The organism is Bifidobacterium sp. wkB344, from assembly GCF_003688305.1.
Lineage (GTDB): Bacteria > Actinomycetota > Actinomycetes > Actinomycetales > Bifidobacteriaceae > Bombiscardovia > Bombiscardovia mizhiensis.
This window is the reverse complement of sequence record NZ_NPOQ01000009.1, coordinates 230,687-288,357: the sequence shown is the minus strand read 5'-3', so window position 1 is coordinate 288,357 and position 57,671 is coordinate 230,687. Positions and strand designations below refer to the sequence as shown.

The following is a 57,671-nucleotide window of genomic DNA, read 5'->3' as shown; positions in this document are numbered from 1 at the left end:
TCCAGCTCTGGCCATGGTGAACAGCGTGCAATCCTTCAAGGAAATATCTTTGCAATACCATAGCGGATACTTCCACTGAAAGCCGCTCTGGCTAAGACGTATATCACTGGCGTGCTTGAGCGGAGATTCCCCATCCGCAAAGGTGACCGAGTCGAAATCATGATGTTTGCAGAAGAAAGCCGCGCGTTCACCCGTCAATCGCCTTTGCACGGTTTTAGGACGCGGGCCGGGTTCTGCTTCCACTTCATTTGACTCTCTCACCCCAGAGACCTGCGACTTCCCCCCAATTTGAACTCCAGATTCAGATCTATTTGTATTGATTTGAAATGAACTGGAAGTCATTAACTGTTCCTTTCGTCAAAGCAGCAAGCAATTAGATGGAATTCACTAGAGCGATGACGCCCATGTGCTGAAACTAAAAACAGTAAACATCAATGGTTGATTCATATCAAATACCTATATTTAATGTATAGTCATGCTTAATAGATATGATGAAATAAGGGATCTGACCTTTAAGATGCCCATGAATGTCAGATTGACATAGGCAGAATCATCATGCAAAGAATCAAGCCTTTGATCATGATCTCGTCAAAAGTGAACCACTTGGAGGCTTAGATTGAATTTACGGGTGCTGAGGTATTTCCTGGCCATCGTCGAAGAGGGAAGCATCACTGGGGCAGCTGAGTACCTGAGCATATCCCAACCATCCCTGTCCAGGCAGATAAAAGATCTGGAAGATCACCTAGGACACAAGCTCTTTGACCGCGGAAGCCGTACAATTACGCTGACTCCAGCAGGAGAACTGCTGCGTGACCGGGCACGCGAGATCGTGCTCATGGCTGACCGTGCTGAAGCTGAGCTCACAAGCATGGACAAGCCAATCAACGGCAATGTCTACATCGGCGCAGGTGAAACAGAAGCCGTGCGCTTCCTGGCAAGGGCCGCAGAGTGCATGCTGCAGCAATATCCTCAGGTAAAGTTCCACATTTTCAGCGGCAATGGTCAGGCCGTAACAGATCAATTGGAATCAGGGCTTCTGGATTTTGGCCTACTTTTTGAGCCCTCGGACAACACCAAATACTCCTATATCAGCTTGCCTACAGCCGACAGATGGGGGTTGCTCATACGCAAGGACTCCACGTTGGCCAGCCATGATGGCATACGCCAGCAAGATCTTGGCCAGATACCCCTTCTGCTCTCACGGCAGGTCAGGTTCGACAGCAATTCAGCGGATGGAGTTCCTTTCCCGAGCACGAGCTGCATGTTGTAGGAACCTACAATCTGCTCTTCAACGCGTCACTATTCGTCAGCGAAGGATGTGGTTACGCGCTCTGCCTGGACCGGATCATCAATCTGACCGAAGACTCAAATCTGATCTTCAAACCTCTGGTGCCTGAACTGAGAACAAGAGTGAACCTGGTCTGGAAGAACGATAGGCATTTTTCTTCGGCTGCAAGTCATTATTTGGAAATATTACGAAGGCAGATTGGAGCAGAAAACGACTGCAAATCTGCAGAGACCAGGAAAACGCTATGATGCAACTCGAAATGTAAGCAGAACCACAGAACCCAGCCTGCACTAATTGAACTACCGGCTCATAGAGTTAAGCTGGGAGGGTGCATGTGCTGACGTATCCGGTCCATATTCCATATCAGTCCTGGTCGTATCTGGAAAGCTCGATCAGGTTCTCATCGGGGTCCCTGACGTACACCGAGGTGATGGCCCCATGCGCGCCAGTCCGGCTGACCGGACCCATATAGTCAACACGATGCTCATGAAGCGCGGAAACCACATCATCCAGCGAATCCTCCACAAGCAGACACAAGTCAGCCGAACCGGGCGTAGGCCTATCTGCCTTGGGATCAATCTCATGGCCGACCTGATGAATGTTGATCTTCTGCTGGCCGAATTTCAGCGCCAAACGCCCATCGCCGAACGTCTGTACCTGCATGCCCAGCACATCGTGGTAAAACGCGCAGGTCGCATCGACATCCCGCGCTGTGATGACCAGATGATCCAAACCAGTGATTCTCATGAACTCAACTCCCATCGCCTAGTAACCCAAAAGACAGCCTAAGCGGGCGCATTCGAAAACTGGCATTGGTGCCAGCAGTGAAGGCGACCCATAGTCACAACAGACAAGACTCCTGCCAGAGTCAAGAAGAAACCAATCGGATGAAAGCTCGGCAACGCACCCATGCAAAAAACGAATACCAACATATAAGCAAACGGCATTATACATACCGTTTCGAGGGCCATAAACTGTTGCCGTTCACATCCAAGACGGCAGCGAACCTGTGTCTTGGGAGATCATACGGTCAGCGAGGAAGGGAACATCATGGCCACAAAGCAAACAGCAGGAAGAGAGCAGTTGGGCGAATTCGCGCCTCAGTTCGCCGCTCAGAATGACGATGTTCTATTAGGCAAAGTCTGGACTGATGAACAAGCACTGTCTGCGCACGACAGAAGCATGATCACCATAGCCGCATTGATTGCCATGGGCAGCACAGAACAGCTCGACGCTCACCTGAACATGGGAAAAAAGAACGGCATCGCCAAGGACGAGATAGCAGCAGAAATTACCCATCTGGCTTTCTACGCAGGCTGGCCGAAGGCCTGGTCGGCTTTCAACCGCGCCAAGCAAATCTGGCAAAATGATGACTGAAGGAGAATAAGGCATGGAGCAAAACGCCAAGACGGCAGTCCTGGTCTTCCATCCCCATATGGAAGCCTCACGGGTCAACGCCCGCCTGATGCGGGAAGCCAAGGGGCATGAAGGATGAGGGTATCCTGGTCCGGGACGAATATGCTGCCTTGCGCTCCAATCAGATCGACATCCCTAGTGAGCAAGCATTCGTCGAAGGCTGCGACCGTCTGGTATGGCAGTTTCCCATGTATTGGTACAGCTGTCCTCCGCTGCTCAAGGAGTGGGAAGACCTGGTGCTCACCTACGGATGGGCCTATGGTACCCATGGCGATGCCCTGAAAGGCAAGGAACTCATGCTCGCCGTCTCTGTCGGCTCTCCTGGAGAGAACTATCACCATGAGGGTGAATTCGGCTACACGGTGGACGAGCTCCTGGCTCCGTTCAAAGCTACCAGCAATCTCATCGGAACCGTCTATTGAAAGCCCTTTATTCTGACCGGCGTTAGCTCAGGTATGAGCGATCAGAGCCTGGAAAAGGCAGCCAAGGATTATTTGAGCTGTCTGCAAGGCGACTGGCCGGCACAGTAAGCCTCAACAGGAATCCCTAATATCAAGACGAGGGCTCCCACACTGTAATCTTCAAGTGCGGGAGCCCTCGTCTTATCAGCTCAGCGGACCTCAGTCACTGTGTATAAGATAACCCATGCAGACGTATGGCCTCCTCAGGCGTATCCACATTAAGAAATAGGCGGCCTCCCGTATCCATGGCTCTGATGTCATGCATATCGTCATCATCAAGACTGAAATCTGCAATATTGTGGTTCTCGCGAATCCGTTCCTCATGCGCGGATTTCGGGATGGCGCATATCCCCTGCTGGGTCAGCCAGCGCAATATTATCTGGGCCGGTGACTTGCCATAGCGCTGGCCGATACGCATGAGGACAGGATTGTCGAAAATTCCCCGACGACCTTTAGCCAGAGGCGCCCAGGCCATGGGTGCAATCCCTTGCTCGTCCATGACCTTTCGAAGTGCGATCTGCTGAGTGAAGGGATGCAGCTCAATCTGATTGACCATGGGCGCGATTCTGCTGGAAAGTATCAAATCAATTAGCCGGTCAGGCAGGAAATTGCAGACTCCGATGGCACGAACACGGCCTTGGTCATACAGGTCTTCCATAGCTCTCCACGACCCCTGATAATCGCCATAAGGCATATGGATAAGGTACAGATCCAGGTAGTCCGTCTGCAGGTTGATCAGGGTCTTTTCAAAGGACTGCATCGTCCCCTCGTAACCATTTTGCTGAATCCAGACCTTTGAGGAAAGGCTCACTTCCTCTCGAGGAATAGCAGATTCCCTCAGCGCATCCCCCACTGCTCTCTCGTTGCCATAGAAGGCAGCTGTATCGATAAGGCGGTAGTCCCAATCGAGGGCCGATGCCACCCCACGTCTGCATTCATCCAGATCACCTATCTGGTAGACTCCGAATCCCAATATGGGAAGCTCGAAGCCATTGCTCAGCTGCAGTTTTTCCATGCGCTATCGTCTCCTTGGTGATCCCTCCTGCAATCTAACAAAGCATAGGAAGACAGTATTGCCTGCCACTTTTGGCTATATATTCATCCTCTGCTTATGGGGATGCACACCGGACCTTCGACCCCTGCCAGTAATGCTACAGTATCTTTCGGAAGCATTCCTTCCCCGGACGAGACGCGCCGTACCCGGATCGACGACGACGCTCAACAGGTCACTCGTGGAAGGACGTGGTTGGTTTGTTCCTAATGACTCAGCTTATTGGATTTCTGCTGCTCCTCATGGCCTTTGCTTCGATGATGCTGCTAGGCCTGCCCAGCGGCAGCCGGGTCAACCTTGTTTTGAACCTTATCGGCGCATGTTTGCTGGCCGTCGATGCTCTGGCTAACCGGAGGTGGGCCTTTTTTGCCCTTGAATGCGTATGGGCCATAGTTGCGCTATACGCCATCATCAGATCATATTTAAAAAGCGATTCATTCACGACCAAGAATTGCAGCTCAGCGACAAGGCAAGGGCAGGGTATCTGCATCCGACCCATAGAAGCGGAACTGACTGTCTGCAAAGTTGCTGATTATACAGAGATTGATCTGAACTCACCTTTTGTTTTTACAGGACGAACCGACCAAGAGGCTTCATTGGTCTGTCCAGCCGACATGGTTCCCAGCCAGACCCTGGAGCGCAGTGACGGCTGGCGAGCCTTCCGCATCCAAGGCATTCTCGATTTTTCGCTCATCGGCATCCTGGCTCCGATCGCCACCATTCTGGCAAACAAGGGCATAGGCATTTTCGCTGTCTCGACCTACAACACGGATTATGTCCTTACCAAGGCCGAGGACTTCCCTGCCGCCCTGAATGCCCTCGACAAGTCAGGATATACGATCATCTGATTGACCAACAGCAACATTAATCATGACCGCCGATGCTGCCCATATATAAACAAACACCCTTCGTCGTTGAATATATTGCAACGAATTCGGCGCTTTTGCAGGCCCTTCCTTTCGTCTAACTCCCTGTGCTTCACCTGTACTTGGTCAATATCGAAAAGATGCAGACCTAGTGCCAGTCAATGCCACTTTTACGAGAAAATGACACATACACTGGCCTCAACAAAGGTTGCTTCCTGAAAATAGGCGGGCTGCCAGATGACCTGCCACAAGTGACGAGAAGTACAAGCCTGGAGGATCAGATGAGCAACAATCGAAATGAACGTGCGAATAAGAACCAAGGCAGGCATGAGGGAAACTCCTCGCGGAGCGACAACACACGTGAAAGTTCCCAACAAACAACCATGAACGACAAGAACTACATGCCAAAACCAGTGGAGAACGCGAACGCCAGAAAAGAAAGCCAGGCAGTAAATGCCCCCAAGCCGAAGCCTGTACCAGAACAAACAGGCGAGAAAGAAGGCAGGGATTCATCCAAGAAGGACGCCGATCAAAGCAGACCTGAAGTACGAAATAAACAGGAACAGGCCGGTCACGTAGACAGAGAGCATGATGGTCCCTCTCATGACGACAAGCCGAGCCAACCCAATAAGACTGCCGCAAAGGATGCGCCTGTATCTGTCGGCAAACCATCTCAACCAAGTGTTCCCAGCTTACCCAAACCACGGAAGGCGAAGAACCATGACTCCTTCTATCTGGGCCTTGCCTCGGCAGTCCTAGTCGCAGCTCTAGGCCTCAGCCTGAGCACCATGCCGATTTTCTTCTCCCTGCCTCTTGCCGCAGTCTTATTCGGAATTGGCATCTGGCTCCTCTCCTATGCCAGCTTCAAGTCTCCCGGCAAGCCGGAGGGAGAGGGAACGGAGACGGACAGGCATACCAGGACGGTAGTCGTGGCGACGGTCCTTCTGGTGCTGCAAACCTTCATCATGGATGTCTTCATCTTCACCCGAATGGGAACAGTCGGCAAACACCAGAACGCCATCGTGATCACCTGGATCATCGCCAGCATGATCGAGACCCTGGCTGCCTTCGCCCTTATCTACCATCACAATCCCCTGCAGTCCAAGCCCAAGGAATCCGCGGCAAACGACAAGCATGAGGGAAAGGAATAAGGCGCCACAGCGCACATAAATCAGAAGCGACGCACAAGTCCAGAAAGGCGGACTGACCGTCAATGTGAGATCGCCACAGCAGACGAACAAATAAGCTCGCCAAGTCGTTCTGTCGCCAAGGTCTCGTGCCCACTGAGATTTTGCGTCTCAGGGTGCCGCGTATCATTCTTGAAGACGCGCGGCACCCTTGCATGATCAACCCACATACCGCAGCTGGTCATAGCTGGAAAGTGTCGGATGGACAGGGCTACGATGCCATGCGCTATGCCGACCGGCTCCCAAAAAATTCGGCAACAAAACCGTGAGCCCACTCCTCGGACGTTACAACTCTTCAGACATTGCATAGGTTGCGCGGGTGCAACTATGCGGGCACAGCTTCATGTCCCTTCTATTTCTCGCCCACTTTCGGAAAATACCTTGAGCTCGGTCCCTTCTCGACTGATACTTATAAAGCGCAAGCACATACAGGCTGCACTAACCTCCCAACAGCAAGGTGCAGCAACTAGAATCAATGGTGAAATTGCTCACACATAGCTGTGCTTGAAAAAGGAAAGACATGAGTGGACCAGAACAATCCCACATAACCTTCGGGGTCCTCAAAGAGACTGACGATCATGAGTCCCGTGTGGCCCTAACCCCTGACATCGTGACCCGACTGACCAGACAAGGCGTTACCTGCCTATTGGAGTCCGGAGCCGGAGCGCGAGCCGGCTTCCGGGATGAGGACTACCAACAGACGGGGGCCACAGTCACCGACAGGAATAGCGTCCTATCCAAATCAGAAGTCCTGGGTTTCGTCAACAGACCGGATAGCTCATTGCTGAAGCAGATTCCAGCCGGAACATGGATCATCGGCATGCTGGGGTCTTTGAGTGACAGTGACTACATCACATCCTTGGAGGCCGCCGGACTTACCGGAATCGCTATGGAGCGCCTCCCCCGACAGCTCAGCTCGGCCCAGTCCATGGATGAGATGACCTCACAAAACTCGGTCATGGGATACAAGGCGGCCCTGGTGGCTGCCGATGCCTATGGATCCTTCTTCCCCATGATGACCACTGCAGCAGGAACCATTCGACCAGCCAAGGTCCTGGTCCTGGGTGCAGGGATTGCAGGCTTGCAGGCCATCGGGACCGCAAAACGTCTGGGAGCCGTGGTCACCGCCTATGATGTCAGGCCCGCTTCCAGACAGGAGGTGGAATCCCTGGGAGCCAAGTTCCTCGACCTGGGACTGGACTTCTCCAAAGGACAGGGCCAGGGCGGCTATGCGCGGCAACTGACCGATCAGGAGCAGGCCCAGCAGCAGGCCGCGGTGGATGCCAAAGCGGCAGGCTTCGATGTGGTCATCACCACGGCCAAGGTTCCAGGTGGAAAGCCTCCCCGCCTCCTGAGCGCCAAGGGTGTGGACAACCTGCATCCCGGAGCCGTGGTCGTGGATTGCGCCGCCAGCGACCTGGGCGGCAACGTCGAGGGATCACAGGTGGGAACCAGGACCACCGACAAGGGAGTCATCATGATCGGGGCACCATACCTGGCCAGCGGTGTAGCCACGACGGCCTCCAACCTCCTGTCCAGAAATGTAGCGGACGTACTAGTGCACTTCCTTCGTGATGGCGCGCTTAGCATCAAAGCAGACGACGAGATCGATCAAGCACTGGTTGTATCTAATGCATCCGATTCCGGCGCGCGAGGAAGCGCTGATACCCCAGATGCCGAAGAGACCGAAGAGAAAGGTCAAGAGCAATGAATTCTGTGGTCATAGCAATTACGCTCTTCATTCTGGCGCTACTGATCGGCGTGGAGGTGATTGGCAAGGTTCCGGCCACACTTCACACGCCGCTCATGTCGGGCGCCAACTCCATTCATGGCATTGTGATCGTGGGAGTAGTCATCATCGCGGCAGAGGCTCACTCCCCGCTTTCCTACGTACTTATTTTCCTGGCTGCCGTCCTTGGCGCCATGAATGTGGTGGGCGGCTACGTGGTGACCGACAGGATGCTGGAGATGTTCAAGTCCTCCAAACCCGACAAGGAAAAGGATAAGGCAGGCCAGGACGAACAGGCTTCGTCCGCCACGACCGAGACCACTAAGAACGAGGGAGCCGACAAGTGAACACCCTGGACATCATCACCTGGTTTGTCTACCTCCTTTCCTCAGTCATGTTCGTCATGGGCCTGCACTACATGAATTCCCCCAAGACGGCCCGTACAGGTAACCGGATTTCGGCAGCAGGCATGGTCATCGCCGTGGCCATGGCCTTCATCCACCTGTTCGCCACCGGTTTCACCTCCTCCCTGGCCATCATTCTGCTAGTGCTCGGTATCCTGATCGGATCCGCAGCAGGGGTCTACTCGGCCAAGAAGGTCAAAATGACGGACATGCCTCAGCTGGTTTCTGTCTTCAACACGGTCGGCGGCGGCGCAGCTGCCTTGGTTGCCCTGAATGACATATTGACTTCTGAGAGCACCCCGACTCTGGTGGTGCTGATCACCGCCGGCCTGGGCGTGGTCATCGGTTCCATCACTTTCACCGGCTCACTGATAGCTGCCGGCAAGCTCCAGGGCATCGGCCTGATCAAAAACCTGAAGTTGCCAGCAAAGGCCGTCTGGAACGTGCTTTTCGCCCTGTTGACGGTCCTCAGCCTGGTCATGCTCTGCCTGAATCCCGACAATCGAACCCTATGGGCCATCCTCACAGCCATCTTTGCCCTGGGCTATGGACTGGTCTTCGTCATCCCCATTGGCGGCGCCGACATGCCCGTGGTCATCTCCGTCTTGAACGCCTGCACCGGCACAGCTGTGGCCATGAACGGCCTGGCCATCGACAACGTGGCTCTGATCGTGGCAGGCGCTTTGGTTGGTGCAGCAGGTGCGACTCTGTCCGTCCTGATGGCCCAGGCCATGAACAGGCCGCTCCTGAGCGTCCTAGCCGGAGGGTTCGGCGGTTCCTCTGTCAGCGCCAGCCAGGATCAAGGTGCCCAGGGGACTATGAAGGAGACCACACCCGACGATGTGGCCGTCCAGCTGGTCTATGCCGACAAGGTCATCTTCGTCCCCGGCTTCGGACTGGCACAGGCCCAGGCCCAGCGCGAACTGGCCGACCTGGGCGAGCTGCTCAAGGGCCGAGGCGTGGAGGTCTCCTATGCCATCCATCCTGTGGCCGGCCGTATGCCCGGACACATGAACGTCCTCTTGGCCGAGGCCAACGTCCCTTATGAGGAATTGATTGACCTTGATGACATCAACCCCCAGTTCCCCTCAGCCAACGTCGCCTTGGTAGTGGGCGCCAATGACGTGACCAACCCGGCCGCACGCCGACCAGGGACCGCAGTCTCCGGCATGCCCATCCTGGACGTCGACAAGGCCCAGCACGTTGTCGTCCTCAAGAGGGGCAGAGGTAAGGGGTACGCCGGCATCGAAAATGAGCTCTACTTCAACCCGAACACACAGATGCTCTTCAACGACGCCAAGGTCAGCCTCCAGGCGATCATTGCATCCGTCAAGGAGCTCATAGCCTGAGCATATGCTGTAGTCTGAGCCATGGCTCCGGATCGGCTTGGCTGGTCCGGAGCCAATTATCGTCGAACAGGAAGGACCCACATGCTGTCATTTGTCAACGACTATTCCGAGGGCGCCCACCCCGCAGTCCTGCAGCGGCTGATCGACACCAACATGGAGCACCTTCCCGGCTATGGCAAGGATCGGTACTGCCTCTCCGCCGCTCAGAAGATCGCCCAGGCCTGCGACTGCCCCCAGGCTCAGGTCTATTTCATGGCCGGAGGGACCCAGACCAACCAGGTTGTCACCTCCTGCCTGCTGAAGTCCTACCAGGGAGTAGTCGCTGCAGATACGGGCCATGTCAACGTCCACGAGGCCGGTGCCATTGAAGCCGTAGGCCATAAGGTCCTGACCATTCCCGGCGAACAAGGCAAGATTCGTGCCGAGGACCTTAAGGCTTTCCTGGAAGGCTTCTACGCCGACGAAAACCACGAGCAGATGGTCTTCCCCGGCATGGTCTACATCTCCCACCCCACCGAGTATGGAACCCTCTACACCCGTCAGGAGCTGGAAGACCTCTCGCAGATCTGCCGGGAACACAAGATCCCGCTCTACCTGGATGGGGCCAGGCTGGGGTACGGACTGGTGGCCCCCGGAACCGACGTTGATCTGACGGACATAGCCCGTCTCTGCGATGTCTTCTACATCGGCGGAACCAAGGTGGGCGCACTCTGCGGCGAGGCGGTAGTCTTCCCCAAGGGTAATGCTCCCGAGCATTTCAGCACCATGATCAAAAGAAGGGGAGCACTTCTGGCCAAGGGAAGGCTCCTGGGGGTACAGTTCGATGCCCTCTTTACCGATGACCTCTACCTGCGCATCAGCCGCAACGCCATCCAGACAGCAACGATGGTCAAGAAGGCCCTGCGCGAGAAGGGGTATCAGATTGTCATGGACTCCCCCACCAATCAGACCTTCGTCCGCCTGGACAATGAGCGCATGGATGAGCTTTCCGAGCAGGTTGCCTTCGACTTCTGGGAACGTAGCGATGCCACCCACACCGTGATTCGACTGGCCACGTCCTGGGCGACGACGGTCGAGGACACCCAGACTCTGATCAATCTGCTGTAAAAGCCGTCCAAGCTTAACCAAGGCAAACCAAGGACATCCTGCCACCCCTCCCCTGCTGATCTTCCTTAGGGGAGGGGTATTCGTATATACACGTGAACTTTCATCCGCATGTAGACACGGCCAACCCCACACTGTTGGACATATCACACTCTTCCGAGGTGAGTGCAAAGCTGTCGTTCAGTAAGATTTTTATTGCAACGATGCTGATGCACACATCCCCGCCCTAAGGATAGTGGGCGGAATGCTTCAACGATGAAAGGAAGCTTATGAAAGCCGTTGTTTTCGAACAATTCAACACCTTCCCCACTCTCAAGGAAGTGCCGGAGCCGACCCCTGGAAGCGGCGAAGTTCTGCTCAAGGTCGCCGGAGCAGGTTGCTGCCATTCCGACGTCTCCGTCTTCCAGGACTACACCCCAGAAACCGGGAGCCACACCAAGCCGCCATTCATTCTGGGGCACGAGACCACTGGTTGGGTCGAAGAGGTAGGACCCGATGTCACGGGCTTCAAGAAGGGTGATGCCTACATCGTCTATGGGCCCACCGGATGCGGTCACTGCCCTCACTGCGTGGCCGGCCAGGAGAACTACTGCTCCAGCGCCGCGACCAATAAGTCACTGGCCCTGGGTTTGGGTCGCGACGGCGGCATGGCTGAGTACATGACTGTCCCTGCCCGCAACCTGGTACCCCTGGGCGATGCGGATCCAATCGGTGCTGCACCCCTGGCTGATGCGGCTCTGACTCCCTACCACGCCATCCGGGCTGCCATGCCCCACCTGAACGGCGGCGGAAAGTACGCTCTGGTCATTGGCCTGGGCGGACTGGGCCAGATCGCCATTCAGATTCTGCACGCTTTGACCGGCGCCACCGTGATCGCCACCGATACCAAGCCGGAGGCTCTAGCCAAGGCTGAGGCCAAGGGTGCCATTCCCGTTATGAGCGACGAGCACCAGGTGGAGAACATCAGGAAGATCACCCATGGCGAGGGCGTGGATGCTGCCTTCGATTTCGTGGGTGTGGCCCCGACCATTGCTGCCGCGCAGGCTTCGGGCGGCCCGGGATCCCGGGTGACCGTGGTCGGCATCGCCGGCGGCAAGGCGGAATACGACTGGTACTCCAAGCCCTGGGAGCAGGAGCTACTTGGCGTTTACTGGGGCTCCATCCCTGAGCTCTATGATGTGGCCAACATGTATCGCAACGGCCAGATCGAGACCGAGATCGAAACCTACTCGCTGGACAATGCCCTCGATGCCTACCACAAGCTGGTCGACAACAAGCTCTCGGCCAGGGCTGTTGTAGTCCCCCACACCAAGGCTTGATTTTCCCTTGAATGTAGACGAAGAAACGGTTTATCCGTTGACCGGATTTAAGCACAATCAGATTCATGTGCTGACACCGTTCTTCGCCTACACGCGCTGATGGTCGGTCATGGTCTCGTCATGAAGACCGTGACCGACCACAGCATCTCACCAAGTTCCCCCAAGCCTGCGTTATTTACAGTGCGTTCGATTGCGGAGCATCGCTCAGTAGCAAGTGGACCAAGAACATACCGTTTGTGGATTCCAAGCTCATGGAACCGCCCAGCGAATCCACCAGGGAGTCAACAATACTGAGACCCAGACCTGTGCTTCTGATCTTGGTCCGTGATTGGTCATCTGTCTGGAACCGTTCCATGAGTCTGTCCACATCGACGGCTCCGCCCTTGGTTTTGTTGCCGAAGTCCAGATGAATAATCCCGTCTTCACCCTTGTGCAGGTCCACCCAGGCTGATTCCTCCGCATACTTGAGCCAGTTGCCGATCAGGTTCTGAATTATTCGACTCACCATGGTCTGGTCCGTCGTAATTTCCACACCAGTTTGGATTCTGGGTTCCACCGCAACCGACCGCGCAGTCAAAGAATCGAAAGCGTTGAAGAGCTCCTGTTGAATCAGTTCCGATAGGTTCACCCTGGTCAGATCCAGGCTCACGCTTTTCTCCTGTATCAGATTGAAATCCATCAGGTAATGAAGATAGTGATCCACCGACTGCAGGTTGTTGAGGATCTTGCCCAATTTCTCCTGATCAGCCGATCCCTCCTTGAGCAGCTGGGCGTATCCCCTGGCCACGGTCAAAGGGGTCTTGATGTCATGAGTTAGGTTGGTCAGCATCTGCCGGACTTGCTTGTTCTGCCCAGCCTGGGTGATCTGCAGTCGTCTGGTCTTGTTCAGAACGGCGTTGATCCTATCTGCCAGAGTGCGGATGAGCCCGATATTGGACCCGGTGGTTACCAAGGCATTGGTGTCGGCATGGTTGATGAAATCCAGATCATCACTGATCCGTTTGAGGTCGACAATCAGCATTATCAGGCCAATCGCCAAGGCGAGGGCGACAAGACCCAGAACAAGTGCAATCACCTTCACGGATTCACCTCCGACGACCCCTTATTCATCGTTCTTCTTTCCGAGCGAATTTAAACCAGGCGAACCCCGATGCCCCAGACCGACACGATGTAGCGCTGGCTGTCGGCATACTTGTTCAGGCTGGTCCGCAAGGTGCTCAGGTGCACATTGAGAGTGTTCTCGGCATTGATGTAGGGCTGGTTCCAAACCTGCCTGTAGAGATCCTCCTTCTCGAAAACCCGATGTGGATGGTCCATCAGAAGCTCAAGAATGGCAAATTCCTTGCGGGCCAGATCGACCCGGTGCCCATCAACGCTTACCGTGTGCTCCATCCGGTCCAGCTCGATCCCCTCGAAACAAGTCTTGGCGGCGGATTCACCTGCTGCATCCGTATCCGCTTTCAGTGCCCCGGATTGACGCAGCTGGACCTGGACGCGAGCGCGGAGCTCGTCGATGTCAAATGGCTTGGTCACATAATCATTGGCACCCTGTTCCAGGAGGCTGACGGTCCTGGTCTTGTCCTGGATGGCCGTGAGGATGATGACCGGCACCGATGACATACGCCGAATGGCCTTGAGAACGCTGTCCCCGGTGACTACAGGGAGCATCAGATCCAGAAGGATCAGGTCGGGTTCCTCCTGCTGAAAGCGAGCCAAGGCCTGGGCGCCCGTCGTCGCCTGGATAATCCTGTAGGTCTCGCCCAGCACATCCTTGAGCAGGGACTGGATGTCCTCCTGATCCTCCACGACCAGAATCGTCGGCATACTGTCTTCCTTTCGCAGGTCACTCTCATGCTACTGGAGCCGCCTAACGAGGCCAGTATCGCCCAAGCGAATTTATGCAATTCTTAATGATTTCTTGGCCAAGCACTTAAGAAAGGCATTTTAGATTCTCTGATAGCGACACAGAGAAAGGAACTCCATGGACGATGCCATTCTGGATATTAGCCATGTCAGCAAACGGTTCGGCCGCTTCCAAGCACTGGACGATCTCAGCCTCTCCATAAACAAGGGCGAGATCTACGGGCTGATCGGCGAGAACGGCGCCGGCAAAACCACCCTGATGCGTCTGATCACCGGACTGTCCCCCATACAAAAGGGGAGCATAAGGCTGATGGGGCACACAATTGGCAAGAACAGCCGGATACTAAGCAGGATAGGCTCGATCATTGAGGCCCCGGCTGCCTTCAAAAAACTCACCGTCAGCCAGAACATGAAACTGACAGCCATCCAGCATGGGCTGACCGACGACAAGGCCATCGATCAGACCATCGACTTCGTCGGCCTGAGCGAAAAGGCCAAGACTCGGGCCGGTCACCTCTCTCTGGGCCAGCGTCAGCGCTTGGGTCTGGCCATGGCCATCCTCACCCGACCCGATTTCCTGATTCTGGACGAGCCCATCAACGGCCTGGACCCGGCAGGAATCATGGAATTCAGAACACTCCTGGACAGGCTCAACAAGGAGCGCCAGACGACCATTCTCATCTCCAGTCACATTCTGAGCGAACTCTATCTGGTCTCCTCCCGGTTCGGATTCATTAGCCACGGCCGCCTGATCAAGGAAGTAAACAAGGATGAACTGGACCGGATCAATCAAAATGGACTTTTAATCGACGTGGACCAGAGCTCCAGGGCCGCCATGATCCTGGATCGCCAGGGAATCGGCCCCTTCCAAGTCCTTGACGACCATCAGATTCTGATCAAGCAGGGGAATCTGGAACCGGGCCCCATCAACAGACTTCTGGTTCAGGAAGGCATCCTGGTCAATCAAATCAACCAGCAGAAGGGATCGCTAGAGGAATATTTCGCGGATCTGCTGAACAAGGACTCTCAAGAGTCGAGGAGACAACAATGATTAACCAGATCAGGGCCGACTTTTACAGGCAGCGACGCTCCATCGGCATGTTGATTCTGCTGATTGCCACTGTGGCCCTCGGCATAGTGGCCACATGGTGCAAGACGACCATAGGAATTAGCACTGGTGGCGAAGAATACGATCATAAACTGATGGAAATCGAAGGCCAAAGCTGGACCATCAGGACTGGCCTGCAAGTGGGTGTCGCCTCCGCCTCGTCTCTAATTTACTTTTACATCGCGGTCTTTGTTATCGTCATTGGTGCGGAATACAGCCAGCACACCTTGAAGAACACGCTGACATCGGGCATCTCGCGGATACAGTTCATCCTGGGCAAGTACGTGACCATCCTTACTGACATCATCCTTCTGACCCTGTGCTATTTCATCACTATTCTGCTGACCGGACTGGCCCTGGGAAGGAAGCCTGGGGCCGGCTGGGGCATTTTGTGCAAGGATGTCGCTGTCATGACCCTATCAGTCAGCTTCTGCATTTCCGTCATCATCAGCCTGGGCATTATCCTCTTGATTATTACCAAATCCCTGGTCATCCCAGCGGTGGTGATCGTGATATGGCCCGTGCTGATCGGCCTCGTGGAGTTCACTGCGAAATGGAAATGGCTGAAATACTTCGACTTCGTCGGGTTCGGCGAACAGATTGTCTTGAACACTCTGAAGGCCAATCAGGTCTGGATCTATGCCGGAGTATCCGTGGGCGTGATCCTGGTGGCTATCTTCGGGTCGGCTCTGATCATATCCAAGCAGGAGATCTAAGCGGGGTTAGATTGCACCTGGTCCGGCTCTTGATCGCTGACGGCCTGCAAGGCCATATGGGCAAAGGCCCTGACGGAGGTATCCAGGGAGTAGTGTTCCTTGGTATGTTCGGCATAGCGTCTGGACCAGACTGCAAGGACATCAGGATGGTCTATCCACCAGTCAATTTGCTCAGCCAGGGATCGGGCCCTGCCAACCGGGAAGAGCGAGTGCTGCGTCAGGGCGAAGTGTCCTGCGGCGCTCAGATCAGACTGGGCGATGATCGGGACTGCGCCGCAGGCCATCCCCTCCAGGACGCTGACGGATTCCAGATCCGCGATGGACGGGTGGACCAGCAGGTCGGCCTGCCTGAGCAGATCAGGCATGGTCGCGTTCTGATGGAATCCAATCGAAACCTGCATGCCGGCCAGCTGCCGGGCGGCTTCCGTTCTCAGCCGGCGCTCCATGGGACCTGTACCTGCTATGGTCAAGCGGATCCTGTATTTGTTTCTGCATAAGGCCAGGGCACGGATCAGGGTCAGATGATCCTTTTCCCGAGCCAGCCTGCCAGAAGCCACGACCTGGATCAACCGGCCGGATCGCTGCCGCTCGTATCGGTCACCAGGGTTGAACCTGGGCTGGTATCCGTTGGATATGACGTGCAGACGGGCCTTGTACCCATGCGAGCGCAGCAGGTCGGCCGTCAGCTGGGTGGGAACGTGGATGTGCCCGACATGGTCGTAGAGCCAGAACCGAAAGAGCCGGTAGATGGCCGCATCCACCCCGGGCAGCCAGCGCAATGGGCCTGCGGAATAAGTGATGTTCTCAGGCTGAATGTGAAACCCTGCGGTCACCGGTATTCCCATGGACCTGGCCTGTGCCAGGGCGGCCCGGCCGAAGGCGAAGGGCTCATAAATATGGACCAGGTCAACACCGGTAAAGGCCCTTCGGAAAAGTTCCGGATCGGCACGAGCGAAGCTCATCTGCTGCCTGGCCGCCACACGGGAGACCAGAGGAATTCGATGCACTCGCGCCGGATACTCGGTCGATCCCACCCCCACCAAGCGGACCCTATGCCCCAGCGCTTCCAGACCCTGGGCGTATTGGATGGCGGAGTTGGAAGTCCCGTTGCCCCTGTTGCCAAAGGAGTCCAGAACCAGGGCCAGCGTCAGGCGCTTAGGATCCCTCATCAGCCTTCCCCCTGCTGTTTATCATTAGCAGCTTTGGGCCGGACCAAAAAGGGCGACGACCCGATTGCACCCACTATTAGTAGGAGAAGGCCGGGACGGCCGCCCCACGGTAGTAGCGGTTGATGGCATCAGCCACATATTGGCTGTGATAGGCGGAGACCAGGGCCTTGTATGCGGAGTCGTTTCTGTCGGCCTGCCTGGCCACGATGATGTTGACATAGGGGTGATTGGCTGGTGATTTCAGATCGCCGGGCACCTGGTAGATGGCATCCTGGATCTTCATGCCAGCGTCCAGGATGAAATTGGTGTTGGTAATGCCGGCCGCATAGTCGGGCAGGACTTTGACGATTCCCGGTGGATCGACCTGGTCCAGAACCAGCCCGCGCGGATTGTCAACGATGTCTTCGGGAACCGGCGTGGTGGCCTTGGGGTCGCGCAACCCGATCAGCCCGGCGCTGGCAAGCACCTTCAGGGAGCGGCCCAGGTCGATGGGATCGCTGGGAATGGCCAGCCGCTCGCCATGCCCTATCTGGTCAACACTCCGGTACTTCTTTGAGTAGAGGTTGAGCGGTGAAATGTAGGTGTCGCCGATGGCGGCAAAACGGTACCCGTGCTGCTTGGACTCCTGCTCCAGAAAGGCATAGTGCTGGAAGGCATTCAGATCGATCTCCCCGTTGGACAGCGCCTGATTGGCGTAACGCCCATATTGGAAGGAACGAAGCTTGATTTTTATGCCGGCCCTGCGCTGGTCCAACTCGTGCTGAACAGCCTTCCAGATTTCCTCATCGGCATCGCCCACCAGGCCGATGCTGATCTCCCGCTGGCCGCGCTCGGGCTGGTTGACCTTGACATAGGCCACGCCCATCAGGACGGCGACCACCAGGATGACGACCGAAACAGCCGCCAACTCTCGCTTGGCCCTGGTTCTTCTGGTGCTCATATCCGTCCTCCTTCATTGCTGGAACCTACCGCATCAGGAAACCTTGAAGGCCGGCAGGCAGGCACCCTTGTAGACCCGAACGATGGTGTCGGCCACGGGCTTGGAATGATAGGCGCGCACCACTGTGGCGTAGGTGGGGTTGTCCCGCTGATCCTTGGTGGTGACGATGATGTTGATGTAAGGCTTGTTGGCCGGGTTTTGCAGATCGTAGGGAACCTCGTGGATGGCATCATGCACGCTGCGACCCGCATCGACCACGAAGTTGGCATTGGTGACCCCGCCTGCATAGTCGGGCAGCAGATTGAGGATGCCGGCCGGATCCACCTGCTCGATACTCAGATGCTTGGGGTTGTCCACCACATCCTCGGGCAGTGGGTTGGTGGCCTTGGGGTCGCGCAGACCGATCAGTTTGGCATCGGCCAGGACCTTCAGGGCACGGCCCATGTTGGTGGCGTTGTTGGGGATGGCCACCCGGTCCCCGTCCTGGAACTGCGATGGCTTGGCATAGCGCTGCGAGTAGAGGTTCATGGGCGAGATGTAGGTATTGCCAAGCACGGCCAGCTGGTAATGGTTGGTCTTTACATCGTCCTCCAGGTAGGCATAGTGCTGGGCTGCGTTGAAATCCACCTCGCGGTTGGACGTGGCCTGGTTGACGTAGATGGCATCCTGGAAGGGCTTGAGCTCGATCCTGATGTGCTCGCCCCGCCGATCCAGCTCTGCCTGGACGGCCTTCCAGATCTGATCGTCAGAACTGCCGATGACGCCGACCTTGACCACCTTGACATCAGCACCCACCTGATTCAGATGGACATCGGTACCGACCACCAGCGCCAGCAGGAGGACGATAACCAGGCTGAGCGCCGCCAGCTGGACCTTGGCTTTGTTCTTTTTGCCGACGCGACTACGACCGACCACGATAATCTGACCTTTCCCGGGTTGCTCAGTGTTCGACGACCTCGGCCAGAAGCCGGCCGAACAGTTCGATCAGGGCGATGAAGATGACCAGCACAATGATGGTGGCAATGGTCACGTCGTTCATGGACCGCTGGTAGCCCAGACGGATGGCGAAGTCACCCAGCCCGCCGCCGCCCACGATGCCCACGGTAGCGGTCTCGCCCACCAGGCTGACGATGGTGATGGTGGTCACCCGGATGATGGAGGGGATGCCCTCACGCAGGTAGACATGCCAGATGATCTGCCAGGTGGTCATGCCCATGGACTCCGCCGCCTCGACGTACCCAGGATCCAGACCGGCAAGAGCCGACTCGATCTGCCGGGAGAAGAAAGGGGTGATGCCCACGACCAGCGGGAAGATTGCCCCCTTGGGCCCGATGGCCGTGCCCATGAGCATCCTGGTCACCGGCACCAGGGCTGCCGCCAGGATGATGAAGGGGATGGAGCGGAAGAGGTCGATCAGCTTGTCCAGAATGGTGAAGACCAGGCCGTTGCGACGGATGCCGTCACGTCGGCTGATGATCAGTCCCACCCCGATGACCAGAGCCAGCAGGAAGGAGATCACCCCGGAGACGCCGACCATGACCAGGGTCTGAACCATGCTGCTGAAGAACTCCGGCAGGCGGCTCATGACGTTGGGGAACCAGGTGGTAAGCAGGGACGTCATGACTTGAGAACCTCGATTCCGATGTTGCGCGAGCGCAGGTATTCTATGGCCTGGCGGATATTTTCAGCGTCGCCGCCCATCCTGACCACCAGTCCCCCCAGAGGCGCCCCCTCCACCACATCGATGTCGCCGAAGATGATGTTGACGTCCAGGTTGTAGCGACGGCTGATGGTGGAGACCAGGGCGTCGGAGACCTCCTTGGAGACATAGGACATGCGCATGAGGATCTGCCCGGGCTCCAGGGCCACCAGGGGCGAATCGGCGGCCATCAGATCCTTGACCTTGTCCAGGTTGGAGGTGGTGGCCACGAAGGATTTGGTCAGCTGGGCCTTGGGGTCTGCGAAGACGTCGAAGACCCTGCCCTGCTCCACGATGACACCCTGGTCGATGACTGCCACCCGGTTGCAGATCTGCCTGATGACCGACATCTCGTGAGTAATCATGACCACAGTGATGCCCAGCTGGTCGTGCAGGTCACGCAGCAGTTGAAGAATGGAGCGTGTGGTGGTCGGGTCCAGTGCGCTGGTGGCCTCGTCGCTGAGCAGGATATCCGGCTCGTTGGCCAGGGCTCGAGCGATGGCCACCCGCTGCTGCTGGCCGCCGGAGAGCTCGGCCGGATAATGGTCGGCCAGCTCGGTCAGTCCCACCAATTCCAGAAGCTCGGACACCCGGGCCCGTCGAGACGCACGGTCGCGGCCGCTCCCTCGCAAAGGAAGGCCCACATTGTCGGCCACCGTCCTGGAGGGCATGAGGTTGAAGTGCTGGAAGATCATGCCGGTACGACGCCTCAAGTCCCTCAACTCGGCTGGAGCCAGATCCTTGACCTCGCGGCCGCGGACCTTGACGCTACCCGAGTCATAATCCTCCAGCCCGTTGATGCAGCGGACCAGTGTGGACTTGCCCGCCCCGCTCAGGCCAATAATGCCAAAAATATCCCCAGTTTCGACGGTCAGATTGATGTCGGCCAGTGCCGTTTTGTCTTCGTCGTCGTCGCTGTGATAGGTCTTGGTCAGGTGCTCCATCCGCACCGCCGGTGTCCGCTCGCTCACGTTCCCGCCTTCCCTGGTCGACTGCCTGACATGGTAATCGTCCCGGCGGTCAGTGGACAAGAAGGCCTTTATAGATGTCGTTTATAGGCATGTATCGATAACTGGCCTGCCTGGTCGATGGGTCGGTGGCAGAATATGGGTATGAGCGCATCCGGTCAGCAGCGGATTATCAACACCATCAATCCCGGGGAGCGACCGTTCGGCTCTCCCCTGGGGCCAAGACCCACACGAGTCCTTCTCCTAGGTGCCGGCGAACTCGGCCGCGAGATTGCCATCAGCCTGATGCGGCTGGGTGCCTGGGTAGGTGCGGCGGACTCCTACCCTGGCGCACCGGCCACCCAGGTGGCCCATGCCGGCTACCAGGTGAAGATGAGCGATCCGAAGGCTCTGGAGGACCTGATCGGAGAGGTCCAGCCCGATTTGATTGTGCCTGAAGTCGAGGCCATTTCCACTGAGCGCCTGATCAAGGCCGCGGCACAGGGCATCCAGGTAGTGCCTGCCGCCCCCCTGGCGGCCATGTGCATGGATCGCCGGGCCCTACGTGTCTTCGCCCACGAGCAGGTGGGCCTGCCCACTACCCCCTACCGATTCGCCGACTCTCCCGAAGAGCTGGCCAGCGCGGCGGACCAGGTGGGTTACCCCTGCATGGTCAAACCCCTGATGAGCTCCTCCGGTCACGGACAGACCCTGGTACGGAGCAAGGAGGGCTTGTCTCAAGCCTGGAATTCGGCTCTGACCCAGGGCCGGGCAGCCACCAAGCACCAGGGCAAGGCCGAGGTCATCGTGGAGGCCCTGGCCCCCCTGGCCCACGAGCTGACTGTTCTGACCGTGGCCTCCTCTGCCGGCGTGGCCACCTGCACGCCCATCGGCCAGCGTCAGGAGGACGGGGACTACCGGCTCTCCTGGCAACCGGCGGCGCTGAATCCCGACATCTTGCAGCAGGCACGGAGTATGGCCACCCGGCTGGTTGAGGCCATGACTTCCCTGGCACGCCAGAGTGGGGAGACCGGTTGGGGGATCTACGGAGTGGAGATCTTCGTCCTGCGCGACGGCTCGCTGCTCTTCAATGAGGTGGCCCCGCGCCCCCATGACACCGGCATGGTGACCATGATCTCCCAACGCCTGACCGAGTTCGACCTTCACGCCCGGGCCATCCTGGGCATTCCCGTCCATCAGGAGGATCTGGCCCTGAATCTGCCGGAGGGCACCTGCGCGGTCAGCCGACCCATCCTGGTCAGAGGCCAGGGACCGGTCAGCTTCCAGGGCCTGCCGCAGGCCCTGGACCACCCTGGCACCGACCTGCGCATCTTCTCCAAGCCCGAGGTGCATGGTCTACGCCGTATGGGCGTGGCCCTGGCCTTGGGGCCAGATTTGCAGACAGCCACCGAACGTGCCGAAGCGGTGGTCCGCGATTTGAAACCCCGGGTGGGCACAGGGATGTAACCCGGGCTTGCTATGGTGGTCGTGTCCCAAGCAGTGCAGAAGTTTCCAATTCGCAACAAACTCGAGGAAGGCGAACAGTGGAAAAGTTGGGAATGCGCTATCAAGGCAAGGCCAAGAAACTGTACGAGACGGATGATCCGGACATACTCTGGGTTGAGTACACTGACCAGGCCACCGCGGGGAACGGGGCCAAGAAGGCCAATATCGAAGGCAAGGCCAGACTGAACAACAGGATCACCACGGTGATATTCTCCCTGCTGGCCCGCCGGGGTATCCCCAGCCACTTCGTACGCAGCATCTCGGATACCGAACAGCTCAACCGCCGGCTGGATATGTTCCCGCTGGAGATCGTCATGCGCAACCGGGCCGCAGGCTCCTTCGCCCAGCGGTACGGGGTTGCGGAAGGTACGGCCTTGAAGCAGCCGGTGCTGGAGTTCTTCTACAAGTCCGATCCCCTGGATGATCCGTTTATCAACCGGGACGACATTCTGGCCCTGGGACTGGCCACTGAGCAGGATCTGGACATTATCGCAGCAAAGACCCGGGAGATCAACGGGGCCCTGACCAGCATCTTCCGCGCCATCAACGTGGAGCTGGTGGATTTCAAGATCGAAATGGGCAAGACCGGATCGGGCATCATCCTTCTCGGCGACGAGATCACCCCCGACACCTGCCGGCTCTGGGCGATTGGCAACAATAATGACGGCCAGGTCACCCACCTGGACAAGGACATCTTCCGCAGGGACCTGGGCAGCATCATTCCGGCTTATCAAACCATTCTGGATGGGCTGACCGAATTGGAGGAGCGCGAAAGCCAATCGAACAGCTGAATCGGTGGACCCGGAAGCGAGCATATCGCCTCCGGGTTTTTCATTGGTCCCCAACCAGTCCATCGCGAAAGGATCCATTGTGCTCTTCCGTGTCTATACCGAGAAAAAGCGGAGCTTCGACCAGGCCGCCGAGAGGCTTGCCGAACAGCTGCGCACCCTGCCAGGCGTTCAAGGGCTGACCGGCCTGCGCATGTTCAACCGCTACGATCTGGAAGGCATCGACGAAGACCTCTTCAAACGTTGCCTGCCCACGGTCTTTGCCCAGCCCCAGACCGATCTGGTGGCCACCCGACTGGAGGAAGCCCTGCGCATGAAGGGCGACGGTGACCTGCCGCCACTGGACTCCCCCATGCTCTTCGCCGTGGCCCCTCTGCCGGGTCAGTTCGATCAGCGAGCCGACTCCGCAGCCCAGTGTGTCCAGTTGGTAGGCCAGGGCGCCCGACCCTTGGTGGCCACAGCTACTGTTTATCTGCTCCAGGGCGACCTGAATGCCGGGCAGATTGAAGCCATCCGCAATTACCTGGTCAACCCGGTGGACTCACGGGTGGTAGGGCTGGAGCAGCCCAAGACCCTGGCCATGCCTGATGACAATCCGGATCCAGTGCCGGTATTGGACGGGTTCCGCAATCTGGATGATCCTGAACTTGAAGCGCTGATTGACAAGCTGGACCTGGCCATGGATCTGCCGGATATCCGCTTCTGCCGGGACCACTACCGTCAGGAGAAGCGCGACCCCACCCTGACCGAGCTCAAGGTGATCGACACCTACTGGTCCGACCACTGCCGGCACACCACCTTCAACACCAGGCTGGAGCGGATCGAGGCGGACAACCCCCGGGCTCGCGCCACGCTGGAGCATTACCGGGCCATTCGCGCAGAGTTGGGCCGTCAGGACCGGCCGGAATGTCTGATGGACATGGGCACCATCGGAGCCAAGTACCTGCAAAAGCGCGGCATCCTGAACGACATGGACCAGTCCGAAGAGGTCAACGCCTGCACTATCCGAACCAAGGTCGACGTGGACGGCCAGGATCAAGACTGGCTCTTTCTGTTCAAAAATGAAACGCATAACCATCCCACCGAGATCGAGCCCTTCGGTGGTGCCGCCACCTGCATCGGTGGAGCCATCCGTGATCCCCTGTCCGGAAGGGGCTACGTCTACCAGGCCATGAGGGTCAGTGGGGCAGCGGATCCCCGTCAGCCTCTGGATCAGACCCTGCCGGGCAAGCTGCCTCAGAGCCGGATCGTCCGCCAGGCAGCCGATGGCTACTCCTCCTATGGCAACCAGATCGGGCTGGCCACCGGGCAGGTTCGGGAGATCTACCACCCCGGCTATGCGGCCAAGCGGATGGAGGTGGGCGCTGTAGTGGCCGCCACCCCGGCCGACCATGTGATCCGCCGTCGGCCCGCACCCGGCGATCTGATCATCCTGGTGGGCGGAAGGACCGGCCGCGATGGAATCGGCGGCGCGACCGGAGCCTCCAAGTCCCAGAACGAAGAAAGTCTGGAACGCTGCGGAGCCGAGGTGCAGAAGGGTGATGCCCCTGAGGAGCGCAAGCTCCAGCGCCTCTTCCGTCGCCCGGAGGCAGCCAGGCTGATTGAGCGTTGCAATGACTTCGGAGCCGGCGGCGTTGCTGTGGCCGTAGGCGAGCTGGCGGACGGACTGAACGTGAACCTGGATCGGGTGCCGCTCAAGTACCAGGGGCTGGACGGGACTGAAATCGCCATTTCCGAGAGCCAGGAGCGTATGGCCGTGGCCCTGGCTGCCGAAGATGCGCCCGCCTTCATCGACTACGCCCGGCAAGAGGACCTTGAGGCCACCGTCATCGCCGAGGTCACCAAGGAACCCCGGCTGCGGATGACCTGGCGGTCAGACACCATCGTGAATATCCCCCGATCCTTCCTGTCCTCCAACGGCGCCCCTCACAAGGCCGATGCCCAGGTGGCGGTTCCCGCTCCCTACCATGCCCCATTCGAGGTCCAAGGCAGCCTGGATGCACGTATGAGGGCCCTGCTTGCGGACATCAATGTCTGCTCCCAGCAGGGTCTGGCTGAGCAGTTCGACTCCACCATCGGTGCAGGCACCGTCCTCATGCCCTTTGGCGGAGCCCGACAGCTGACACCGGCCCAGGCCATGGTGGCCAAGCTGCCTGTGGATGGGCACACAACCACCGCCTCGGCCATGGCCTGGGGATTCAACCCCTGGATCAGCAGCCAGGACCCTTACACCGGAGCCTACCTGGCCGTGGTCGAGAGCCTGGCCAAGCTGGTCGCCTCTGGCTTCAGCCGTTCCCGGGCCCACCTGAGCCTGCAGGAGTACTATCCCAAGCCCGGCGACGACTCCCGGCGCTGGGGCCTGCCGGTGGCCGGCGTCCTGGGAGCCCTCCAGGCCCAGCTGGATCTTTCCGTGGGTGCCATAGGTGGCAAGGACTCCATGTCCGGCAGCTTCGAGGACCTGGATGTGCCGCCCACCCTGATCAGCTTCGCCGTGGCCTTGGGACAGGCCAAGGATGCTATCTCCCCCGAATTCAAGGCAGCGGACCGCCAGGTCTATCTCTTGGCGCCCGATTACCAGGAGGACGGATTGCTGCCCGATCCGGAGAGCCTGCGGACCGTCATGGATCAGGTGGAGACGCTGACCAGCCAGGGCCTGGTGGATGCGGCAGCCACTCCAGGCTACGGATGCGTCGCCCAATCCCTGATGGAGATGTGCCTGGGCAACAAGATCGGGTTGGATATGGCAGCGAACACTGCTATATCGGCGCTCTTCCGTCCTGCCTATGGAAGCTTCATCCTGGAGGCCTCTGGTCCCGAGCCCCTATTTATTCAGGATTCCGGCCTGCATTTGCACCTTCTGGGGCACACCCGTGAGGATTACCGTCTGCGCTGCGGCAGCGAGGATCTGGACCTGGCCGAGCTCGAGGAGATCCGTGCCAAGGGTCTGGAATCAATCTTCCCATACCGAGGCCATGGCGACCCGGTGCCGACCATTGGCCGCACCGACCGTGAGCCCGGCAGGCCTGCTGCGCGCAGATCCAAGGGGACTTCCAAGACCGCACACCCCAGGGTGGTCATGCCCGTCTTCCCGGGAACCAACTGCGAGTTCGACTCCGCCCGGGCCTTCCGGGACGCTGGAGCTCAGGTGGATACCGTGGTCATCCGCAATCTGAATGCCGAGGACGTGACCGAGAGCTCCCGTCGTCTGGCCCAGGCCATCCACAGTAGCCAGATACTGATGCTGCCCGGAGGCTTCTCCGGCGGCGATGAGCCCGATGGTTCGGCCAAACTGGTGGCATCCTTCCTGCGTTCGAACCAGGTTGCCGATGCCCTCCAGGAGCTTTTGCAGGACCGGGACGGGCTGGTTCTGGGTGTCTGCAACGGCTTCCAGGCGCTGATCAAGCTGGGCCTGGTTCCCTACGGCAAAATCGTCACCGGCTCGCCTGAGGATCCCACCCTGGCTGTCAACGCCATCGGCCGCCATCAGAGCCGTCTGGTCCACACCCGGATCAGCTCCACACGCTCCCCCTGGCTGAGCGCCTGCCGGGTGGGTGAGATACACACCATGCCCATCAGCCACGGGGAAGGGCGGTTCGTGGCCGAGCCCGGCCTCCTGCGCACCCTGATCGACCGAGGACAGGTGGCCGCCCAGTACGTGGACGAGCAGGGTCGTCCCTCCATGGATCCACTGGTCAACCCCAATGGATCCGACATGGCCGTCGAGGCCATCACCAGCCCGGACGGCCGGGTATTGGGCAAGATGGGCCACACGGAGCGCAGCGGCCCCGACCTGTATCTCAACGTGCCCGGAAAACATACACAGCCGCTCTTCCAGTCAGGAGTGGACTACTTTGCCGCCTAGGGGAAAGGACGTAGACCATGTCGTTGGAGCTTGAAGGCATCCACGAGGAATGCGGGATCTTCGGGGTCTGGGGCCACCCCGACGCCGCCCGGCTGACCTACTTCGGCCTGCACGCCCTGCAGCACCGCGGCCAGGAAGGTGCCGGCATCGTTTCCAACGACCATGGGCATCTGATCGGGCGGCGAGGTCTGGGTCTGCTGACTCAGGTCTTCCCGGACGAGTCCAGCCTGACACCCCTGACCGGGAACCGGGCCGTCGGCCATGTCCGCTACGCCACGACCGGCTCAGGGTCCATCGAGAACATCCAACCCTTCGTTTTCCGCTTCCATGACGGGGACATAGCCCTGGCCCACAACGGTAATCTGACCAACTGCAACAGCCTCAAGGCGCAGCTGGAGGATCAGGGGGCCATCTTCCATTCCAACTCCGACACCGAGGTGCTCATGCACCTGATCCGGCGCAGCCCTGAAAAGGACTTCATGGCGGCACTTAAGCAGGCCCTGCGCCAGGTCCATGGCGGCTTCGCCTACCTGCTCATGACCGAGGATGCCATGATCGGAGCCATGGATCCCAACGGCTTCCGCCCCCTCTCCCTGGGCCAGTTGCCGGGAGGGGCCTATGTCCTTGCCTCTGAGACCTGCGCCCTGGACCTGGTCGGCGCCACGCTGGTGCGGGACATCGGCCCTGGCGAGATCGTCCGGGTGGACGACTCGGGCTACAGCATCGAGCGCTATACCGATCAGACCTGTCTATCCATCTGCTCCATGGAGTTCATCTACTTCGCCAGGCCCGACTCCAATATTTATGGTGTCAACGTCCATTCGGCCCGCAAACGGATGGGGGCCAGACTGGCCCGCGAAGCTCCGGTGGATGCCGATATGGTCATCGGAGTGCCCAACTCCTCCCTGTCCGCCGCTTCAGGATATGCCGAGGCGGCCGGGCTGCCCAACGAGATGGGGCTGATCAAGAACCAGTATGTGGCACGCACGTTCATCCAGCCCAGCCAGGCCATGCGTGAACAGGGCGTCAGGATGAAACTGGCGGCTGTACGCGGCGTTGTAGCCGGCAAACGGGTGGTGGTCATCGACGATTCCATCGTCAGAGGCACCACTTCGCGCAGAATCGTCCGCCTGCTCCGGGAGGCCGGGGCCAGCGAGGTGCACATGCGCATCGCCTCCCCGCCCCTGCGCTACCCCTGCTACTACGGCATCGACATCCAACGGACCTCCGAGCTGATCGCCGCCAAGAAGTCCGTGGAGGAGATCAGAGAAGCCATTGGAGCCGATTCCCTGGCCTATCTGAGCCTCGACGGTCTGGTGGAATCCATCGGCCTGGGCCGTGATGCGCCCTATCAAGGGCTCTGCGTGGCCTACTTCAACGGAGACTACCCAACGCGGCTTGACGACTACGAGCAGGGCTTCCTGGCCTCGCTGACCCAAGAGGACCGGGCCCGGCTGGAAGCTTCCAAGGGATCCTACGGACTTGACATGCCTGCAGGCTCGAGGCAGGGAGCCGACCAATCCATTGAGCACTAGCCAAGAACAGAACAGACAGGGCATAGAAAGGGGCAGCCATGCCGAAGGCATATGAGCAGGCTGGGGTATCGGTAGAGGCCGGATACGAACTGATCGACAGGATCCGCTCCCACACGGCCAGAACGCGTAGGCCGGGCGCCGGCGATATCGGCGGCTTCGGCGGCGACTTCGACCTGTCTGCGCTCAATTATCGACATCCAGTCCTGGTTTCAGGCACTGACGGCGTGGGCACCAAGCTGATGGTGGCCCGGGAAGCCGGCCGTCATGACACCATCGGTCAGGACTGCGTGGCCATGTGCGTCAATGACATCATCGCCCAGGGGGCCGAGCCGCTGATCTTTCTGGACTACATCGCCTGCGGGCACAACGATCCGGCTCTGCTGGAGCAGGTGGTCAAGGGCGTGGCCGACGGCTGTGTCCAGGCTGGAGCCGCCCTGGTAGGCGGGGAGACCGCCGAGATGCCCGACATGTACCAGCCCGACGAATACGATCTGGCCGGATTCACCGTGGGTGTGGTCGAACGGGAGTCCCTGGTGGACGGTTCGGCCATCAAGGAAGGCGACCAGCTGATCGGTCTGCCCTCCTCTGGCGTCCACTCCAACGGCTTCTCCCTGATCCGTCAGGTCCTGCTGGACCAGGGGGGCATGAAGCTGGACGATCGGCCCTACCAGCTTGACGGACGAACCCTGGGAGAGGAACTGCTGACCCCCACCCGTATCTACGTCAAGGCCCTACGCCCGCTCTTCGCCTCGGGCCTGCTCAGGGGCGCAGCACACATCACCGGCGGCGGCTTTGTGGAGAAGGTGCCGCGAATCCTGCCCGAGGGGCTGGCCGCCAGCTTCGACCTGAATGCCTGGAAGGTGCCGCCCATCTTCACCATGATCGAAGAGATGGGCAGGGTCGACCATCTGGAGATGTACAACATCTTCAACATGGGCATTGGGATGGTTCTGGTGGTTTCTCCTGACCAGCTGGACCAGGCCCGTGCAGTCCTGGATGAGGAGCAGGAACCCTACGCTCTGATCGGACAGGTGACAGATGCTCAAAACGGCCAGCAGGTCATCCTTAACGACAGCGGTCGTCAGTAATAGCGAGAGGAGCCCATCATGGCGGACAAGGTACTGGTCATCGGGTCGGGAGCCAGGGAGCACGTTATCGCCACCACCCTGCTGTCCGGACCAGGAGTGGATCGGGTCTGGTGCGCCCCGGGCAACCCGGGTATGGAGCCGGACGGGATCAGCCTGCTGCAAGAAGATTCCTCGCAGCCAGAAAAACTGATCGCTGCAATACGCGAGCTGGGAATCGACTGGGTCTTCGTTGGACCTGAGGCTCCTTTGACGGCTGGATTGGTCGACGAACTACAGGCTGCCGGCATTCCAGCCTTTGGACCTACCAAGGCTGCGGCCCGCATCGAGGGATCCAAGGGCTTTGCCAAGGACCTGATGCGCAGGCATGGGATTCCTACCGCTGACTATGCGGTCTTTCATGACTTGGACAGGGCCAAGTCCTATGTGCATTCGCACGGCGCCCCGGTCGTCATTAAAGCTGACGGGCTGGCAGCCGGCAAGGGTGTGACGGTGGCCGCCGACCTTGACCAGGCCATACAGGCCCTGGATGACATCTTCATCGATCATAAGTTCGGACAGGCAGGTGCCCAGGTGGTCATCGAGGATCGGCTGGTGGGTCAGGAGTGCTCGCTCATGTGTTTCGTCAGGGGCGAGCAGTTCTGGCCCATGCCCCTGTCACAAGACCACAAGCCCGCCTATGACGGGGATCGGGGTCCCAACACCGGCGGCATGGGGGCTTACTCCCCTCTGCCGCAGTTCGGTCCAGAACTGACCCAAAAGGCCTTGGACACCATCGTGGCCCCCACCGTCCGGGCCCTGGCCCAGGAAGGCAGTCCCTTCACCGGTGTCCTGTACACAGGGCTGATGGTCACTGACAAGGGTCCTGAAGTCGTCGAATTCAATGCGCGACTGGGCGACCCAGAGACCGAAGTGGTGTTGCCCGCCCTGACCAGCGACCTGGGCACAGCCATCCGCGCGCTGATGGAGGGCGGAGAGCCGCAATTCACCTGGGATGAATCCCACAGCCGTTTGGGGGTGGTCCTAGCAGCCCAGGGCTATCCCGGCAATCCCAAGACCGGTGTGCCCGTGCCCTTGATCGCCCCAGAACAGGACCTCAGAGCCTACTATGCCGGAGTGTCCGGCTCAGCCTCAACCGGTCTGACGTCCTCCTCGGGAAGGACCGCACTGGTGGTGGCCCGAGGCGACAACCTATCCCAGGCAGCCCACCGGGTCTATGACCGGCTGGACGGATTGTCGATGCCAGGCCTCTTCTATCGGCACGACATCGGCCACCGCGGTCTGAAAGCCTAATTAGCCGAGCTGGTCGTGCTCTCGCTGTCCTTATCCTGGGTTTTCTCCTCGAGGCGGGCTTGCTTCTTGGCCTCTTCCTTGGCCTGACGCTCCATTTCGGCCTTCTGACGGGCGGCATCGGAGCGGCGGGTAGGCGTGGTGTTGAAGCCAGTCCCCTGCAGGTAGTGCTTGCCGGCCATGATGTCGTACTGGATCAGCTTGTAGTCGTTCAGGAGCTGTCGAGTGGCCTTGTCGAAATCTCGGGCATTCATGGGCTGGCCCTGGGCATTCAGATAGTTGGTCTGCCCTGCCGGTATTCTGTTCCAGTCCTGGATCTGGTTGGCCACCGGAGGCTCGATGGCGCTGATCTTGTCGTGTAGCTCGGTCAGGAAGGCCGTAAAGGGCGAGACCTTGGCATCCATGTGCTCGGCCGCCTGGGCCTGGAAGAAGTTGGGCGAGGAATAGGCACTGTTGCTTACCTGCGTTCCCGAAGCATTCGAAGCTTTGTTAGACCAGATAAAGTAATCGGTCAGATGCAGGGCCAAAGAGTTGCGCTCGTCCCAGCTCGCCGTGCCATAGATGCCAGGCAGGTGATCCCCGTAAAAGACCACGGTGACCGGCTTGCTCTGGGAGTCCAGGCTGTTCAGAAAATCGGCGGTAGCCTGATCGCTCAGGCTGACCCCCTTAGCGTAGGTACGTATGGATTGCATCTCATCGTCGCCCAAGGGTCTGTTGGGGTCGGATGAACTGACCGAGAAGCCGTTGTTGTCATACCAGTCGTTGTAGGGCATGTGATTCTGCATGGTGATGACCTCGACGAACTGGTTGCCCCTGTCGTCGCCCATCTGCTCCAAGGCGGATTCGTAGGCGGAGCGATCCCCCACATACTGACTGCGGTCGATGCGGTCCTGGTGGGCTATCTGGTCAGGACCAGTCAGCGAGTAGAAGTGCGAGAAGCCGAACTTCTTGTAGTTCTCGGCCCTGGAATACATGGATGACTCGTAGGGGTGGAAGGCCAGGGACCTGGATGGCGTCCCCCAAGCCTGATTGACCGTAGGTATCCAGTTCAGGTGAGGGATGACCTGCTGATAGGGGGAGGTCAGCGAGGGATCGAAGTTGGCCATGGACAGGCCGGTCATGGCCTGGAACTCCAGATTGGCCGTTCCCCCGCCATAACCGGAGGAGAGCATGAGCCCGCTGGTGGTCCCCTCCTTGATGGATCTGATATGAGGCATGGGGTCCTGGTTGAGCGCGACGCCCGGCACCCGTGTGGGGTCCGAGAACGACTCGGAGAGAATGTAGACCAGGCTCGACTCATTCATATAGGACTTGCGGTCGTGGTTGATGCGATCTGCGGAAAGCTGGTAACGGTGGGCCAGAGACTGCATGGTGGCGCGGCTGTATCCTGCGGGCTGGTCCATGACCTTGGGGCGCAGCTGCCGGGAGAAAGATACAAAAACGCCGTTGCGCTGGGCGTCATAGACCGAGTCCCACATGGAGGGTTTGTCGCCCATGAACTGTGAGAAACGGTAGGCGGGACTGCCGTAGGTGCCCACAGTGGACATGAACACCGCCACCACCAGAACCGGCACCAGAACACCCGCCGTACGGAGTCCCGCGCCCATGGGCTTGTTGCCGGTGGCTACCGGACGACCACGACGGGCATCCATCCGTGTCACCACCCAGCAGAGCACGCCGAGAACGATCAGGGCCACGACACCCAGCCCGATCATGATCAGGGACCGGGCCGGCAGGAAGGAGACTAGGTTGGCCGCATCAGCATGGAGGAAATCCAGATCCGAGGGCAGAATGGCCTCGTAGCGGGCGCGCACCTTGAAGCGCTCGATGATCGCAATGACCGCGCAGATGGCCAGGATCAGCCCTGATGCCGCCCAGAAGCGATTGGTCAAGTAGGCCAACGCCAGGTAGACCAGACCCACAGCCAGCATGTTGAGCACCAGGACAAACCGACGCTGGGTCCACATGGCCGAGATGAAGCCCCAGAATCCGATCAGCGGGTTGGACAGCTCTACGCGGGAGCTGTTCAGGGAGACCCCCCATTGCAGGATGCCCACTGAAAGGAAGTCAATCAGGATGAAGGCAAGCAGGTAGACCCACCCGCGTACCTGAAGACGTCCGGTCATGTTCTGCATCCAGGATGTCCACCGGCCGGGCTGACGCTTACGATCCTTCACCGCATACTCCTGACTTTGGCGACTAGGCCCACCGGGCCTTTACCGATACCTGTGCCATTGTTCCCATCAAGGACGACAAGCCCCATGAGAACACCCTTTAGCGAACAAAGAGAACCAATGACATCATCAGGCCTTGGCCCCCGGCACCTGTTGGACCAGGGCACTGATCCAATCCTCCAGGTTCCGGTACTTATCAGGACGCTGCTCGCTGATCTCGAAGACCGGCAGATGCGACTTGCGAGCCTCAGCAGCCAGCTCCTTGGAGGTTCGATTGACTTCTTGGGTGTTAAGGACCAGCATGTCCAAGCGTCCGGATGTCAGCAAATGACGGAAGGCCACCAGGTCCTCAGGTGAGGGCTCGCTCTCGTTGGCGGCCGCCCGCAGGTACCCCTCGGGGGTCAGATCCTCCATGCCCAGATCATGGCAAAGATAGTAGGCTGCCGATTCCGTGGCCGCATAGTGCCGTCCCTGGGTCTGTTTGCGCGTATCGGCAATCAGATTGTCCAGCCGGGCCTGCCGATCTTGCCAGTCCTGGTAGGCCTTATCAAAATCTGCATCGCGGCCTGGGCGCAGCTGCCGGTATGCCTCATGCACGGCCTTGGCCGCTGCCCTCCTGTCTTGGGAGGAGAACCAGAGATGGGGGTTGTCGCCGGTCCTGCGCCCTGACGCCTTGGATACGTCCACCAGCTTGGCCTGCCCGGTTTCCGCGGCCTTGGCAGCCCAGTCGTCGATGCCAGCCCCGTTGACGATGACCAGGTCTGCACGACTGATTCGGGCGATGTCCGCCGTCGTCGGCTCATAGTCATGGGCATCAGTCGAGGTGTTGCTCAGAATGGTATCCACCCGTGCCTGGTCGCCGCCCAGATCCACGGCCAGGGACTGCCATTGATTGATGCTGGCCACCACCTGCAGAGGGCCGGATCCTTTGGACGACGAGGACGATTCGCTCTTTCCACAACCTGCCAGACAGGTCAGCAGGGTCAGTCCGGCCAGAAGGGCGGCGACCAAGGTACGAGTCCGGCGGAGGCGTAGGCTGCTGGCTTGCATGAATAGGGAGTTCCTTTCTGGCGACGGCACGGGACGGACCTGCCGCCAGGCCCACCGACCGTTACTGAGATTGATTATCAATAAATCTACCATAGACGAACCCATGACCGGAATCTGAAGATGCGGTCTTGGCGAGAATGCGAGAATGAATGACTGTTCAAATGGCAGCCGTGCGACCGGACACTCCCTATACTGAACTGCGGATGTATTTTGGTTGGAAGGAACGGCATGGGTGCATGGCTGGCAAGGGTTCATCTGACCCAGGGGTGGCTACCTGCGTCAATATTTTCGCTGACAGCCCTGGCCCTGATCGTGCTGGCGCTGACCGGACTGACGCACGGACGCTGGCGGACCCTGCTGCGTCAAGTGGCCATTGCCCTAGGCATAGGAGCCTTGGGACTGTTGGCCACCTGGCTGATCTCCGACGTCTTTATGCTCTTCGGCGTCTCCCTGGGCGGGATGGTCATCATCAGCGTGGCCTTGGGATTTCTCGCAGTGGGGTTTGCTGTCTGCATCCTGATCACTGCACGTGGCTGGCGCCGGATTCTGGCCGCCCTGACCGTCCTGCTCTGCCTGCTGTCCACCGGGCTTCGAGTGGATATCATCTACGGGGAATTCACCACTCTGGGATCCCTGTTCAGCGTCTCCCTCTATCCCGACTACAGCGGCCATAAGGCAGCCAGACCGGCTATGAGCGTAGCCCAGTGGCGATCCTTGGCCTCACGGGGCGAGCTGCCCTCGCACCCCAGCGTCGGCCGCTCCTACAGCATGCGCATCCCCAACAGCCGCTCCCGATTCGCAGCACGGCCGGCTGATATCTACCTGCCGCCCGCCGCCTTGAGCGACAAACCGCCCGCGCTGCCTGTGTTCGTTCTTCTGGCCGGTCAGCCCGGAAGCCCCGACCGTCTCTTCACTGCCGGAGCCATTCCAGCCATGATGGATGCCTACGCCGCCCAGCACGACGGCCTGGCACCAGTGGTGGTCTCCCCCGACCAGAACGGTTCATCCTCTCACAACAGCCTTTGCGTGGACTCACCCGTCTATGGGAAGGCCGAAACCTACCTGAGCAGTGATGTTCCCGCCTGGATCCGCGCTGAACTGCCCGTCGCCAACCAACCCCAGCAATGGGCCATTGGCGGATTCTCCCAGGGCGGGACCTGTTCCACACAGCTTGGGGCACGGCATCCCAAAGTCTACGGCAACATGCTCCCCGCAGACGGTGAGCTGGAACCGACCCAGGGTCGGCAGGAGCAGATGATCCGCGACTACTTCGACGGCGACAGGAAGCGCTTCCTGGCCCAGGTACCGGCCAGGGCCATACTGGAGCGGGCACCATCCCGCCAGCTTCTGTTTACCGCGGCCGGGTCCAATGATAAGGAGTCCCAGCACAACATGATGGTCATCGCCAAGGCCGCCAACCGGGCAGGCATGAAGGTGCGGGCCGTCATCACCCAAGGGTCGGGCCATGACTGGCATACCGTCAAGACCGCTTGGAAACCCGGACTGGAGTGGGTGGGCGAAGCCATGGGACTAGGGCCCATGTCCCGACCAATTGAAGATTTTCCGAACATTATCGAAACACACATCGGTTGAACCGCCGACATGTCAGAGCGTCCAAACCGATAAGCAGAAAGAGCCGCCACAATCATGGAGACAACACATAAGGGATCCGGACTGATGGAGCCTTCGGCCAAGACCGTGCTTCTGCGGGACCTGACCCGGTGGGTCAGACGTCACGCTCTTGCACTGGCTTTCAGCCTTGCACTGGTCCTGCTCAACCTGATTAGCTGGCTGCTGATCTGGCTGCTGCGCATCCCCGGCAGGACACGGCTGGGCATGCCGCTGTCCGACCTGATCATTCACCAGGTTCCTCATCCGGTCCACAGCCAGGGTCGTCCCTCGTTACTGGTTCAGTTCGCACGGCTACTGGTATCCTTGGTCATCACCCCTGGCCCCTTGCAACTGGTCATAGATGTGGCCCTGGTCCTGGTCATGCTGTGCATCGCCGAGACCCGGCTGGGCCGCAGGCGCACCGTGCTGGCGGCGGTCATCAGCGCCATAGGCGGCGCGGCTGTCGGGCTGATCATCTGCACCCTGATCAATGCCCTCCAGGACCACTGGGGCTGGTTCATCCGAGTGCCTATGACGCTCAGCCCCATCATCCTGGTGGTCGGATCCCTGATGGCCTCCATCCCCTTCAGCGACTTCCTCTGGCGGCGCAGGATCGCCACCATAGGCTACACGGCCTTGATATTGATAGTGCTGTATACCGGTAACCCTGGCTACTATTGCGCCCTGGCGGCAGCACTGATCGGCCACTTGACCGGTCACCTCTGGCACGGACCGGTCCAGGACGCCAACCCGCACGGCCATAGCGGCTCCTATGAGACCCGCCACTTACTGGGAGCCATTTCCACGGTTCTGGCTCTTGGCCCCCTGGTCACCGTCTCCTCCAGGATCCGCGCTGGATTCTTCACCCCGCTGGGCATGTTTCTGGGTTCGGACCCTGGCGGTAGTGCCGCACTGTCCCGCTGCCTGGCTGAGAACAACCAGGCCAGCTGCTATGCCCAGTATGGTCTGGTCGCCGGCCGAGCACCCACCGGCGTCTCGTCCCTGATCATGCCCACCCTGGTACTGCTGGTGGTGGCTTGGGGTATCTACCATGGCCGCCGGGTTGCCGCTGTCACGGGTCTGGTCCTCAACACCCTGACCATCGTCCTGGCCGTGCTCTATTTCTTGGTCTTCCCCCTGACCATCGGCGATGGCCTGTCGCGAGTCATCCACCACGGAGCCCTACCCTCCCTGCTGATCATCACCCTGCCGCCGCTGATTCTCAACTGGTTCCTGGCACGCAACCTGCGCATCTTCATAGTGCGAACCAAGACCTCGCGTCTACAGGTGGGCTGGGCAGCCATTGTCCTGGCCTTCCTGGCCACGGCCATGGGTTATCTGGCCTTCACTGCCGCAAGCCCCAGATCCTTCCACCCCTGGCCCACCACCGGCAGGGCACTCTCCCAGCTGCCCGAACTCTACCTGCCCAATGGAGTGGCCTCACGCTTCCGCCCAGCCCTGACACCGCGCACGCCCACCGGGATCATCGTCAGCCACGGGGTTGGACTGATCTTCTGGCTGGTGGTCCTGGTGGTTCTGCTCTCTTGGATGCGCAACTCGGTCATCCAGAACGGCAACGAGCGCCAGGAGGCCGATCGGCTGGTCGAGTACGGGGGCGAGAGCATGTCCTTCATGACCACCTGGGAGGGCAACAGCTACTGGTTCTCTGACAGCGGCCGCTCAGCCATTGCCTACCGGCTCCTGCACGGCATAGCCCTGACCACCACTGGCCCATTCGGCGACCCTGACGAGTATGCGGACGATCTGGACGAATTCACCCGTTTCTGCAACGCCCATTCCTGGTCGCCGGTCTTCTACAGCGTCCACAAGCCTCAGCGCGATCTGCTTGCCTCCCATGGTTGGTCTACCCTGACAGTCGGCTCGGAGATGGTGGTTACGCCCAGTCTTTGGCAGACCAAGGGCAAGAAGTGGCAGGACATTCGCACAGCCATCAACAAGGCCAAACGCGACAAGATCACCGACGTGCTGACCACCTTCAACGATGCCTCCTGGGATGTCCAGTCGCAGATCGTGGACATCTCCGAGCAGTGGGCCGAACTCAAGGCCCTGCCCGAGATGAAGTTCACCCTGGGCGGCCTGGATGAGCTGAGGGACCCACGTATGGCCATCCTCTATGCCGTGGACGACCAAGGCAAGGTGTTGGCCGTGACCAGCTGGATGCCCACCTACCGCCAGGGTCAGGTGATCGGCTGGACCCTGGACTTCATGCGACACAGGACCGACAGTCCCAATGGGATCATGGAGTTCCTGATAGCGCGGATGGCCGAGCGGCTGCGCGACCAGGGCACGGCGGAATTCATGAGCCTGTCAGCCGCTCCCCTGGCCGGCATGGACAGCAGCGAAGACGATGACGATGATCAGAGCGAAGATCGGACTGCCTTCCTGCAGCACGCCCTGCATCTGGTGGCCGACCTGATGGAGCCAGCCTATGGCTTCCGCTCGCTCTTCTTCTTCAAGAAGAAGTTCCAGCCCAGCGAACACCCGGTCTATATCTGCTATCCCGACCCGGCCCAGCTGGCCCAGATCGGACTGGCTGTAGTCCAGGCCTACCTGCCCAATCTCAAGGCTTCGCAGGCCTGGGATGCCATCAAGACCATCATGCCCAAGGGCCGGGAGGATCACTGACATCCGCCTGATCGGATCGATCACGACAGCTGCTGCACAGCCCGTAGACCTCCAAGGTGTGCGAGGAGACTGTAAAGCCATGTTCAGCCGCCACGGCCTTCAGCCAGCCATCATCGGGCGGGCTGATTTCGACGGTCCTGCCGCAGCGTTCACAGACCAGATGATGGTGGTGCCTACGCTGGGCCAGGCAGACCCGGTAGAGGCGGATGCCTCCATGCTCAATGCAGTCCAGGCTGCCGGACATATGCAGGGAGCCCAGCTGACGATAGACCGTGGCCAAGCCGATTCGCTGGCCCGAATCCCGAAGAAGCCTGTGCAGCTCCTTGGCTGAGACGAAGTCGTTCTGGGCCTGAAGAACCCTCCAGATGGCGTTCTTCTGCCGCGTCTGGCGGCCGACGGATGAGCCAGCGTTCATGATTAGACACACTCCTTGGGCTCCACCAAGCCTACATCCGGATTGCCGGGACGGATGTGAGGATTCGGTTCAGTCCAGGTCGGACCAGCAGCCTGTGGCCTCCAGGTCCTGGGCTGTCTGCTCCGGATCGTCGGTCAGCACCGTCAGGTGCCCCATCTTGCGGTCGGTGCGCACTTCGGCCTTGCCGTAATCATGCAGGAACCATTCGGGATGCTCACCCAGCAGCTTCCTGACCGGAGTCACATGCTGGCCAAGAACATTGACCATGACTGCCGGGCTGAGCAGGCGAGGATTGGGCAGGGGCCACCCGGCGATGCCCCGAACATGGGCATCAAACTGGTCCATGGAGCAGGCCTCGATGGTGTAGTGACCGGAGTTATGGGGGCGCGGGGCCAACTCGTTGACCACCAGACCGCCATCGGGCATGACAAAGAGCTCAAGGGCCAAGGTCCCGGCCAGCTTGAAGCCGTCAGCCAGGGTCAGGGCCATGTCACGCGCCCGGTCGGCCATTTCAGGGTCGACCTTTGCCGGTGCCAGAGTCATGTGGAGGATGTTGTGACGGTGCTCGTTGCGGACCATAGGGAAGGTCACGTAATCCTTCCCGTCGCCTGAGACCAGTATGGAGGCCTCGAAGGCAAAATCCACGAACCCCTCCAGCACGGAGGGCGGGAAGTCCCGACCCTTCATCCGCGCCTGCAAGGCCTGCAGATCATCCTTTGTGCGCAGGACCGCCTGACCATGGCCGTCATAGCCGCCGGTTCGCGTCTTGAGCACAGCGGGCATTCCCAGCTCCTTCAGGGCTGCGTCAAGCTGATCAAGGCTGTCAACCTGCCTCCAAGGGGCCGTATCGATGCCATGGCGGTTGATGAAGGTCTTCTCGTGAACGCGGTCCTGGGTGACCCTGAGCAGGTCGGTCCCCTGGGGGATGGCCACACGGTCCCTCACCTGATCCAGTGCGTCGGCATCCACGTTCTCGAATTCGTAGGTGAGTACATCGCTGCGTTCGGCAAGCCGCTTGAGGGCCTCGAGGTCGCCATAGTCGGCCGTCTCCTGAAAATCGGCGACCTGGGCCGCAGGAGCATCGGGCGTGGGATCCAGCACACCGATGCGGAATCCGTGGTAGCGGGCGCTCAGAGCCATCATCCGTCCCAGCTGGCCGCCGCCCACGATCCCGATGACGGATCCCGGCTCCAAGTGATCGATTCTTCCCTTGGTTTCCTCAGACAAGCTTGGCATTGGAAGCCTCCACGGATCGAGCCAGCTCAGCGCGGTAGTCATCCAGAGCCTGAGCCAGCCTTGGATCATTGATGGAGAGGATCGAAGCCGCCAACAGACCGGCATTGGTGGCTCCTGATGCGCCTATGGCCGTGGTCGCCACAGGAATGCCGGCAGGCATCTGCACGATGGACAGGAGTGAATCAACCCCGCTCAGTGCATGGGACTTTACTGGCACCCCGATGACCGGCAGCGTGGTCTGGGCCGCCACCATCCCAGGCAGATGGGCTGCTCCTCCAGCCCCGGCAATGATGACCCCTATTCCCTGGCTCCGGGCCTGATGCGCGAACTCCGCCATGCGCCCGGGTGTGCGATGGGCGGAGATGACCTCCTTGGTGTAGACGATAGCGAACCGGTCCAGCATCCGACAGGCTTCCTTCATCGTCTCCCAGTCGCTTGATGATCCCATGATCACTGCGACGCGTGCCCCTTCATGTGTATTGTCAGCCATCGGCCCTCCAATGTTCATGCACGTCCGATACTACGCAAGGCCGGGGAGAAGCCGACCAATCGTGACGGTCCTATGGATGTAAGGGCCGGGCCTGGTGAACATCGCGCTTTCAGCGGCTCCAAACCGCTGTCTCAGATTTAGAATCATTGGATTGCATTACGAAAACAGACAGGAGGGTTATGGGCAAGCTTCTGGACAGCATCGACTCCCCAAAGGATCTGAAGGTTCTCTCCTTGGAAGAGCTGGATCGATTGGCCGACGAGATCCGTCAGCTGCTGATCAGCTTCTGTCGACGTCACGGCGGCCACCTGGGCTCGAACCTGGCTACCATCGAGCCCATCATCGCCCTGCACTACGTCTTCAATATGCCTCATGACCATCTGATCTTCGACGTCTCCCATCAGGCATACACCCACAAGATCCTGACCGGTCGGCGCCGGGCCTACACGGACCCGGAGTCCCAGGAGGATCTTTCCGGATTCACCTCGCCCAAGGAGAGCCCATACGACGACTTTATGCTGGGACATACCGGCACCTCCATCGGCTTGGCCTGCGGGATGGCTGCCCAGCGGGATGCGACCGGAGGCAGGGCCAACATCATCGCCTTCATCGGGGACGGCTCCCTGAGCAGCGGGCCGGCATTCGAGGGGCTGGACTGGGCTGCAGAACAGGGCGGCAACCTGATCATCGTGGTCAATGACAACGAAATGTCCATCGCCGAAAACCACGGGGGGCTCTACAAGAGCCTGGCGGCCCTGCGTGCCAGTGCGGGACGCAGCCCGGACAATCCCTTCCGCGCTCTTGGACTGGACTACCGATACGTGGAGGAGGGCAACCGAATTGAGGATCTGATCGAGGCCTTCCGTCAGGTCAAAGACACTGACCATCCGGTGGTGGTTCACATCCACACCCGCAAGGGCCTGGGGCTGGGCCAGGGCAGCCAGGGGAAAATCGGTCCAACTTCCCTGCCTGATTTGCCAGCTGAAGGTCCTGTGGAGGCCAACCACTGGCAGGACGGCCTGGACTCTCTGAACCGTCTGCCCAACTCACGGAAGACCTACGGAAGAATGGCCATGCAGGCCCTGGAGGCCAGGTTCCCGCAGGAGCCGGGCCTGACAGTCATCTCCCCCGCTACGCCGCTGTCCAATGGCATTGATCCCGACTTCCGCCAACGGGCCGGAAACCACTACCGGGACGTGGGCATCGCCGAATCCCATGCGATAGCCTATGCCGCGGGCATCGCCAAGGCCGGAAGCACGCCTGTAGTTGCCACCTCAGCCACCTTCTTCCAGAGGGCCTACGACCAGATCGAACAGGAGATGGCCTTGAACGGCAGTGCGGTGACCCTGCTGGTCTTCTCCACCGGCGTTGCCAAAACCGACGCTACACATTCCGGCACAGCCGACATGGTCATGATGCGAGGCATCCCCGGACTGACCTGCCTGGCTCCGACCAGCGGGGCCGAGTTTTTGGACATGCTGGCCTGGGCCACGGGTCCGGCCCGGCAGCCGGTGGTCATCAGGGTACCCGGCGAGCGCACGTTGGCGACGGAACGCGCAGGCAAGCCGATAGCGCCGGTAAATTCCGATCACGCGGCCGGAGGCCAACCTTGGGACCATTACCGCATCCTGCAACATGGTAGGACAGTCGCCCTGCTGGCTCTCGGCGATGCCCTGCCCCTGGGCCGCGACCTGGCTGATTCCTTGGAGGCATCCATGGGACTGAAGCCCACACTGGTGGACCCACATCGCTATGACCGCTTGGATGAGCAGACCCTGGATGCCCTGGCCAGCACTCATTCCTTGGTGGCTACCATCGAGGACGGCCAGTTGGACGGTGGCTGGGGCCAAGCCGTGGCTGCATACTACGGACCTAGTCAGGTCCGCACCCTGGCCTTTGGAGCGGCCAAGGAGTTCAACGACCGGGTCCCCAAAGCCACCCTGTTGGAAAGATATGGTATGACCGTTCCTGCAATGACCCAAGCCATATCGGATGCCCTTGTCGACCGGGCTTCATAGATCTGACCCGCCGGTGGACGCAGGCGGGTACAATGAAAGGGTTTGGCCCCGTAGCTCAGCTGGATAGAGCAACTGACTTCTAATCTGTAGGTCGAGAGTTCGAATCTCTCCGGGGTCACCAGTCGAACCAGTCCCGTAGCCTGGCAAAAATCCGGCTGCAAGCATCGCACATTCGCTTGTTTACCTCACGACACCCGTAGGATGCCGTGAGCGCCCTTTTCAGCCAGGCTCATCACGTGGTTGACTATGGAATAGTCGCCAGGCTGATCGACCTTGAGCTCTACAAAGCCGCCTTGGGCCGGCAGCAGGGGTAGGACCTGGGCTCCGGCTGATGAGGATGAGGCAGCGTCGGAATTCCCTCGAGAACCTCCACCGATCAGATAGCGGCCCTCAGTCCAGACCGTATCGAACTGGGTCCCCACAATGTGGAAGGACAGCGGCTGATTTGGGCCAGCATCCAGAACCCAGATGCGGACCCTTTGCCCCTTCCCCAGCTTGAGCGGGTGAGCGTCATATTGAAAGGCCCGTCCGTTGAAGGACATAATGTCCGGACTCATGGCCGCCACCTTTTCGGGATCGGCAGTCCCTCCATTGGATCCCAGATAAATTTCAGACTGAACCAGAACATACTCCGCAGCCACTGGCGGTAGGGTGCCGTCATCCACGACCACCGCCCCATACATGCCGTTGGCTATGTGGTTTGACATGGGATCGCTGCTGCAGTGGTACATCCAAATGCCGGCCCGATCAGCAGTGAAGGTGTACAAGAGCTCCTTGCCCGGCTCTATGTTGCGCATCATGGTCTGGGGAACGGCCGGGCCGGCATGAAAGTCGATGGAATGGCTCATGCTTCCCTTGTTTCTGATGGTCACTTCAAAGGTGTCTCCCACCCGACCTCTGAGCACCGGACCCTGAGCCAGTGGCCGCGATCCCCTATCCCTTGGATCGCTCGCGTCATCGAAGCTCCAGACCGTACGCTCGAGCCCTGCCGCCACCTGCTCCTTGCGCTCTTTGACCTCCAACGTGTACTTTCTTGTTCCCGCCTTCCCTTGATCATCCAGGGGTGGAAGAGCCGCCTTGGCAGGGTCGTTCTTCTCGGCCTGCGACTTGAGCTTGGCGGCCGACGGGACATGGCCCAGGGCTGTCTTCCCAGCGGAGGACTGACCTTGCTCGGCAACAATTCCACCCTTGGTCTTGACCTTGAGCTCCATGCCCATCTGGCGATGCCCTGCCAACGAGCACCAACCCAGTGTGTCGCCCCCCAGGACCCCCACGTCAACCGAGGCGCTCTGGCCTACAGGGACGGATCCCGTGCTCTTGCCGTTGGCGAAAACCAGGTCGTGCCGCTGATCCCCGGTGTTTTGAAAATCCACAACCAGCCGGTCGCCTGCCTTGATGGTGATGGCATCCGGCACAAAAGCCATCCCCTTTACCCTGATTGAGGCTCTGCTGGTGTGACCAGTCGGCTGAACGCCCTTCGACGATGCCTCCCGAACGCCCCCGACACTGGGCGCTGCCCCGACCGAAACAGCCAGCGTCGGCCGCAGGACCATCACAATCACGGCGGCCACTAGGACCAGCACAGTAGCCGAGGTGGCAATCAGGTCCGTCCTCAGTGCCAGGGTCCCCGCGCGTTCGTTTTGCGAGCCCTCGGGCTGGCGCCGACGGTAACGCTTGGATGCCAGAACCTGCTTGCCACGAGCAGCCAGATACACCACGGTCAGCATCATGGAGAGAATTCCCAGAACATTCAGGAGGTTTCCCGCCTTCCATAGGGGCGTGTAGAGCCGGATGGCCCCAAGGAGCCTGACCAGCAAACCAACCTGCATAAGTCCCCAGGCACCCCAGAGAAGGGGGTGGAAGGGCAGGGGCCTGCGAATGACCGAGGGGACAATCATGCAGACATGGGCGATAACCATGGTCATGATGAATCCCACAGCCAGCGCGTGCAGCGCCATATCGCCCCAGTAGGTGCTGGAGTCCAGGGGCGCCACCATCCAGATGAGTGCAGCCAGCAGTCCCCAGGCATAGGCCGACAACATGCAGGTGCCCATGAATCCCGGCAGGCCGCCATGGCGGAAGGTCCCCTTGGCCACGTCGTGACTGGCCATGACCAGGAGGAGCAGACCCAGCGACAACCCCAGAAGCGGATAACCGACCGCAGGCGCCATGGCTTGGATCGGCAGCATCAGGACTGTCAGGAGACTGAGACCCAGGATCCCCGATTCAAGACGGATATCCGAAAAGACCGCCCGGGCCAGCTCCACCCGCTCCCCGACGATGGTCAGAATCAGAAAGAAGAGCCAGGTTGGGGCCAGGACCGAGGCGTCCAATCCCGCAACCCAGCCAGCGGCCCCGACCAGACCCACCAGGGATCCGAGAACCTGTATGAGCACCTCTGCAGAAGGCTGCCGACGCCAGATGGCCAAGTACATGGCCGTCAGAACCAACATGGACAAAGTCCATGGAATGCCGCCCAAAAGCTCCACCCTGACCCATGTCGGGACAGGACTGCGGCTTGAAACCAGCAATGACAACAGGCAGAGCAGAGACCCCAGCAGCCCCAAGGCAGGAGCCAAGAATCCCCACGTAGGTTTGCTGGATCCGCCGCTGCGGTAGGCCACTGCCCTCTCCAGGCCAATGGCAGCGCCCAAAAACCCATATACCATGAGCCCGCCGTGCAGATCAGCCAGTGGCACCCTACCTGAGGGGTGAATCAGATCCGCGCGAATCAGCGCCGCTACAAGACCGAGCAGTGCAGCCAGACCTGCCCCTATGAGAAGGGCCATCCTGGACATGGGCACCGCCATTCTGCCGCCGGACTTACGCATCTTCCGGTCATCCTGCATGAGTCTATCCGCCTTGTCCTGGGTTGATAATTGATTTGATAGGTATACAATTTAATCGATGAGTCAGGAAATTCAAGTACCTAAGCAACAGGTTCGAACCTCCCACAAGCGCAGACGCGGGGAGGAGATCCGCTCTGCAATCTTGGATTACCTGCATACGGCGGCCGAAGAGACCGGTATAGGCGTAACCGCACAGCAGGTAGGAGCAGCCTTCGGCATCCATCCGACGACCGCTCGTTTCCATCTTGAACGTCTGGTCGAACAGGGCGAAGCAGTCCGTCAGAGAACAGACAGCGACGATCAATCAGCCGTGCGAGGCAGACCGGCTGTCATCTACTCCCCCACATCCATGAACCGAGCCAGGGAGGATATGATCTCCTCGCTCTGCCTGGCACTGGAAACCGCCTGTCCCGATACAAGGAGCAGGAATGAGGCCGCCTTGAAAGCGGGGCAGGCATGGGGTCGTACTCTGGCTCGGCAGGACAAGATCAATGCAGGAAAAAGCGTGTCATCGAGCATGACACAGACACTGCTGGATGCTCTGACCACCTTAGGTTTTGCACCGGTGAGAGCGCGGCCGGATTCGGCAAGTCTGTATCTGACCGCATGCCCCTTTCTGGAAAGCGTCAGCAACCATCCCATTATCTGCAAGATTCATCTAGGAATGATCCAAGGGCTGGCGGACGGCAGCAATAAGGAGGCCGGCGACAAAAAAGCCAATGTAGTGTTGAAACCCCTGTCATCGCCAAAAGGATGCTTCCTGAAAGTAGCCAAAGCAGACAGTCGATCAAAAAGGAGAGTAAAGCAATGACCTACGTGATTGCCCAGCCCTGCGTGGACGTCAAGGACAAGGCCTGCGTGGACGAATGCCCGGTGGACTGCATCTACGAGGGCCCCAGGAACCTATACATCAACCCCAACGAATGCATCGACTGCGGTGCCTGCGAGCCCGTCTGCCCTGTGGAGGCCATCTTCTACGAGGAGGATCTGCCGGAGGAATGGACCTGGTTCAAGGATGCCTCCGAAGACTTCTTCGCTCAAGTCGGTGATGCCGGCGGCGCCCAGGCCCAGGGACCCTACGATCACGACCATCCACAGGTCGCCGCCCTGCCCCACCAGGATAATTTCGTCTGTGTCCAGCCGGAATCGCGCGGCCAGCGCGCGGTCTGGGTCCGCAAGGACCAAATGGAATGAAGGCCGGTTCAAGCCAGGACGATCACCTGGTCTTCCCAGACTTTCTGGACCGCCCTGTGGAGGAAGCCGCCCGTCTGCTTTTGGGCTGCCTGATCATTCGGGACTACGAATCGGAGGGCGAACAGGCCCGAGTTCGGATCGTGGAAACCGAGGCCTACGATCAAAACGATCCGGCCAGCCATGCCTACCATGGACAATCGGCTCGCAATGCCGCCCTCTTCGGCCCCAGCGGACACATGTATGTCTACTTCACCTATGGAATGCACTACTGCCTGAACATCTCCTGCCAGCAGGACGGGTTCGGCGCCGGTGTGCTGATTCGGGCCTGCCAGCCAGTGCAGGGTCTGGACCTTCTGCGCATCCACAGGCACGGCCGTCACCCGGACCGGGATCTGACCAACGGTCCCGCCAAGCTCTGCCAGGCATTGGACATTGACAAGCGCTACTACGGCCATGACCTTAGAAAACCGCCCATCCGTCTGGCAGCTGGAGGACTGGCCCAGGACGAAACCATCACGGCAACGCCACGAATAGGCATATCCCACGCCAAGGAGACTCTGCGAAGGTTCGTCATCACAGGCAATCCCTACCTGTCTCGATAAGTGAGCGACAATGCTTCACTTTTGGCTCGCACTGTCTAAAAGAGTGGCTTATCGCTCAATGAAGCGTGACTCGACACAGCTCTGGAAGCGGACAAGCGAGAGAATGACTGCAGCCAGCAGAGCGATGATCAGCATGCCCATGAAACTGCCGGTCACCGGATCCAGGCCAAACACTGTTGAGAAAGCCTTGAAGACCCAGGTGGATGCCGTAAAACCAAGGCTGGTGGTGGCTGAAAAGACCCCCATGACCAGCGGATAGCGCTTGTGCTCAGTCAGATTGGACAGATAGTAGGGGCAGGTGGCCATATTGATGGCACTGCCCGACCCAATCAGAAATGCCGATAAACAAACCAGCGGGAACGAGCGAGTGGTCAGGAAGAGCAGGGCGCCCAGGGCCATCAAAAGGAAGGCAACCGGAATGGTCCATTGCCGGCATACCCGCTTGATGCCGTTGATGCTAAGCCCGATCACGACTGAGGAACCCGTGTTGAACATCAGGGCCACCCCGGCTGCACTGGTGCCGCCCAAACCATACTTGGCTATGTAGACCGCGAGCTTGTTGTACAGGACGGCGACCAGGAAAATGCTCAGAAACCCAATGAGAATGCAGGAAATGGTAGCCCACCAGCATTGTCCACTTTTTCGGGAGGACAGTGCCTCAGATCTTACGGCCTTTTCCGACTCCTCTTCGACGGCGCCGACCCCAGGAACCATGAAGATGACCAAGACCAGGGCGGGCAAGGCCAGAAAATAGAGCCAATAGTTGTGTAGCCACCCTCCCTTGGCCAGAAAACCGCCCAGAGCAAGAACCAACATGGAAGAGCCATCCTGAACAGCCAGGACCAATCCCATCAGCGCCGCCAACTGTTCTCCACGGAAGAACCTGGCCGACAGGCTGGGTAGAACCGTAGTGGCGATGCCCACGCCAAACCCGACAACCAAGGCAAACAAGAGCAGCTGGTTTACGCTGTCGTGCACAACAAGGGGCATCAAGCCACCCAGAGCGACACACAGACAGCTGATGCAGGCAGCGGTTCTGAAACTCATTCTGGTCAAGAGCTGACCAAACAGAAGAGCTGAAACTATGGCAGCCGAGGAGCCGATGGAAACCACCGACTCGACAGTGGAAGGATCGGCGCGAGGAAAGGATGCCTGAATGGCCGCCACGGAAGGAGAGATGATGGAGTCAAACCGCGACATGATGGCCAAGGCCATGATTCCGACCAGAACCCCAAGGTTCCGTCTGGTCAATATCCCTGTGTTCTTAGGCTTAGACGCGCACGGGTCCGGTTCCACCGTTGCTGCCTCCCTCTCAATATCAGCGGCACCATTCCTGGTTGATGGGGGTAGTCTACTCCAGCAGCAGGGCCATGCCAACCAACACGACGAGGAAGAGCAGATTAAAAGCGGTATAGATTTTCAGGTAATCGCCTTTCTTGCCCGGATACTGCTTGACCACAGCCTTGTAGGAAATCAGTGAGGCCATTGAAGCGACCAGGGTGCCGAGCCCACCTAGATTGGTGCCCAGAATGATCGGGCGCCAGGCTGTCGAAAAACCTGAGACCAGCAGGGCTGTGGGCACATTGCTGATGACCTGGCTGCACAGGACCGAGGTAATCAAAGGGTGGATATTGACCAGGCCACTGACCAGGTTGTAGAACTGGGGGATCCGTCTGGCATTGCCTATAAAGATGAAGAAAGCCACGAAGGTCAGGAGCAGTCCCCAATCCACATGCAGAAAGACCCGCCTGTCGCAGATCAGAAAAGTCACCGCCACCACCAGAACCATGGCCCACTGGGGAATCAGCTTGGCCACTCCGAGCAGGCAGACAAGAAAGAGCAGGAGGTAGACGGTGATGCGCCATCCGCTGGACTGCTGCATCTCCTTAACCTGAGGCTGTATCCCCTCCTCCCTGGGAGCTAGTATGCTGCGGCGGATCTCTTGCGCATCCATGCCCTCAAACTTGTTCAGATGCTGATTCCTGAAGACGAACCAGCAGCACAGGAAGAGCATCAGGGCTGCAGCCAGGGCATAAGGGGCCATGAGGAGGAGGAACTCCCCGACAGGCATCTCGGAGCGGGCCTTGAGGTATAAGTTATGAGCATTGCCGATGGGCGTCAGCATGCTGCCAACATTGGCACCCAGAGTCATCAGAGTGACGATCAGCAGAGCATGGTTTTCCAGGCCGGCCATGATGAGAACAGCAATGGCGAAGGGCACGAAAGTAACTAGAGCTACATCATTCGTGATGAACATGCTGGAGAAGAAAGGCAGGGAAACCAGTACCAAGGCCAGGCCCCGCACCGAGCGGACACGACTCAGCAGGCTGGCCCCAATGGTATGGAAGACCCCGATGCGCTGAAATCCACAGACCACCATCATCAGGGATCCCAGCTGGGTAAGGGTATTGACGTGGATGTAGCCAAGATACTGCCGGTCGGGAGGAATGAGGATGCAGGATACGAGAGCGATGACTGCCGCGACGACCAGGACGGTCTCGTTTTTCAGCAGTCCGATCACCCGATGTTGCATGGTCACCTCCGGCGAACGAATTCCTCACTTAGTTTACGCGCCCGCCCACGGCTTACAGTGCCTCTCCTGGCGCTATTTTCCGCCCCTAAGACCAAGGTCGGGACACTCGGCGCTACTGGTTGCTGGCCTGCCTAGTCCCGACTTTTGATCCTTGTCGGATACGCATAGAGTCGGATCCTTATAAGGCGTGGAAAGGGGTCCTGCGAATCAGTGCATTCGCGGGACCCCTGTCAGTCGGCAATATTACTTGTCATTCATTCGTTCCGGATCGGGAATCAGATAGGACAGAGCCAGGGCGATCAGCACCAGCACGCCGCCGCCGATCATAGCCGCAATATATCCAGTACGGGCTCCCCCGGACGCCGCCAAGCCGCTCATGCATGCATAGAGGACCGCATAGCTCAGGCCTGAACCCAGGTTGAAGGCTCCGGCGTTGAGCCCCGGCAGATAGCCAGTGTTGTCCGCAGGAGACAGGACCACGCCCAGACCATTGAGCATGATGTTGGCTGTCCCCGCATAGGAGACGCCCAGGATCAGAGAGAGGGTCACCAGGCTCCAGATGCTGGGGGCAAGGCAGACGTAGATGCCAAAGACCAGTCCCAGCACGCTGACCAATTGACCGACTCTCAGAACCTTGAGATAGCCGAAACGCGAGGCGAGCATCCCGGCCACTGGGCCAAAGACCAGACCGACCAGGGCATATGGGGTCAGTGTCGCGAAGGAGACGATGCTGGCCTTCAAGCCGATGCCGACCTCGCCATCCTGAGCCAGGGCCGGAACGATCCCGTTCATAATGGCGAAGACACCGACCATGGTGGTAAGAGTCGTCAGCAGTAGGCCCCAAGTGCGCCGCTGCTTGAGGTAGGTGGTGGTGACCATGGGTGCCGACGTAGTGCTTTCGACTTTCCAGAAGATCATGAAGAAAACCGCAGCTACCAGTATCTCGACGACCACCAGGATCCAGCGCGCCTGAGCCAACTTCTCGACCTCGTTGATAGCCAGGTAGGCCGCCAGGAAGGCGATGCACAGGAAGACCACGCCGGCCCAGTCCATACGGGGGCGATCATCTGCATAGCTCTCACGAGCGAAAAGGGCCACCAAGAGTACGGCAATCACCGCAATGGCCACCATGAACCAAAAGACCGAGCGGAAGCCGAAAGTACCGGCCAACCAACCGCCTAGGATGGCATCCACACCGCCGATGCCGCCGTTGACTGCCGTCAGGACAGACATGAGCCTGGCATAGCGGGCCTCATCGGTCACCTCGGCGTGCAGCATGATCAGGGTCATGGGCACGACCGGACCGGCCACCCCCTGAATGACGCGGCCAATCATCAGTACCGTCACATTGGGCGCCAGAGCGGAAATCACGCATCCCAGGGCCGTCAGGCTCAGCATGCCCAGCAGCACCTTCTTGCGACCGGCTAGATCTCCCAACCGAGGAAGGAAGAGGGAGAAGACCGCACAGGAGGTGAAGAACACCGTCTGAGTCAGGCCGATGCTGGAGCTGCTGGTATTGAGCTCGGTCCCCATGGTCGTCAGAGCCGGCGAGAGCATGGAGGCGTTGAGCTGGAAGGCGAAGACAGCAGCCATGAGGGCCGTCATCAAGGCAACGATAGAAGCGCCAGAGCCGTCAGCGGTCGTAGTAACGGGCTTGCCTGTCTTCGATGCGTCTGTGTTCGAAGTCTTCATTGATCTCATCCAATCGCGGTGATGGCCTTGACCACCAGATCCCAGAATCCCTGGAAGTCCAGCTTGACGGCCACCTGGGTGTGGCAGTCCTCGGCAGAAGGCTCCGGACCGCGTAGATCAGCCACGGTCATTCCGCAGGTCAGGTCCCCGCGCAGTTCCACATCAACCGGACAACGACGAGTGCTCACAATGGACGGGTCGATCAGATAGGCCACAGTGCAGGGATCATGCACAGGCGGATCGACGAAGTCCTGGTTGTCCTGGTAGGACTTGCGGAAGAAGTCCATCAGCCCGCTGACAAAGTGGGCCAGATCGGTGCCGATGCCTTCGATGCGCTGCTGAACCTCCGGCGTGCACAGGGCTTGATGAGTCAGATCCAACCCCACCATGGTGACCGGCCAAGGCTCATTGAAGACGATATGCGCAGCCTCAGGATCCACCTTGATATTGAATTCAGCGACGGCACTCCAGTTGCCCACATGGTAGCCACCACCCATGAGCACGACCTCACGGACACGGTCGACAATGCGGGGTTCCTTGCGAACAGCCATAGCGATGTTAGTCAGAGGTCCTGTGGGAACCAGGGTCACCGTGCCCGGCTCCTCGCGCATGATGGTCTCAATGATCCAATCGACGGCGTGGCCAGGATCCAGCGGCCGGGTAGGCTCGGGAAGCTCGACCCCGTCCAGACCGGTCTGGCCATGGATAGAGGCGGCGACCTCCTGAGGACGCACCAGGGGCCTATCACATCCAGCGTGGACCGGCACCTGGCGCGCATGAGCCTTTTCCAAGACGGCCCTGGCATTGTAGGTAACCTTGTCCAGACTTTGGTTGCCGCCAACCGTAGTCACTCCGATCAGGTCGATCCGCGGATTGCCTACTGCCAGAAGGATAGCCACCGCATCGTCATGACCTGGATCACAGTCCAGGATGATCTTGCGCGTCGTCATATACTCGCCTACACCTTTCTCATGAATATGTCCTGGGCCATATGCTTATGGCCCAGGACATGATACCCCTGATTAGCATTCAATCGATGTAAGCGAGACAGGCTGGTCAGTATCGAATGTGAGTGATCCCACCCACTGCCCAGGCCAGTCGATCCTGAAGCTCAGGATCGACTGCGAATAGTCCCAATCCATGCACCCCTCGTTTGAGCAACACATTAAACTCATGCCGAAGGTTGTCCACAGGATTCATCTCCGGCTCCGACCGCTTATTGGTCGCCAGTGTGTTGCAACTGAGCTTCGGCTCGAATTCAATCTTTCCATTCCTATAAATGACTGATGGTCCAATGATGACCCCTGCGTAGTTGAGGTCAAAACCTTGGATGGTGAAGATTGACCCCACCTCATCGATGGTGAAAGGCAACTCGGCCCAGGCAATCCGGTGATTAGCAGTAGAGTTTCCCTGCTCCTCATATAGTTCGTAATTCCATGGCATGGCGAATTCACCATCCCCGTCTTGACCCTCCTCAGCCCACACCCACTGGCCTGAATCCCCTTGGCGTAGTACAACCTGCCAGTGACGGGAGGAATTCTGTGGATCCGGGTGTTTCTTGTTACTGTAAGGCCAGTCATAGGTGGCTAGGAGTCGGCAAAGGCCCAAAGACCCCTCTCCCCTTTGCTCCTTGTCTTTATAACGAATGAACTCCCTTAAATCCTTAGGCGAATCAAAAACCTTGATCTCATAAGGGTGCTCCGAAGGGTCCGGATGCAGTAATTCAATGACACCATCCTTGGCTGTCATCCGATCCAGCCAGGCACATGTTGCAGGGTCAGCCTGAATACGCATCTGTTGATCCAAACGAACATGACTGACCTGGAAGGTATCCTCGTGCGGATGCTGACCGTCCCTTGACTTTTCGCGGATGAGCATAGGTTGCAAGAAGGTCTTGCCATGCTCAGAACCAGTCAATCCCAGAAGCCGCCTTTCCTGGGCGTCCACGAACTGGGATCCACGCAAGACCTGTTCGGGATCGAAGACCACGATGGCTACTTTTGCCCGCCGCAAAATGTCGTAGAGCTGGTTGCTTCCGGAGTAGCTCTGCGACCCTTGCGTCAGCAGCAGGTGCGCCTCGTCAATCAGCACCACATCTGCCTTGGCATCGACGCTATTCATGGGGTCAGCTGCCCTGCCTGTGGACCGGCCATTTCGATTGGTATGCTTGCTGAACCGGTTAATGAACTGGACAGCCCCAACCACGCACTGGCCGCGTTTCTTTTGCAATCCCAGTTTCAGAGCCATCTGGTTATAGACATTAGCCTGCTCGGCCTGATTGACAATGATGTAGGAACGCTGCCTGGCCTTTGACGAATGGTTATCGTCCTTGCCGTTCAAGTTTCCATAGATGCCATATCGTGCACATATTTGATAGAAGAGATGGCTGAGCAAAACGGTCTTGCCAGTCCCTGACATACCCTGAACGACAATGACCTGGGTATCAGCGTCACCATCAATCTGCACCGGGCCCGTCGACTCCGTCATCGAGTGGAAACCTTCGCCAGGGTTTTGAATAATCACCGACTCCAACACATGCAGAACTGCCTCTTCAGCCCGCCGTTGTTCGTCGGTAAGTTTGCGGAAGGGCGAGGCCTTGAACAGGGCAGAGTCCAGGATCGCCTTCTCTTCCGGGAACAGATCGGGCTCCATTTCGTGCAGAGTCTGCCAAGCCTTGGAAAAGATGCTGTCGAATTCGTCGCTGGTGTAGTACATGTCCTGAGCATTAGTTCTACGGTTCATAACCAGCTTGACCGCGTCGACGCTCTGCATATACCCCATCAACCGATTTTCCATATCCAGAGTCAAGGACTTATTGAAATGGCGATCACCGATGATGTACTGGCTGACTCTGTCCTGATGATTGCGCATGAATTGCACCAGGCGTTCCCAATCCGTCCGAGTCCGTGGATCCAGCTCAATGTGCTGTCTGGTTCGAGAACGAATGTCGTTGGTTTCCCCGACGTAAACCACATAAGGAGGTCCACCGCCATGCTTTTTGCTGCTGTCCCTTTCATCGGCAGAGACAATATATACAGTGGGATAGCGTAGGAACAGCTCCTCAAGCAGCCTCCCCTCCACCTTACTGCCCTGACTGCCAACAGCTTTCGCCTGCTTGTACTCTGCAATAGCCTTGGAAAAATCCTCATCACTGAAATCGCCATAGGGCAGCGTCATCACCACGGGCTGCGGCGCGCTTGATGAATCCATGGTTTTCACTATGCCACGAACCCACACCAATCTCATGGCAGGAGGGCCGACTGATAGGCTCGAAATCATGATCAGCAAAGAAACAGAAACAGCAGTGATGAACTTTGTGCACGAGCGCGACTGGGATCAATTCCACACGCCTGCCAACCTAGCCAAATCAATCTGCATCGAAGCTGCCGAGCTCTTGGAGTGCTATCAATGGGGGGATGATCCCAGGGACGGAGATGAAGGCCACGTGACCGACGAACTGGCAGATGTGCTCACCTATTGCATCCAGCTGGCGGATCGGCTGAATCTGAACATGGATCGGATCATCATGGACAAACTGCACAGGACGGCCGACAGGTATCCAGTGGCCACTTCGCGCGGATCCAGCCGAAAATATCGGCCCCTGCAGTAGACAGATTGATTCAGCAGGTCTGCGCAGCCGGTGACCCCGATTGTTCGAGTCGCTTGGCGATCAATGCTGACAGATCATCCAAGGTGACTCCAACATAGCTATTCATGGAAGCGAACTGGGGACCTGAAGAGGTGTCGACCGGGTTGGTGCCGGTATAGGCCACAGTGGTGGCCCCCGATGCCACAGCAGAAGTGATACCAGTCAGGGTGTCTTCGAAAGCCAAGCAAGAGACCATTTGATCAGGACTTGTGATGCCCAGCAGACCCGCCGCATGCAGATAGGGGGCGGGGTCAGGCTTTTGCGCCAGTCCGTCATCCCCACACACATAGTCGGCAAAAGCCCCGTCAGGAGCCTTGGCGACCACAGCCTGAGCCATGCGGCGTGGCGAAGTAGTGACCAGAATGGAGGGGATGCCAGCCTCAACTAGGTCTGCCAAGATGTCACGGACCCCTTCAATCCATGGCATGTGACGCTCCTCCATAGCAATCACCCCGTCAATCAGCAGATCCGGAATCTGATCCTCTGGAAGGTCAAGACCCCGCTCGCGCATCACCCTTGCTACTTTGGGCAGGGGTTTGCCGGAAACCTGCCAACCCATGTCAGTATTCCAGTCTCCTCCATGCTTGCGCGCTAGATCTACCTCCGCCTGATGCCAGTAAGGCTCTGAGTCGATCAGGGTTCCGTCCATATCCCAGAAGACAGCAAGCGGTCGGCGGTCTTCAACAGACCGGGCTTTGTCAGCCGAACCGGCACGACTTTCTCTCTTTTGATGCTCCTTGTTCATGCATTCACCCTATCGGCAGGGCTTGTCTTGAGGATGGCTCCACCCCCGCACTACTTAGCATGAAGATCTGGCCATGGAGCAGGCAATAACTCATCCAGGCTCACATTAAGCACTTGAGCAACTGCCATTATGTTGATCAAACTGGGATTGGCTGGACTCCCAGGCCGTGACTGGCCATGCTCCAACTGTTGATATGCAAACCGAGAAAGGTTGGCATTATAGGCGACGAACTCTTGGCTGTAATGTAAAGCCGTTCTTCGGCGTTGTATGTTCAAGCCTAATACCACGGCGTATTCCGCCCATCCACTCGGTACTTGAGAATGTGCCACAAGGCCAAGCTATTCATAAAAAACAGATTGTCATGCCTTACCGGTAATACTATATCAGTAAGGCATCACCTGTTTTCTGAAAGGGGTCCATTACTGTGCTCTGTCTTGCACCAAAACTGGGTCTGTCGTAGTCGTTGCTGGTTTCGGCACCCATATATCCGATGAACAAAGAGGATCATCAATGAAAGAAACAATCCTGGACGACTACGCAAACATCTTGAAAAGGATGAATCCATGAGAAAATCCAACATTATTCATAATCCGGCCATCGGTCTGGCCATTTCCCTAATTCTCTGTCTGGCGTGTGGACTTATGTCCAATCTGGCTCAAACCGATGGGGGACGCGTTACCAAGGAAACACTACAGATTGAATCGCCCTCAGGCCACCGATTAAGCATGGATATGCTCCAGCCAAAATCGGCTTCTCCTAAGCACCCGGCACCTGCCATTGTCTTTGCTCACGGAGGCAACACCAACAAGGAGAAAAGCGACGATTTCCAGATTGAGTGGGCTCGCAGAGGTTTCGTCGTGGTATCTTTCGACCTTTATGGCCATGGCGAGTCCGAAATTCTCAATGACCAGGAATGGCTTGTGAACGGACGCGGATTGTATGACACGGTGGAATACCTCACCTCTCTCCCCTTTGTCGATGCTGATCGGATAGGGGTTTCAGGGCATTCAAGAGGCGGAAACACCATCCATGAATCCATCCTGATCGACAACAAGCGCCAGCATCCACTGATCAAGACCGTGCTCTATGTCAGCCGAGACCCTGTCTATAAGGACAACGAGACGGCAGCCTTCGGGTATGTTCCCGGCAAGACGAACGTCGTCGAAGCAGCCAAGAAGAACACCAACGGTAAGTATTTCAACTACTACCGCGAGCGCACCGTAGGAGTACTCGCCGGCAAATACGACGACTACTCTTTCAAGGAAAAAGATACGTCAACTGGCAAAATTAAGCCCAACCCGCAGTACCTCAAATCAAATAACGCACGGTCCTTCCTCAACTTCGGCATCACGCCCACTGACCATACACCTGCAGGGATCAGCGGCCGGTGGTACCGCAAGCAGATCAATGGCCATCAAGCCTCACACGTCATTTATATGGAGAACGGGACGCACGGAACAGTGCTCTTCCTATCCCAACCATGCACCGATGCTGTTCAATTCATGGTTAGGGCTTTCAACATGAAAACCGACCTTGCCGACAGCAATCATATCTATCCTGTCAAAATGATCGGAGGGCTTCTTGGACTGATCGGCCTCATGCTCTTCATGGTCTATGGAACACTCTGTCTGGTCAGAACCAGCCTCTTCAAAAAGGCCGGCTCAGAGGAACCGGCACGCATGCGTCAAGCTGATGCCTATAAGGGAGGTTCAGTATGGCTTTGGGTCTGCCTGCTGTCGGCCACCGCCTTCTCAGTTGCCAGCGCCTTGACGTTGTTCGGGCTGAAAGTCGACAAGCATATCGGCAACTACTTTCGGCAAGGTATGCCCTTGTTCTACGGTGTGTGGGGCTGTCTGAATGCCATATTCATGATCGCGTTGACAATTCTGTGGTACCGCTTGTATGCGCGAAAGAGGGGGACTAAAGTCTCGGATCTTGATCTGCCCATCGGTGGAGGAAGACTTTGGCAGACAATAACGCTTGCACTGACAGTCAGTCTTCTGGCTATATTGCTGATCTTCACATGCAAGTTCCTCTTCAACTCCGATTTCCGGTTCTGGTACTGGGCCGCCAGACCATTTACCG

General features: G+C 58.7%; 49 protein-coding genes, 1 tRNA gene and 1 riboswitch (2 of these 51 running past the window's edge). Of the genes, 27 read left to right on the top strand and 23 right to left on the bottom strand.

The genetic code is table 11. The annotated features are described in order from the left end of the window. Positions 1–342 carry the beginning of a DUF3737 family protein gene (locus CI601_RS02765; RefSeq protein ID WP_121914191.1) on the bottom strand. It extends 636 nt beyond the left edge of the window, so 342 of the gene's 978 nt are visible here — the first part of the coding sequence; its start codon is at positions 340–342; the stop codon falls past the left edge of the window. A 286-nt stretch (positions 343–628) separates the two neighbouring features. On the opposite strand from CI601_RS02765, the gene CI601_RS08580 reads away from it, so the two are divergent. Continuing rightward, a complete protein-coding gene (locus tag CI601_RS08580; protein WP_310886177.1) occupies positions 629–1,270 on the top strand; it encodes a LysR family transcriptional regulator in 642 nt (213 codons plus the stop codon). Positions 1,271–1,651: 381 nt separating this feature from the next. Here CI601_RS08580 and CI601_RS02755 read toward each other — a convergent pair whose 3' ends face one another. Beyond that, positions 1,652–2,035 (bottom strand): VOC family protein, encoded by a 384-nt coding sequence (locus tag CI601_RS02755; protein ID WP_121914190.1) that lies wholly within the window; start codon positions 2,033–2,035, stop codon positions 1,652–1,654. Positions 2,036–2,338: 303 nt separating this feature from the next. On the opposite strand from CI601_RS02755, the gene CI601_RS02750 reads away from it, so the two are divergent. Together CI601_RS02750 and CI601_RS08510 are read left to right on the top strand one after the other, a co-directional pair. After that, a complete protein-coding gene (locus CI601_RS02750; RefSeq protein ID WP_121914189.1) occupies positions 2,339–2,665 on the top strand; it encodes a carboxymuconolactone decarboxylase family protein in 327 nt (108 codons plus the stop codon). Positions 2,666–2,772: 107 nt separating this feature from the next. Next, a complete protein-coding gene (locus CI601_RS08510) occupies positions 2,773–3,126 on the top strand; it encodes an NAD(P)H-dependent oxidoreductase (RefSeq protein WP_259465289.1) in 354 nt (117 codons plus the stop codon). 202 nt (positions 3,127–3,328) lie between these two features. On the opposite strand, the gene CI601_RS02740 is transcribed toward CI601_RS08510, so the two are convergent. Next, entirely contained in the window at positions 3,329–4,180 is an 852-nt protein-coding gene (locus CI601_RS02740; protein ID WP_121914188.1) for an aldo/keto reductase, read from the bottom strand. A gap of 145 nt (positions 4,181–4,325) precedes the next feature. Continuing rightward, positions 4,326–4,386: riboswitch (guanidine-III (ykkC-III) riboswitch) on the top strand. Positions 4,387–4,407: 21 nt separating this feature from the next. Between CI601_RS02740 and CI601_RS08475 the strand changes: the two genes are divergently transcribed. The 7 genes from CI601_RS08475 (at position 4,408) to CI601_RS02705 (ending at position 12,174) form a co-directional block, all read left to right on the top strand. Further along, positions 4,408–5,064 carry an ACT domain-containing protein gene (locus tag CI601_RS08475; RefSeq protein ID WP_259465288.1) on the top strand — a complete coding sequence of 219 codons (657 nt, stop codon included), beginning with the start codon at positions 4,408–4,410 and terminating at the stop codon, positions 5,062–5,064. A 299-nt stretch (positions 5,065–5,363) separates the two neighbouring features. Continuing rightward, positions 5,364–6,233, top strand: coding sequence for a hypothetical protein (locus CI601_RS08375; RefSeq protein ID WP_147437927.1), 870 nt, complete (start codon positions 5,364–5,366; stop codon positions 6,231–6,233). Positions 6,234–6,789: 556 nt separating this feature from the next. Next, on the top strand, positions 6,790–7,980 hold the full coding sequence (locus CI601_RS02725) for an NAD(P) transhydrogenase subunit alpha (protein ID WP_121914186.1): 1,191 nt from the start codon (positions 6,790–6,792) through the stop codon (positions 7,978–7,980). Next, positions 7,977–8,345, top strand: coding sequence for an NAD(P) transhydrogenase subunit alpha (locus CI601_RS02720; RefSeq protein ID WP_121914185.1), 369 nt, complete (start codon positions 7,977–7,979; stop codon positions 8,343–8,345). Before CI601_RS02725 ends, CI601_RS02720 begins: the two co-directional genes overlap by 4 nt. After that, the gene (locus CI601_RS02715; RefSeq protein ID WP_121914184.1) at positions 8,342–9,751 is read left to right on the top strand and encodes an NAD(P)(+) transhydrogenase (Re/Si-specific) subunit beta; all 1,410 of its coding nucleotides are present in this window, start codon (positions 8,342–8,344) and stop codon (positions 9,749–9,751) included. The genes CI601_RS02720 and CI601_RS02715 overlap by 4 nt, the downstream gene beginning before the upstream one ends. An 81-nt stretch (positions 9,752–9,832) precedes the next feature. Then, positions 9,833–10,858 (top strand): low specificity L-threonine aldolase, encoded by a 1,026-nt coding sequence (locus CI601_RS02710; RefSeq protein ID WP_121914183.1) that lies wholly within the window; start codon positions 9,833–9,835, stop codon positions 10,856–10,858. A 266-nt stretch (positions 10,859–11,124) separates the two neighbouring features. Further along, a complete protein-coding gene (locus tag CI601_RS02705) occupies positions 11,125–12,174 on the top strand; it encodes an NAD(P)-dependent alcohol dehydrogenase (protein ID WP_024626613.1) in 1,050 nt (349 codons plus the stop codon). Between the two features lie 175 nt (positions 12,175–12,349). Here the strand turns inward: CI601_RS02705 and CI601_RS02700 are convergent, their stop codons facing one another. Both CI601_RS02700 and CI601_RS02695 read right to left on the bottom strand, forming a co-directional pair. Next, a complete protein-coding gene (locus tag CI601_RS02700; protein WP_220702617.1) occupies positions 12,350–13,255 on the bottom strand; it encodes a HAMP domain-containing sensor histidine kinase in 906 nt (301 codons plus the stop codon). Between the two features lie 50 nt (positions 13,256–13,305). After that, complete coding sequence (locus CI601_RS02695) at positions 13,306–13,998, bottom strand: response regulator transcription factor (RefSeq protein WP_121914182.1); 693 nt, start codon at positions 13,996–13,998, stop codon at positions 13,306–13,308. Between the two features lie 157 nt (positions 13,999–14,155). Between CI601_RS02695 and CI601_RS02690 the strand changes: the two genes are divergently transcribed. Both CI601_RS02690 and CI601_RS02685 read left to right on the top strand, forming a co-directional pair. Next, entirely contained in the window at positions 14,156–15,088 is a 933-nt protein-coding gene (locus tag CI601_RS02690; protein WP_121914181.1) for an ABC transporter ATP-binding protein, read from the top strand. Continuing rightward, entirely contained in the window at positions 15,085–15,861 is a 777-nt protein-coding gene (locus tag CI601_RS02685; RefSeq protein WP_121914180.1) for an ABC transporter permease, read from the top strand. Before CI601_RS02690 ends, CI601_RS02685 begins: the two co-directional genes overlap by 4 nt. Here CI601_RS02685 and CI601_RS02680 read toward each other — a convergent pair. The 5 genes from CI601_RS02680 to CI601_RS02660 all read right to left on the bottom strand — a co-directional run bounded on the left by CI601_RS02680 (position 15,858) and on the right by CI601_RS02660 (position 20,640). Continuing rightward, the gene (locus CI601_RS02680) at positions 15,858–17,030 is read right to left on the bottom strand and encodes a glycosyltransferase (protein ID WP_121914179.1); all 1,173 of its coding nucleotides are present in this window, start codon (positions 17,028–17,030) and stop codon (positions 15,858–15,860) included. The two genes, CI601_RS02685 and CI601_RS02680, sit on opposite strands and share 4 nt — an antisense overlap. Positions 17,031–17,106: 76 nt before the next feature. Next, positions 17,107–17,970, bottom strand: coding sequence for a MetQ/NlpA family ABC transporter substrate-binding protein (locus CI601_RS02675; protein ID WP_121914178.1), 864 nt, complete (start codon positions 17,968–17,970; stop codon positions 17,107–17,109). A gap of 33 nt (positions 17,971–18,003) precedes the next feature. Further along, the gene (locus CI601_RS02670; protein WP_121914177.1) at positions 18,004–18,885 is read right to left on the bottom strand and encodes a MetQ/NlpA family ABC transporter substrate-binding protein; all 882 of its coding nucleotides are present in this window, start codon (positions 18,883–18,885) and stop codon (positions 18,004–18,006) included. A gap of 25 nt (positions 18,886–18,910) precedes the next feature. Then, positions 18,911–19,591, bottom strand: a complete 681-nt coding sequence (locus tag CI601_RS02665; protein WP_024626621.1) for a methionine ABC transporter permease — start codon at positions 19,589–19,591, stop codon at positions 18,911–18,913. Continuing rightward, positions 19,588–20,640, bottom strand: coding sequence for a methionine ABC transporter ATP-binding protein (locus CI601_RS02660; protein WP_220702616.1), 1,053 nt, complete (start codon positions 20,638–20,640; stop codon positions 19,588–19,590). Before CI601_RS02660 ends, CI601_RS02665 begins: the two co-directional genes overlap by 4 nt. A 135-nt stretch (positions 20,641–20,775) precedes the next feature. On the opposite strand from CI601_RS02660, the gene purT reads away from it, so the two are divergent. The 6 genes from purT (at position 20,776) to purD (ending at position 30,685) form a co-directional block, all read left to right on the top strand. Then, the gene (gene purT, locus CI601_RS02655; RefSeq protein ID WP_121914175.1) at positions 20,776–22,083 is read left to right on the top strand and encodes a formate-dependent phosphoribosylglycinamide formyltransferase; all 1,308 of its coding nucleotides are present in this window, start codon (positions 20,776–20,778) and stop codon (positions 22,081–22,083) included. 77 nt (positions 22,084–22,160) lie between these two features. Next, positions 22,161–22,913, top strand: coding sequence for a phosphoribosylaminoimidazolesuccinocarboxamide synthase (gene purC, locus CI601_RS02650; protein WP_121914174.1), 753 nt, complete (start codon positions 22,161–22,163; stop codon positions 22,911–22,913). Between the two features lie 79 nt (positions 22,914–22,992). Next, positions 22,993–26,772, top strand: a complete 3,780-nt coding sequence (locus CI601_RS02645) for a phosphoribosylformylglycinamidine synthase (protein ID WP_121914173.1) — start codon at positions 22,993–22,995, stop codon at positions 26,770–26,772. 17 nt (positions 26,773–26,789) lie between these two features. Continuing rightward, a complete protein-coding gene (gene purF, locus CI601_RS02640) occupies positions 26,790–28,307 on the top strand; it encodes an amidophosphoribosyltransferase (RefSeq protein WP_121914172.1) in 1,518 nt (505 codons plus the stop codon). Positions 28,308–28,345: 38 nt separating this feature from the next. Further along, on the top strand, positions 28,346–29,395 hold the full coding sequence (gene purM / locus CI601_RS02635) for a phosphoribosylformylglycinamidine cyclo-ligase (protein ID WP_121914171.1): 1,050 nt from the start codon (positions 28,346–28,348) through the stop codon (positions 29,393–29,395). Positions 29,396–29,413: 18 nt separating this feature from the next. Continuing rightward, complete coding sequence (gene purD / locus CI601_RS02630; RefSeq protein WP_121914170.1) at positions 29,414–30,685, top strand: phosphoribosylamine--glycine ligase; 1,272 nt, start codon at positions 29,414–29,416, stop codon at positions 30,683–30,685. Here the strand turns inward: purD and CI601_RS02625 are convergent. Together CI601_RS02625 and CI601_RS02620 are read right to left on the bottom strand one after the other, a co-directional pair. Beyond that, complete coding sequence (locus tag CI601_RS02625; protein ID WP_121914169.1) at positions 30,682–32,859, bottom strand: alkaline phosphatase family protein; 2,178 nt, start codon at positions 32,857–32,859, stop codon at positions 30,682–30,684. The genes purD and CI601_RS02625 overlap by 4 nt on opposite strands. 126 nt (positions 32,860–32,985) lie before the next feature. Next, positions 32,986–33,906, bottom strand: coding sequence for a metal ABC transporter solute-binding protein, Zn/Mn family (locus CI601_RS02620; RefSeq protein WP_183129711.1), 921 nt, complete (start codon positions 33,904–33,906; stop codon positions 32,986–32,988). A gap of 228 nt (positions 33,907–34,134) precedes the next feature. On the opposite strand from CI601_RS02620, the gene CI601_RS02615 reads away from it, so the two are divergent. After that, on the top strand, positions 34,135–35,499 hold the full coding sequence (locus CI601_RS02615) for an esterase family protein (protein WP_121914168.1): 1,365 nt from the start codon (positions 34,135–34,137) through the stop codon (positions 35,497–35,499). A gap of 54 nt (positions 35,500–35,553) precedes the next feature. Further along, positions 35,554–38,163, top strand: a complete 2,610-nt coding sequence (locus tag CI601_RS02610) for a bifunctional lysylphosphatidylglycerol flippase/synthetase MprF (RefSeq protein WP_259465286.1) — start codon at positions 35,554–35,556, stop codon at positions 38,161–38,163. Here the strand turns inward: CI601_RS02610 and CI601_RS02605 are convergent. The 3 genes from CI601_RS02605 to purE all read right to left on the bottom strand — a co-directional run bounded on the left by CI601_RS02605 (position 38,135) and on the right by purE (position 40,304). Next, positions 38,135–38,578 carry a Fur family transcriptional regulator gene (locus tag CI601_RS02605; protein ID WP_121914167.1) on the bottom strand — a complete coding sequence of 148 codons (444 nt, stop codon included), beginning with the start codon at positions 38,576–38,578 and terminating at the stop codon, positions 38,135–38,137. The two genes, CI601_RS02610 and CI601_RS02605, sit on opposite strands and share 29 nt — an antisense overlap. A gap of 69 nt (positions 38,579–38,647) precedes the next feature. Further along, positions 38,648–39,814, bottom strand: coding sequence for a 5-(carboxyamino)imidazole ribonucleotide synthase (gene purK, locus CI601_RS02600; RefSeq protein WP_121914166.1), 1,167 nt, complete (start codon positions 39,812–39,814; stop codon positions 38,648–38,650). After that, the gene (gene purE, locus CI601_RS02595; protein WP_024626635.1) at positions 39,798–40,304 is read right to left on the bottom strand and encodes a 5-(carboxyamino)imidazole ribonucleotide mutase; all 507 of its coding nucleotides are present in this window, start codon (positions 40,302–40,304) and stop codon (positions 39,798–39,800) included. The genes purK and purE overlap by 17 nt, the downstream gene beginning before the upstream one ends. Positions 40,305–40,483: 179 nt before the next feature. On the opposite strand from purE, the gene CI601_RS02590 reads away from it, so the two are divergent. Together CI601_RS02590 and CI601_RS02585 are read left to right on the top strand one after the other, a co-directional pair. Beyond that, a complete protein-coding gene (locus CI601_RS02590) occupies positions 40,484–42,322 on the top strand; it encodes a 1-deoxy-D-xylulose-5-phosphate synthase (protein WP_121914165.1) in 1,839 nt (612 codons plus the stop codon). A 44-nt stretch (positions 42,323–42,366) separates the two neighbouring features. Next, positions 42,367–42,443 (top strand) — tRNA-Arg (locus tag CI601_RS02585). 64 nt (positions 42,444–42,507) lie between these two features. On the opposite strand, the gene CI601_RS02580 is transcribed toward CI601_RS02585, so the two are convergent. Continuing rightward, on the bottom strand, positions 42,508–45,171 hold the full coding sequence (locus CI601_RS02580) for a multicopper oxidase domain-containing protein (protein ID WP_024626637.1): 2,664 nt from the start codon (positions 45,169–45,171) through the stop codon (positions 42,508–42,510). A 58-nt stretch (positions 45,172–45,229) separates the two neighbouring features. Between CI601_RS02580 and CI601_RS02575 the strand changes: the two genes are divergently transcribed. From CI601_RS02575 to CI601_RS02565, 3 genes are read left to right on the top strand one after another with little or no spacing between them, the layout of a single operon-like run. Further along, a complete protein-coding gene (locus CI601_RS02575) occupies positions 45,230–45,982 on the top strand; it encodes a metalloregulator ArsR/SmtB family transcription factor (RefSeq protein ID WP_024626638.1) in 753 nt (250 codons plus the stop codon). Next, positions 45,979–46,365: a ferredoxin gene (gene fdxA, locus CI601_RS02570; RefSeq protein WP_024626639.1), complete on the top strand. Its 387-nt coding sequence runs from the start codon at positions 45,979–45,981 to the stop codon at positions 46,363–46,365. Before CI601_RS02575 ends, fdxA begins: the two co-directional genes overlap by 4 nt. Next, entirely contained in the window at positions 46,362–46,967 is a 606-nt protein-coding gene (locus CI601_RS02565; protein ID WP_024626640.1) for a DNA-3-methyladenine glycosylase, read from the top strand. Before fdxA ends, CI601_RS02565 begins: the two co-directional genes overlap by 4 nt. Before the next feature lie 48 nt (positions 46,968–47,015). Here CI601_RS02565 and CI601_RS02560 read toward each other — a convergent pair whose 3' ends face one another. From CI601_RS02560 to CI601_RS02540, 5 genes are all read right to left on the bottom strand, one after another. Then, the gene (locus tag CI601_RS02560) at positions 47,016–48,218 is read right to left on the bottom strand and encodes an MFS transporter (protein WP_121914164.1); all 1,203 of its coding nucleotides are present in this window, start codon (positions 48,216–48,218) and stop codon (positions 47,016–47,018) included. 100 nt (positions 48,219–48,318) lie between these two features. Then, positions 48,319–49,500 (bottom strand): SLC13 family permease, encoded by a 1,182-nt coding sequence (locus CI601_RS02555; RefSeq protein WP_024626642.1) that lies wholly within the window; start codon positions 49,498–49,500, stop codon positions 48,319–48,321. A 243-nt stretch (positions 49,501–49,743) separates the two neighbouring features. Then, positions 49,744–51,105 carry an MFS transporter gene (locus CI601_RS02550; protein WP_253269553.1) on the bottom strand — a complete coding sequence of 454 codons (1,362 nt, stop codon included), beginning with the start codon at positions 51,103–51,105 and terminating at the stop codon, positions 49,744–49,746. A gap of 92 nt (positions 51,106–51,197) precedes the next feature. Next, positions 51,198–52,142 carry a nucleoside hydrolase gene (locus CI601_RS02545; RefSeq protein WP_024626644.1) on the bottom strand — a complete coding sequence of 315 codons (945 nt, stop codon included), beginning with the start codon at positions 52,140–52,142 and terminating at the stop codon, positions 51,198–51,200. A gap of 106 nt (positions 52,143–52,248) precedes the next feature. Beyond that, complete coding sequence (locus CI601_RS02540; RefSeq protein ID WP_024626645.1) at positions 52,249–54,402, bottom strand: DUF2075 domain-containing protein; 2,154 nt, start codon at positions 54,400–54,402, stop codon at positions 52,249–52,251. Between CI601_RS02540 and CI601_RS02535 the strand changes: the two genes are divergently transcribed. After that, positions 54,401–54,802, top strand: coding sequence for a nucleotide pyrophosphohydrolase (locus tag CI601_RS02535; protein WP_395947992.1), 402 nt, complete (start codon positions 54,401–54,403; stop codon positions 54,800–54,802). The genes CI601_RS02540 and CI601_RS02535 overlap by 2 nt on opposite strands. Positions 54,803–54,812: 10 nt before the next feature. Here CI601_RS02535 and CI601_RS02530 read toward each other — a convergent pair whose 3' ends face one another. After that, a complete protein-coding gene (locus CI601_RS02530; RefSeq protein WP_024626647.1) occupies positions 54,813–55,586 on the bottom strand; it encodes an HAD family phosphatase in 774 nt (257 codons plus the stop codon). A gap of 50 nt (positions 55,587–55,636) precedes the next feature. Continuing rightward, the gene (locus CI601_RS02525) at positions 55,637–55,873 is read right to left on the bottom strand and encodes a helix-turn-helix domain-containing protein (RefSeq protein ID WP_231575814.1); all 237 of its coding nucleotides are present in this window, start codon (positions 55,871–55,873) and stop codon (positions 55,637–55,639) included. A gap of 276 nt (positions 55,874–56,149) precedes the next feature. Here CI601_RS02525 and CI601_RS02520 point away from each other — a divergent pair, with 276 nt between their 5' ends. Beyond that, a protein-coding gene (locus tag CI601_RS02520; RefSeq protein ID WP_121914163.1) for a CocE/NonD family hydrolase crosses the window boundary here: on the top strand, positions 56,150–57,671 show its 5' portion. It continues 398 nt past the right edge of the window; only the first 1,522 of its 1,920 coding nucleotides appear in the window; it begins with the start codon at positions 56,150–56,152; its stop codon lies off the right edge, out of view.

Coding starts and splice junctions, on each gene's coding strand:
- CI601_RS02755 (WP_121914190.1), bottom strand. CDS start 2,035: ATGAGAATCACTGGTTTGGATCATCTGGTCATCACAGCGCGGGATGTC.
- CI601_RS02750 (WP_121914189.1), top strand. CDS start 2,339: ATGGCCACAAAGCAAACAGCAGGAAGAGAGCAGTTGGGCGAATTCGCG.
- CI601_RS08510 (WP_259465289.1), top strand. CDS start 2,773: ATGAAGGATGAGGGTATCCTGGTCCGGGACGAATATGCTGCCTTGCGC.
- CI601_RS02740 (WP_121914188.1), bottom strand. CDS start 4,180: ATGGAAAAACTGCAGCTGAGCAATGGCTTCGAGCTTCCCATATTGGGA.
- CI601_RS08375 (WP_147437927.1), top strand. CDS start 5,364: ATGAGCAACAATCGAAATGAACGTGCGAATAAGAACCAAGGCAGGCAT.
- CI601_RS02725 (WP_121914186.1), top strand. CDS start 6,790: ATGAGTGGACCAGAACAATCCCACATAACCTTCGGGGTCCTCAAAGAG.
- CI601_RS02720 (WP_121914185.1), top strand. CDS start 7,977: ATGAATTCTGTGGTCATAGCAATTACGCTCTTCATTCTGGCGCTACTG.
- CI601_RS02710 (WP_121914183.1), top strand. CDS start 9,833: ATGCTGTCATTTGTCAACGACTATTCCGAGGGCGCCCACCCCGCAGTC.
- CI601_RS02705 (WP_024626613.1), top strand. CDS start 11,125: ATGAAAGCCGTTGTTTTCGAACAATTCAACACCTTCCCCACTCTCAAG.
- CI601_RS02695 (WP_121914182.1), bottom strand. CDS start 13,998: ATGCCGACGATTCTGGTCGTGGAGGATCAGGAGGACATCCAGTCCCTG.
- CI601_RS02690 (WP_121914181.1), top strand. CDS start 14,156: ATGGACGATGCCATTCTGGATATTAGCCATGTCAGCAAACGGTTCGGC.
- CI601_RS02685 (WP_121914180.1), top strand. CDS start 15,085: ATGATTAACCAGATCAGGGCCGACTTTTACAGGCAGCGACGCTCCATC.
- CI601_RS02680 (WP_121914179.1), bottom strand. CDS start 17,030: ATGAGGGATCCTAAGCGCCTGACGCTGGCCCTGGTTCTGGACTCCTTT.
- CI601_RS02675 (WP_121914178.1), bottom strand. CDS start 17,970: ATGAGCACCAGAAGAACCAGGGCCAAGCGAGAGTTGGCGGCTGTTTCG.
- CI601_RS02665 (WP_024626621.1), bottom strand. CDS start 19,591: ATGACGTCCCTGCTTACCACCTGGTTCCCCAACGTCATGAGCCGCCTG.
- purT (WP_121914175.1), top strand. CDS start 20,776: ATGGGTATGAGCGCATCCGGTCAGCAGCGGATTATCAACACCATCAAT.
- purF (WP_121914172.1), top strand. CDS start 26,790: ATGTCGTTGGAGCTTGAAGGCATCCACGAGGAATGCGGGATCTTCGGG.
- purM (WP_121914171.1), top strand. CDS start 28,346: ATGCCGAAGGCATATGAGCAGGCTGGGGTATCGGTAGAGGCCGGATAC.
- purD (WP_121914170.1), top strand. CDS start 29,414: ATGGCGGACAAGGTACTGGTCATCGGGTCGGGAGCCAGGGAGCACGTT.
- CI601_RS02620 (WP_183129711.1), bottom strand. CDS start 33,906: ATGCAAGCCAGCAGCCTACGCCTCCGCCGGACTCGTACCTTGGTCGCC.
- CI601_RS02615 (WP_121914168.1), top strand. CDS start 34,135: ATGGGTGCATGGCTGGCAAGGGTTCATCTGACCCAGGGGTGGCTACCT.
- CI601_RS02610 (WP_259465286.1), top strand. CDS start 35,554: ATGGAGACAACACATAAGGGATCCGGACTGATGGAGCCTTCGGCCAAG.
- CI601_RS02605 (WP_121914167.1), bottom strand. CDS start 38,578: ATGAACGCTGGCTCATCCGTCGGCCGCCAGACGCGGCAGAAGAACGCC.
- purK (WP_121914166.1), bottom strand. CDS start 39,814: ATGCCAAGCTTGTCTGAGGAAACCAAGGGAAGAATCGATCACTTGGAG.
- purE (WP_024626635.1), bottom strand. CDS start 40,304: ATGGCTGACAATACACATGAAGGGGCACGCGTCGCAGTGATCATGGGA.
- CI601_RS02590 (WP_121914165.1), top strand. CDS start 40,484: ATGGGCAAGCTTCTGGACAGCATCGACTCCCCAAAGGATCTGAAGGTT.
- CI601_RS02580 (WP_024626637.1), bottom strand. CDS start 45,171: ATGCAGGATGACCGGAAGATGCGTAAGTCCGGCGGCAGAATGGCGGTG.
- CI601_RS02575 (WP_024626638.1), top strand. CDS start 45,230: ATGAGTCAGGAAATTCAAGTACCTAAGCAACAGGTTCGAACCTCCCAC.
- fdxA (WP_024626639.1), top strand. CDS start 45,979: ATGACCTACGTGATTGCCCAGCCCTGCGTGGACGTCAAGGACAAGGCC.
- CI601_RS02565 (WP_024626640.1), top strand. CDS start 46,362: ATGAAGGCCGGTTCAAGCCAGGACGATCACCTGGTCTTCCCAGACTTT.
- CI601_RS02555 (WP_024626642.1), bottom strand. CDS start 49,500: ATGCAACATCGGGTGATCGGACTGCTGAAAAACGAGACCGTCCTGGTC.
- CI601_RS02550 (WP_253269553.1), bottom strand. CDS start 51,105: ATGACGGCCCTCATGGCTGCTGTCTTCGCCTTCCAGCTCAACGCCTCC.
- CI601_RS02545 (WP_024626644.1), bottom strand. CDS start 52,142: ATGACGACGCGCAAGATCATCCTGGACTGTGATCCAGGTCATGACGAT.
- CI601_RS02535 (WP_395947992.1), top strand. CDS start 54,401: ATGGTTTTCACTATGCCACGAACCCACACCAATCTCATGGCAGGAGGG.
- CI601_RS02540 (WP_024626645.1), bottom strand. CDS start 54,402: ATGGATTCATCAAGCGCGCCGCAGCCCGTGGTGATGACGCTGCCCTAT.
- CI601_RS02530 (WP_024626647.1), bottom strand. CDS start 55,586: ATGAACAAGGAGCATCAAAAGAGAGAAAGTCGTGCCGGTTCGGCTGAC.